This window comes from Catenovulum adriaticum (assembly GCF_026725475.1).
GTDB classification, from domain to species: domain Bacteria; phylum Pseudomonadota; class Gammaproteobacteria; order Enterobacterales; family Alteromonadaceae; genus Catenovulum; species Catenovulum adriaticum.
The window spans coordinates 2,479,049-2,536,719 of record NZ_CP109965.1 but is presented as its reverse complement, the minus strand read 5'-3'; the positions used below and the strand labels follow the sequence as shown (position 1 = coordinate 2,536,719).

The 57,671-nt window shown below is 38.6% G+C and carries 51 protein-coding genes and 4 tRNA genes (2 of these 55 running past the window's edge); 44 read left to right on the top strand and 11 right to left on the bottom strand.

Annotated features, from left to right (window positions below; all coding sequences use genetic code 11):
- From OLW01_RS11075 to OLW01_RS11065, 3 genes are all read left to right on the top strand, one after another.
- Positions 1 to 723: the 3' portion of a LysR family transcriptional regulator gene (locus tag OLW01_RS11075; protein WP_268073976.1), read on the top strand. Its footprint begins 165 nt before the window's first position; only the last 723 of its 888 coding nucleotides appear in the window; its start codon lies beyond the left edge, outside the window; its stop codon occupies positions 721 to 723.
- A 114-nt stretch (positions 724 to 837) separates the two neighbouring features.
- The gene (locus OLW01_RS11070) at positions 838 to 2,427 is read left to right on the top strand and encodes an ABC-F family ATPase (RefSeq protein ID WP_268073975.1); all 1,590 of its coding nucleotides are present in this window, start codon (positions 838 to 840) and stop codon (positions 2,425 to 2,427) included.
- Between the two features lie 215 nt (positions 2,428 to 2,642).
- The gene (locus OLW01_RS11065) at positions 2,643 to 2,918 is read left to right on the top strand and encodes a YrhK family protein (RefSeq protein WP_268073974.1); all 276 of its coding nucleotides are present in this window, start codon (positions 2,643 to 2,645) and stop codon (positions 2,916 to 2,918) included.
- 202 nt (positions 2,919 to 3,120) lie between these two features.
- Here OLW01_RS11065 and leuA read toward each other — a convergent pair whose 3' ends face one another.
- Complete coding sequence (gene leuA / locus OLW01_RS11060) at positions 3,121 to 4,815, bottom strand: 2-isopropylmalate synthase (protein WP_268073973.1); 1,695 nt, start codon at positions 4,813 to 4,815, stop codon at positions 3,121 to 3,123.
- Positions 4,816 to 4,979: 164 nt separating this feature from the next.
- Between leuA and OLW01_RS11055 the strand changes: the two genes are divergently transcribed.
- The 5 genes from OLW01_RS11055 to OLW01_RS11035 all read left to right on the top strand — a co-directional run bounded on the left by OLW01_RS11055 (position 4,980) and on the right by OLW01_RS11035 (position 11,134).
- Complete coding sequence (locus tag OLW01_RS11055) at positions 4,980 to 5,444, top strand: Lrp/AsnC family transcriptional regulator (protein WP_268073972.1); 465 nt, start codon at positions 4,980 to 4,982, stop codon at positions 5,442 to 5,444.
- Positions 5,445 to 5,544: 100 nt separating this feature from the next.
- On the top strand, positions 5,545 to 6,054 hold the full coding sequence (locus OLW01_RS11050) for a TIGR03546 family protein (RefSeq protein ID WP_268073971.1): 510 nt from the start codon (positions 5,545 to 5,547) through the stop codon (positions 6,052 to 6,054).
- Positions 6,054 to 7,856 carry a TIGR03545 family protein gene (locus OLW01_RS11045; protein ID WP_268073970.1) on the top strand — a complete coding sequence of 601 codons (1,803 nt, stop codon included), beginning with the start codon at positions 6,054 to 6,056 and terminating at the stop codon, positions 7,854 to 7,856. Before OLW01_RS11050 ends, OLW01_RS11045 begins: the two co-directional genes overlap by 1 nt.
- A 518-nt stretch (positions 7,857 to 8,374) precedes the next feature.
- Positions 8,375 to 9,547, top strand: coding sequence for a DNA-binding transcriptional regulator (locus OLW01_RS11040; RefSeq protein WP_268073969.1), 1,173 nt, complete (start codon positions 8,375 to 8,377; stop codon positions 9,545 to 9,547).
- 33 nt (positions 9,548 to 9,580) lie between these two features.
- Positions 9,581 to 11,134 carry a sensor histidine kinase gene (locus OLW01_RS11035; protein WP_268073968.1) on the top strand — a complete coding sequence of 518 codons (1,554 nt, stop codon included), beginning with the start codon at positions 9,581 to 9,583 and terminating at the stop codon, positions 11,132 to 11,134.
- Positions 11,135 to 11,314: 180 nt separating this feature from the next.
- Here OLW01_RS11035 and waaA read toward each other — a convergent pair whose 3' ends face one another.
- Entirely contained in the window at positions 11,315 to 12,649 is a 1,335-nt protein-coding gene (gene waaA, locus OLW01_RS11030) for a lipid IV(A) 3-deoxy-D-manno-octulosonic acid transferase (RefSeq protein ID WP_268073967.1), read from the bottom strand.
- Positions 12,650 to 12,772: 123 nt separating this feature from the next.
- On the opposite strand from waaA, the gene OLW01_RS11025 reads away from it, so the two are divergent.
- Positions 12,773 to 13,858: a glycosyltransferase family 9 protein gene (locus OLW01_RS11025; RefSeq protein WP_268073966.1), complete on the top strand. Its 1,086-nt coding sequence runs from the start codon at positions 12,773 to 12,775 to the stop codon at positions 13,856 to 13,858.
- Positions 13,855 to 14,952: a glycosyltransferase gene (locus OLW01_RS11020; protein ID WP_268073965.1), complete on the top strand. Its 1,098-nt coding sequence runs from the start codon at positions 13,855 to 13,857 to the stop codon at positions 14,950 to 14,952. Before OLW01_RS11025 ends, OLW01_RS11020 begins: the two co-directional genes overlap by 4 nt.
- Here OLW01_RS11020 and OLW01_RS11015 read toward each other — a convergent pair.
- From OLW01_RS11015 to OLW01_RS10995, 5 genes are all read right to left on the bottom strand, one after another.
- Positions 14,929 to 15,972, bottom strand: a complete 1,044-nt coding sequence (locus OLW01_RS11015) for a polysialyltransferase family glycosyltransferase (protein ID WP_268073964.1) — start codon at positions 15,970 to 15,972, stop codon at positions 14,929 to 14,931. The two genes, OLW01_RS11020 and OLW01_RS11015, sit on opposite strands and share 24 nt — an antisense overlap.
- A gap of 1 nt (position 15,973) precedes the next feature.
- Positions 15,974 to 17,038 (bottom strand): glycosyltransferase, encoded by a 1,065-nt coding sequence (locus OLW01_RS11010; RefSeq protein WP_268073963.1) that lies wholly within the window; start codon positions 17,036 to 17,038, stop codon positions 15,974 to 15,976.
- A gap of 101 nt (positions 17,039 to 17,139) precedes the next feature.
- Positions 17,140 to 18,210, bottom strand: a complete 1,071-nt coding sequence (locus OLW01_RS11005; RefSeq protein WP_268073962.1) for a CDP-glycerol glycerophosphotransferase family protein — start codon at positions 18,208 to 18,210, stop codon at positions 17,140 to 17,142.
- A gap of 87 nt (positions 18,211 to 18,297) precedes the next feature.
- Positions 18,298 to 18,891 (bottom strand): LicD family protein, encoded by a 594-nt coding sequence (locus OLW01_RS11000; RefSeq protein WP_268073961.1) that lies wholly within the window; start codon positions 18,889 to 18,891, stop codon positions 18,298 to 18,300.
- Between the two features lie 10 nt (positions 18,892 to 18,901).
- On the bottom strand, positions 18,902 to 19,318 hold the full coding sequence (locus OLW01_RS10995) for an FAD synthase family protein (RefSeq protein WP_268073960.1): 417 nt from the start codon (positions 19,316 to 19,318) through the stop codon (positions 18,902 to 18,904).
- Positions 19,319 to 19,504: 186 nt separating this feature from the next.
- Here OLW01_RS10995 and OLW01_RS10990 point away from each other — a divergent pair, with 186 nt between their 5' ends.
- Positions 19,505 to 19,906 (top strand): FAD synthase family protein, encoded by a 402-nt coding sequence (locus OLW01_RS10990; protein ID WP_268073959.1) that lies wholly within the window; start codon positions 19,505 to 19,507, stop codon positions 19,904 to 19,906.
- Between the two features lie 281 nt (positions 19,907 to 20,187).
- On the opposite strand, the gene OLW01_RS10985 is transcribed toward OLW01_RS10990, so the two are convergent.
- Positions 20,188 to 21,210, bottom strand: a complete 1,023-nt coding sequence (locus OLW01_RS10985; RefSeq protein WP_268073958.1) for a CDP-glycerol glycerophosphotransferase family protein — start codon at positions 21,208 to 21,210, stop codon at positions 20,188 to 20,190.
- A 207-nt stretch (positions 21,211 to 21,417) separates the two neighbouring features.
- On the opposite strand from OLW01_RS10985, the gene OLW01_RS10980 reads away from it, so the two are divergent.
- From OLW01_RS10980 to OLW01_RS10965, 4 genes are all read left to right on the top strand, one after another.
- Positions 21,418 to 21,999, top strand: coding sequence for a D-sedoheptulose-7-phosphate isomerase (locus OLW01_RS10980; RefSeq protein WP_268073957.1), 582 nt, complete (start codon positions 21,418 to 21,420; stop codon positions 21,997 to 21,999).
- A 12-nt stretch (positions 22,000 to 22,011) separates the two neighbouring features.
- Positions 22,012 to 23,448, top strand: a complete 1,437-nt coding sequence (gene hldE / locus OLW01_RS10975) for a bifunctional D-glycero-beta-D-manno-heptose-7-phosphate kinase/D-glycero-beta-D-manno-heptose 1-phosphate adenylyltransferase HldE (RefSeq protein ID WP_268076215.1) — start codon at positions 22,012 to 22,014, stop codon at positions 23,446 to 23,448.
- A gap of 94 nt (positions 23,449 to 23,542) precedes the next feature.
- Positions 23,543 to 24,832 (top strand): 3-deoxy-D-manno-octulosonic acid transferase, encoded by a 1,290-nt coding sequence (locus OLW01_RS10970; RefSeq protein ID WP_268073956.1) that lies wholly within the window; start codon positions 23,543 to 23,545, stop codon positions 24,830 to 24,832.
- A 107-nt stretch (positions 24,833 to 24,939) separates the two neighbouring features.
- On the top strand, positions 24,940 to 25,755 hold the full coding sequence (locus OLW01_RS10965) for a DUF2797 domain-containing protein (RefSeq protein ID WP_268073955.1): 816 nt from the start codon (positions 24,940 to 24,942) through the stop codon (positions 25,753 to 25,755).
- A gap of 29 nt (positions 25,756 to 25,784) precedes the next feature.
- On the opposite strand, the gene OLW01_RS10960 is transcribed toward OLW01_RS10965, so the two are convergent.
- Positions 25,785 to 26,507 (bottom strand): 3-deoxy-D-manno-octulosonic acid kinase, encoded by a 723-nt coding sequence (locus tag OLW01_RS10960; RefSeq protein ID WP_268073954.1) that lies wholly within the window; start codon positions 26,505 to 26,507, stop codon positions 25,785 to 25,787.
- Between the two features lie 169 nt (positions 26,508 to 26,676).
- On the opposite strand from OLW01_RS10960, the gene OLW01_RS10955 reads away from it, so the two are divergent.
- The 17 genes from OLW01_RS10955 (at position 26,677) to lpxC (ending at position 45,473) form a co-directional block, all read left to right on the top strand.
- Positions 26,677 to 27,732: a glycosyltransferase family 9 protein gene (locus tag OLW01_RS10955; protein WP_268073953.1), complete on the top strand. Its 1,056-nt coding sequence runs from the start codon at positions 26,677 to 26,679 to the stop codon at positions 27,730 to 27,732.
- Entirely contained in the window at positions 27,725 to 28,264 is a 540-nt protein-coding gene (gene gmhB / locus OLW01_RS10950; protein WP_268073952.1) for a D-glycero-beta-D-manno-heptose 1,7-bisphosphate 7-phosphatase, read from the top strand. The genes OLW01_RS10955 and gmhB overlap by 8 nt, the downstream gene beginning before the upstream one ends.
- A gap of 766 nt (positions 28,265 to 29,030) precedes the next feature.
- Positions 29,031 to 29,489 (top strand): division/cell wall cluster transcriptional repressor MraZ, encoded by a 459-nt coding sequence (gene mraZ / locus OLW01_RS10945; protein WP_268073951.1) that lies wholly within the window; start codon positions 29,031 to 29,033, stop codon positions 29,487 to 29,489.
- Positions 29,490 to 29,519: 30 nt separating this feature from the next.
- A complete protein-coding gene (rsmH, locus tag OLW01_RS10940) occupies positions 29,520 to 30,461 on the top strand; it encodes a 16S rRNA (cytosine(1402)-N(4))-methyltransferase RsmH (RefSeq protein WP_268073950.1) in 942 nt (313 codons plus the stop codon).
- Entirely contained in the window at positions 30,448 to 30,798 is a 351-nt protein-coding gene (gene ftsL, locus OLW01_RS10935) for a cell division protein FtsL (protein ID WP_268073949.1), read from the top strand. The genes rsmH and ftsL overlap by 14 nt, the downstream gene beginning before the upstream one ends.
- Complete coding sequence (locus tag OLW01_RS10930) at positions 30,795 to 32,537, top strand: penicillin-binding transpeptidase domain-containing protein (protein WP_268073948.1); 1,743 nt, start codon at positions 30,795 to 30,797, stop codon at positions 32,535 to 32,537. The genes ftsL and OLW01_RS10930 overlap by 4 nt, the downstream gene beginning before the upstream one ends.
- The gene (locus tag OLW01_RS10925; RefSeq protein ID WP_268073947.1) at positions 32,527 to 34,038 is read left to right on the top strand and encodes a UDP-N-acetylmuramoyl-L-alanyl-D-glutamate--2,6-diaminopimelate ligase; all 1,512 of its coding nucleotides are present in this window, start codon (positions 32,527 to 32,529) and stop codon (positions 34,036 to 34,038) included. Before OLW01_RS10930 ends, OLW01_RS10925 begins: the two co-directional genes overlap by 11 nt.
- Positions 34,035 to 35,417 (top strand): UDP-N-acetylmuramoyl-tripeptide--D-alanyl-D-alanine ligase, encoded by a 1,383-nt coding sequence (locus tag OLW01_RS10920; RefSeq protein ID WP_268073946.1) that lies wholly within the window; start codon positions 34,035 to 34,037, stop codon positions 35,415 to 35,417. Before OLW01_RS10925 ends, OLW01_RS10920 begins: the two co-directional genes overlap by 4 nt.
- The gene (gene mraY, locus OLW01_RS10915; RefSeq protein WP_268073945.1) at positions 35,411 to 36,496 is read left to right on the top strand and encodes a phospho-N-acetylmuramoyl-pentapeptide-transferase; all 1,086 of its coding nucleotides are present in this window, start codon (positions 35,411 to 35,413) and stop codon (positions 36,494 to 36,496) included. The genes OLW01_RS10920 and mraY overlap by 7 nt, the downstream gene beginning before the upstream one ends.
- 31 nt (positions 36,497 to 36,527) lie before the next feature.
- Entirely contained in the window at positions 36,528 to 37,751 is a 1,224-nt protein-coding gene (gene ftsW, locus OLW01_RS10910) for a cell division protein FtsW (protein WP_268073944.1), read from the top strand.
- Positions 37,744 to 38,820 (top strand): undecaprenyldiphospho-muramoylpentapeptide beta-N-acetylglucosaminyltransferase, encoded by a 1,077-nt coding sequence (gene murG / locus OLW01_RS10905; protein WP_268073943.1) that lies wholly within the window; start codon positions 37,744 to 37,746, stop codon positions 38,818 to 38,820. The genes ftsW and murG overlap by 8 nt, the downstream gene beginning before the upstream one ends.
- Positions 38,807 to 40,276 carry a UDP-N-acetylmuramate--L-alanine ligase gene (gene murC, locus OLW01_RS10900; protein ID WP_268073942.1) on the top strand — a complete coding sequence of 490 codons (1,470 nt, stop codon included), beginning with the start codon at positions 38,807 to 38,809 and terminating at the stop codon, positions 40,274 to 40,276. The genes murG and murC overlap by 14 nt, the downstream gene beginning before the upstream one ends.
- The gene (locus OLW01_RS10895; RefSeq protein WP_268073941.1) at positions 40,273 to 41,184 is read left to right on the top strand and encodes a D-alanine--D-alanine ligase; all 912 of its coding nucleotides are present in this window, start codon (positions 40,273 to 40,275) and stop codon (positions 41,182 to 41,184) included. Before murC ends, OLW01_RS10895 begins: the two co-directional genes overlap by 4 nt.
- 3 nt (positions 41,185 to 41,187) lie before the next feature.
- Positions 41,188 to 41,940 (top strand): cell division protein FtsQ/DivIB, encoded by a 753-nt coding sequence (locus tag OLW01_RS10890; protein ID WP_268073940.1) that lies wholly within the window; start codon positions 41,188 to 41,190, stop codon positions 41,938 to 41,940.
- 15 nt (positions 41,941 to 41,955) lie between these two features.
- Positions 41,956 to 43,191: a cell division protein FtsA gene (gene ftsA, locus OLW01_RS10885; RefSeq protein ID WP_268073939.1), complete on the top strand. Its 1,236-nt coding sequence runs from the start codon at positions 41,956 to 41,958 to the stop codon at positions 43,189 to 43,191.
- A 32-nt stretch (positions 43,192 to 43,223) separates the two neighbouring features.
- The gene (gene ftsZ, locus OLW01_RS10880; protein ID WP_268073938.1) at positions 43,224 to 44,402 is read left to right on the top strand and encodes a cell division protein FtsZ; all 1,179 of its coding nucleotides are present in this window, start codon (positions 43,224 to 43,226) and stop codon (positions 44,400 to 44,402) included.
- 159 nt (positions 44,403 to 44,561) lie between these two features.
- Positions 44,562 to 45,473, top strand: coding sequence for a UDP-3-O-acyl-N-acetylglucosamine deacetylase (gene lpxC, locus OLW01_RS10875; protein ID WP_268073937.1), 912 nt, complete (start codon positions 44,562 to 44,564; stop codon positions 45,471 to 45,473).
- A gap of 254 nt (positions 45,474 to 45,727) precedes the next feature.
- On the opposite strand, the gene OLW01_RS10870 is transcribed toward lpxC, so the two are convergent.
- Positions 45,728 to 46,180: a hypothetical protein gene (locus OLW01_RS10870; RefSeq protein WP_268073936.1), complete on the bottom strand. Its 453-nt coding sequence runs from the start codon at positions 46,178 to 46,180 to the stop codon at positions 45,728 to 45,730.
- A 10-nt stretch (positions 46,181 to 46,190) separates the two neighbouring features.
- On the opposite strand from OLW01_RS10870, the gene OLW01_RS10865 reads away from it, so the two are divergent.
- The 3 genes from OLW01_RS10865 (at position 46,191) to mutT (ending at position 50,309) form a co-directional block, all read left to right on the top strand.
- Positions 46,191 to 47,123: a M23 family metallopeptidase gene (locus tag OLW01_RS10865; RefSeq protein WP_268073935.1), complete on the top strand. Its 933-nt coding sequence runs from the start codon at positions 46,191 to 46,193 to the stop codon at positions 47,121 to 47,123.
- Positions 47,124 to 47,210: 87 nt separating this feature from the next.
- The gene (secA, locus tag OLW01_RS10860) at positions 47,211 to 49,904 is read left to right on the top strand and encodes a preprotein translocase subunit SecA (protein ID WP_268073934.1); all 2,694 of its coding nucleotides are present in this window, start codon (positions 47,211 to 47,213) and stop codon (positions 49,902 to 49,904) included.
- Positions 49,905 to 50,309, top strand: coding sequence for an 8-oxo-dGTP diphosphatase MutT (gene mutT, locus OLW01_RS10855; protein ID WP_268073933.1), 405 nt, complete (start codon positions 49,905 to 49,907; stop codon positions 50,307 to 50,309).
- Positions 50,310 to 50,425: 116 nt separating this feature from the next.
- On the opposite strand, the gene OLW01_RS10850 is transcribed toward mutT, so the two are convergent.
- Positions 50,426 to 50,659 carry a VF530 family protein gene (locus tag OLW01_RS10850; protein ID WP_268073932.1) on the bottom strand — a complete coding sequence of 78 codons (234 nt, stop codon included), beginning with the start codon at positions 50,657 to 50,659 and terminating at the stop codon, positions 50,426 to 50,428.
- Between the two features lie 317 nt (positions 50,660 to 50,976).
- Here OLW01_RS10850 and OLW01_RS10845 point away from each other — a divergent pair, with 317 nt between their 5' ends.
- The 9 genes from OLW01_RS10845 to lon form a co-directional block, all read left to right on the top strand.
- Positions 50,977 to 51,186 carry a cold-shock protein gene (locus OLW01_RS10845; RefSeq protein ID WP_268073931.1) on the top strand — a complete coding sequence of 70 codons (210 nt, stop codon included), beginning with the start codon at positions 50,977 to 50,979 and terminating at the stop codon, positions 51,184 to 51,186.
- A 370-nt stretch (positions 51,187 to 51,556) separates the two neighbouring features.
- Positions 51,557 to 51,633: transfer RNA gene (locus OLW01_RS10840), tRNA-Pro, on the top strand.
- A gap of 39 nt (positions 51,634 to 51,672) precedes the next feature.
- Positions 51,673 to 51,749, top strand: a tRNA-Arg gene (locus OLW01_RS10835).
- A gap of 16 nt (positions 51,750 to 51,765) precedes the next feature.
- A tRNA-His gene (locus OLW01_RS10830) sits at positions 51,766 to 51,841 on the top strand.
- Positions 51,842 to 51,859: 18 nt separating this feature from the next.
- Positions 51,860 to 51,936: transfer RNA gene (locus OLW01_RS10825), tRNA-Pro, on the top strand.
- Positions 51,937 to 52,159: 223 nt separating this feature from the next.
- A complete protein-coding gene (gene tig / locus OLW01_RS10820; protein ID WP_268073930.1) occupies positions 52,160 to 53,458 on the top strand; it encodes a trigger factor in 1,299 nt (432 codons plus the stop codon).
- Between the two features lie 98 nt (positions 53,459 to 53,556).
- Positions 53,557 to 54,180, top strand: coding sequence for an ATP-dependent Clp endopeptidase proteolytic subunit ClpP (clpP, locus tag OLW01_RS10815; protein ID WP_326498578.1), 624 nt, complete (start codon positions 53,557 to 53,559; stop codon positions 54,178 to 54,180).
- 65 nt (positions 54,181 to 54,245) lie between these two features.
- Positions 54,246 to 55,535: an ATP-dependent protease ATP-binding subunit ClpX gene (gene clpX, locus OLW01_RS10810; RefSeq protein ID WP_268073929.1), complete on the top strand. Its 1,290-nt coding sequence runs from the start codon at positions 54,246 to 54,248 to the stop codon at positions 55,533 to 55,535.
- Positions 55,536 to 55,861: 326 nt separating this feature from the next.
- Positions 55,862 to 57,671, top strand: partial view of an endopeptidase La gene (gene lon, locus OLW01_RS10805; RefSeq protein ID WP_268073928.1) — the 5' portion only. Its footprint extends 542 nt past the window's final position; 1,810 of the gene's 2,352 nt are visible here — the first part of the coding sequence; the start codon lies at positions 55,862 to 55,864; its stop codon lies beyond the right edge, outside the window.

Here is a 57,671-nt window from a genome sequence, read left to right as displayed (position 1 = left end):
GCTCTAGGAAAGCAATTATTTATTCGTAATAGAGCGGGTGCTAAATTGACCCAAGATGGTGAGCGTTTTGCAGGTTACGCGCTCAGTTTGGTGCAAACTTGGGAGCAAGCCAAACAACAACTGAATTTGCCGGCTCAGCAGCGCCAAAGTATACGAATTGGCGCAGAGCAGAGTTTATGGAATCCGTTGATGGTTGACTGGATTAATACCATTCAGTCAAATACCGATAATATCCACATCCAAAGTGAAGTCGCAGATGTTGAAAAGTTAATCGTCTCGCTTGAGCAAAATCAGCTAGATGCCATTTTGGTACACAGGCCAAATTATTACTCAGGTTTTGTGGTTGAACAATTAGTAGAAGAAAAGCTAATTCATGTGCAAGTTCCTAACCAGCCTAAACCCGATTTATTTATTGACTGGGGCAGTGAATTTAAACGACATTTTGATGCCACTTTACCGCAAAAACGTCAAGCCGCAATGACGTTTAACTTAGGCCCGTTAGCGTTAAAAGTGATGCTTAAAAACGGTGGCAATGGCTACTTTAGAACGCGAGTCGTTGCGCATTATTTAGCACAAGGTTTACTTGAAAAAGTAACGGGCGCCCCTGAATTTTCATATCCAATCTATTTGCTCTACCGAAAAGGCACGCGCAGTGATTGCTGCTTACAAACGCTAGACTATTTAAGAGCGAGTATTTCCCTTAGCGAACATTGGCAGGTTTAACGCAATACAAGCGTAAGTATTGGTAATCTGGGCTAGGTATCTGTAGAATTCGCGCTAACTTTTGTAGGGTCTTAGATCCTACATATTCTAAATTTATCCAAAAGAGAGTTCGCTTTGATTACAACCGCAAATATCACCATGCAATTTGGTGCTAAGCCTTTATTTGAAAATATATCTGTAAAATTTGGTAATGGTAACCGTTATGGTTTGATTGGCGCAAATGGTTGTGGCAAGTCAACTTTTATGAAAATTTTAAGTGGCGAATTAGAGCCAAGTGCCGGTAATGTCTCTTTAGATGTGGATGAGCGTTTAGGCAAATTAAGCCAGGATCAATTCGCTTTTGAACAATATTCAGTTATCGACACCGTTGTGATGGGTCATAAAGAGCTTTGGGATATTAAATCTGAGCGTGACCGTATTTACAGTTTGCCAGAAATGAGCGAAGAAGATGGTATGAAAGTCGCTGATTTAGAAACTGAATTTATGGAAATGGATGGCTATTCAGCTGAATCTAAAGCAGGAGAATTATTATTAGCGGTTGGCATTCCGGTTGAGCAGCATTTTGGCTTAATGTCAGAAGTAGCCCCAGGTTGGAAACTCAGGGTATTATTAGCGCAAGCATTGTTTTCTGACCCAGATATTTTATTACTTGACGAACCAACCAATAACTTGGATATAGACACCATTCGCTGGTTGGAAGATACCTTAAATGCGCGTAAATCGACCATGGTTATCATCTCGCATGACCGCCATTTTTTAAACTCGGTCTGTACACATATGGCTGATTTAGATTACGGTGAATTGCGTGTTTATCCAGGTAACTATGATGAATATATGACAGCGGCAACGCAGGCCCGCGAACGTTTAATGGCGGACAATGCGAAGAAAAAAGCCCAAATTGCTGAGTTACAAACTTTCGTAAGTCGCTTCTCGGCTAACGCATCTAAAGCAAAACAAGCCACCTCACGTGCTAAACAGCTTGAAAAGATTGAATTGGCAGAAGTAAAAGCCTCTAGTCGAGTTAATCCATTTATTCGATTTACGGAAAGTAAAAAGCTTTATCGCAACGCATTAGAAGTTGAAAATCTGAGTAAATCGTTTGACGATACCCCTGTATTTAAAAACGTTAATTTTATGGTTGAAGTAGGTGAACGAGTCGCTATTATTGGTCAAAATGGTGCTGGTAAAACCACGTTAATCCGTACTTTATTAAATGAGCTAACCCCAACTAGTGGTACGGTTAAATGGTCAGAAAATGTGAATTTTGGCTATTATGCGCAAGATCACTCAGCTGATTTTGAACAAGATATGGACTTGTTTGATTGGATGAGTCAATGGAAAAAAGAAGGCGACGATGAACAAGCGGTACGCGGTTATTTAGGCCGTTTATTGTTTTCTGCAGATGATATTAAAAAATCAGTCAAAGTGATTTCAGGTGGTGAACAGGGTCGTATGTTGTTTGGTAAAATAATGATGGATAAACCCAATGTTATTTTAATGGATGAACCAACCAATCACTTGGATATGGAATCAATCGAATCGCTTAACTTGGCGCTTGAAAATTATGAAGGCACTTTGTTTTTTGTTAGTCACGACAGAGAATTCGTATCATCTATAGCCACTCGTATTTTAGAAGTAACAGATAACGGCATCATTGATTTTGCCGGCACTTATGAAGAATATTTAAAAACCAAAGAAGTTTAATCTTCACTTTAAATTAATTCTCATAAAAGCCAGCTAAGTTTCATCTTAGCTGGCTTTTTTGTTTTATATGAACCAATTGTCTAGAAATAAACTTGATTTGTGATGTTTAGGAGCCACTTATATCATTATAAATTGGCTGTTGGGTTTATCAGTTTTCATTATGTTTATGGTAAGTAAGAGTAGAATTGGTGTTTAAATACTAAAAAGGAAGGCGTATGGCAGAAGATAAATTGAATAACCCTTTAACTTTAAAAATGGGTCATGAAGAGCTCATTATTCGCCGCCGCTACGAAGTACTGAGTATTATTAACGATTTTGTTGTCGCCATATTATTTTTGGTTGGTAGCATTTTATTTTTGTTTCCTGAATATGAAAAAGCAGCGATATGGTTATTTATATTCGCCAGTTTTCAGTTTTTGCTTCGCCCAGCGATTCGATTATCGAGTCATATTCATATAAAACGAATTCCACCTAATACTTGGGAAAATTAATCTTTACTAATTGTGGCCTGAAAACGGTCAAGTGATAGTGCCTAAATTATCGCTTTCTAATGAGAGTTCTCGATTGGTTTTTCCATAAAGTAATCATTTTTGAATATAAAAAGCCCGCTAATATGTACGTATTAGCGGGCTTTTTATAGGCTTGTACAAATGCTAAATTTAAGGCATTAATTTAAGGTATTAGCTTAATGCTTTAAATTTCTGTTGCTTCAGCTCGTAATTGTTTCGACTTTTCTAAAGTGCGATTTAATCCATTAATAAGCGCTTGAATTGCTGCCGTGGTAATATTGCTATGCTGAGCGACGCCAAAGTGTGTTTGTCGGCCACCAATTTTTAGTTCAATATAACAAATTGCTTTTACTTTTGAACCAGAACCAATTGAATGTTCGTGGTAATCAATGACTTCAATTGGCAAGTTATAGTATTGGCTTAACGCCTGCGCAGCTGCATCAATTGGACCGTTACCTAACCCAATCACTTCTACTGATTTAGCCTGATATTCAAATGCAATTTCTACTTGCTGTTGGTTGTCTGAATAGTCAGTTACATGATTACTTTTGTATTCAATCGGCGCAGCTTTTGCTAAATACGCTTGATTAAACAATTCAACGATTTCGTTGCCTGTAATTTCTTTACCTCGGCTATCGTTAACCTGTTGCACCATTTTACTAAATTCAATTTGCAATTTACGCGGTAGTTTAATACCAGCTTGCTGTTCTAATAAAAAGCTAACGCCACCTTTACCAGATTGACTGTTTACACGCACCACAGCATCATAGCTTCGGTTTAAATCTGCTGGATCTATGGGTAGGTAAGGGACTTGCCACAATGCATCTTTATCTTGCACGGCCAACCCTTTTTTAATCGCGTCTTGATGTGAGCCAGAAAACGCAGTAAATACAAGTTCACCTGCATAAGGATGACGTGGGTGGACCGGAATTTGGTTACACTCTTCAACTAATTTAATGACTTTATCAATGTCAGAAAAATCCAATCCAGGGTTAACCCCTTGAGAATATAAGTTAAGTGCCAACGTCACTAAATCAACATTGCCAGTGCGTTCACCATTGCCAAACAAGCAACCCTCAACACGGTCCGCACCAGCCATGACAGCAAGTTCAGCCGCAGCAACAGCAGTGCCTCTGTCGTTATGCGGATGCACACTTAAAATGATGGCTTCGCGGTTATTTAGGTTTCTGTGCATCCACTCAATTTGGTCGGCATAGGTATTTGGTGTATTCATTTCCACTGTAGCCGGTAAGTTAATAATCATTTTATTATCAACCGTTGGTTGCCAAACATCGTTTACTGCATCACAAACTTCTTTAGCGAGTTCTATTTCAGTGCTTGAAAAAACTTCTGGCGAGTATTGATAAGTCCAATTAACTTCAGGCGCATTGGCAGTGAGTTCTTTAACCCATTGAGTGCCTTGAATAGCAATATTTTTAACACCCGCTTTGTCAGTACGATAGACAATTTCTCTAAAGGCGGGTGCAAGTGGATTATACATATGCAAAATTGCTTGTTTAGCGCCGCGCAAACTCTCAACGGTGCGCTCAATTAAATCACGACGCGCTTGCACTAATACCTCAATTGTTACGTCGTCTGGAATGTGGTTTTCTTCAATTAGCAAACGGGTAAAATCAAAATCAATTTGTGAAGCTGACGGAAAGCCTATTTCAATTTCTTTAAAGCCCATTGCAACCAATTCTTTAAAAAAGCGTAGTTTGGTTTCAATTGACATAGGGTCGATTAAAGCTTGGTTGCCATCACGTAAATCAGTGCTCATCCAAATAGGTGGCTTTTCAATAAAGTTGTTTGGCCATTGGCGATCGGGCAAGCTAACCCCAACAAATCTTTGGTACTTGCTAGATGGATTATTAATCATATGTGGCTCCAAGCGATAAAATTGAATTTTAAATTTTTAATATTGTTTATGATACGCAAAATAGCAGGTGAATGATTGCTAAGATAGGATTAATTTAGTACTTTAACGCAATATAATTTCATATATAATCTATTTAAGAGCATAAAATTTCTTTAAGTGGTGAAATGATACTAGATAAATACGATAAACTGATTTTACAAACAATTCAACGCCAGGGACGGATTTCAAATCAAGAGTTGGCAGAAGCCATTAATTTGTCGCCTTCACCATGCTTGCGACGCGTTCGGCAGTTAGAAGACGCGGGATTAATTGATGGTTATGTTGCATTAGTAAATGCGCGTGAGTTAGGGTTAACCTTATTATCTTTTATTCAAATTAGTATGGATAAACATACGCCTGAACGGTTTGCCAGCTTTGAAAAAATAGTTGCTGAGTTTCCGCAGGTATTAGAATGCCATTTAATTACTGGGCAAAGTGCTGATTATTTATTAAAAGTGATCGTGAAAGATATGGACGATTTTCAGCAATTTTTATTAAATAAACTCACTCGTATTGAAGGGGTAAGTGGCGTGCATTCATCATTTGTTTTAAAGTCACCAGTAAAATCAACGGCTTTGCCGATTTATTGAAGTGCATCTCAGCAAATCATGTAGACTAACGTATAATTGATTTGTCTGAAGATGATTAACACGTAACGAATTAACACGTAAAAATGTAAGGGAATTTAATATGTTTACTTTAATAGCCAAACTCTTTATTGCGCTCAACTCCGAAGACTCCCCTAAACAAATCAGCTACGCCATTGCGTTGGGTATGATTATTGGTTTAACGCCGCTACTTAGCTTGCATAACTTATTGATTTTGCTAATAGCGTTTTTAGTTAGAGTACATTTAGGATCATTTTTTGTCGGCTGGACTCTGTTTAGTATTTTAGGTTTATTATTCGCCCCCTTATTTGCAAGTCTAGGTCAATACTTATTAACCTTGCCAGCTTTAGAAAGCACTTGGGATGCGTTGTATCAATTTAGCTTTATGCGTTTGGCTCATTTTCACCATACTACTACTTTAGGGGCTTTGTTGGTTTCGCTGGTGTTATTTTTCCCCCTCGTTTTTATTCTTAACTTTTTAATTGCTGAGTATCGAACTCACATTATGGCTTTTATTTTGAAACTTAGATTAGTGCAAATGTTGAAAGCCTCAAAAGTTTATAAAATTTACAACTCACTGCAAGGAGCTTAATGATGAAGAAGTATTTACGTTGGCAAGGGTTGTTAGGACTGATTGCGTTTTTAGCTTTAATTGCTGGTTTCATTTATATATTAGCCGGCTGGTTAATTAAAACTGGTATAGAGCAAGGCGGTGGCTGGTATATGGGCGCCGAAGTGAACGTGGAAGAAGTAAACGTTAATTGGTCACCTTTTACTTTAGATATTGTTGGCTTTCAGGCAACAGACCCAAATGAACCTGAATACAATGCAATGCAATTTAAGCAAGCTAAAGCTGAGCTTAACCTTTGGCAATATATGTTGGGTAAAGTGATCATCGAAGATATTAGGCTAGCTGAATTAGAATTTGGTGCTAAACGTGAAAGCGTTGGCGAAGTTTATCGCTCTGCTGAAGACGGTAAAGGCTCGTTAGATGAGACAGTTCAACAGGTTAAAGAAGTTGAAATGCCAGATATAAAGCAGTTATTAGAAGATTCTAATTTAATTACTGTTGAAAAAGCGGAGCAGCTTCAACAAGTTTATAATGCCGAAAAAGCGCAGTTAACTGAGCTTAAAGACAATTTACCAGATGAAGAAAAACTGGATTTTTACAAAACTAAAGTTAAAGAAATTCAAGATACCAAAATTGAAAATGCAGAAGATTTAGTCAAACTTAAAGCGCGTTTAGATGAACTGAAAAAGCAAATTAAAGCGGATAAGCAGCAAATTGAAAATGCAAAAGATACCCTTAAAAATAGTAAAGACAATATCGATTTAGCAGTGACAGAGCTAAAACAAGCACCTGATCAAGATTGGCAAGCGGTTAAAACTAAATATCAGTTAGATACTTTTGAAGCTGAAGATGTTGCCCATATTATTTTTGGTGAAAAAGGCCGAGAGTATTACAACCAAGGTATGGATATATATCAAATGCTCAAGCCATTTTTACAGTCAGAGCCAAAAGGGGAAGACGAAGCTATTGTTGATTTAGGTCAATATATTCATTTTTCTGAGCAAGATCCACAACCCGATTGGTTAATCAAAACCGGTTTAGTGAGTGTAAATACTCCCCAGGGCCAATTTAGTTTAGATTTGTCTGAAATTAACACTCAGCACTGGAAACGCAATCAACCGAGTTTAATTGAAGTTAGCTCAAACCAGTTGCGAGGTGATGGCCAAATTAGCGGTAAAGTTGATTTTTTCAAAGCTAAAGATGGCAACTTACTAAGTGAAGGCCAATGGCTATTAGAGCAATTTCAAATTGGGGCTGAGCAAGTGGATGAAACAGCGTTAGCAGAAAACGCCAAATCGGCGCTTGCTTTGGCTGCGGCTAAATTAATGGCTGACGGTAAATTTAAATTGAATAATTTTGATCTTGATGCTGTGATTAAATTAGATTTACTTAACCCTGTTTTCGTAACGGATGCGTCTAAAAGCTGGCAGAGAAAAATTGTACAGGCATTAAATGATGCTGGCACAATCCCAGCTGAAATTGATTTAGTCGGCAATGTGCTATTGCCTAAATGGCATATTAGCTCACAAGTTGATGATATAATTAAAGGTAGTGTTACTCAGCAAGTTGATGAAAAAGTGACTGAATTAAAAGCCGAGTTACAAACTAAGCTAAACGAAAAGGTGGCGACTACCTTAAAGTTATCGGATGACCAAGCGAGCCAAATCGCTAACTTGGATGACTGGTTAAATGATGCTGATGGTACGCTCAATAATTTACTGGATACGCAGTTAAAATCAGTTGTTGAGCAAGAAAAAGAAAAAGCGAAAGATAAAGCCAAAGACAAAGTAAAAGATAAACTAAAAGGCTTATTTGGCAGTTAACCTCAACTCGATTTAATGAATATGTTTCAAACGGCCCTTTTTCACGGGGACTGAGCTAAATTCACTTGCATACAACCCCATGGATGGGGACGTAGAGCTATAAGATTAGTTAACGTAAATTTAGGCTAGACATGTTAACTTCTATTTTTACTTTATAACCTAAAATAAAACGATAAAAGCAGCTTTAGGGTGATTTCATTTAATGGCGTTACTTTATAAGCTGCTTTTTTGTTTTTGTAGATTTTTATAGATAAGTTAAACACATTGAGGTTTGGATAATAAATAGCGTCTTGATTGTTGAGGCACAATTGCCCTCTATATAAGCCAAGCCTATATCCCTAATATCTTAACTAATTCTTTATCTGAACTTCAGGTTGGCGACAAAACTTGGTAATATTTTTATGCTATTTTATAATCTTGTTATAGTATATTAAAGTAAGTTGCTTAGTGTGTTGTTATATTTATATGCTAGCCAACAAACCAGGCTGCCAATCAATAGTCCCTATTAGTGGAATCTAATGAAACAAAAAAAAAGAATAGCCATACTATTTAATGCAAGCAAGGCCTATGATCGCAAGATCATTTCAGGGATTGCACGTTATATGCAGCAAGGAATTGAATGGGATCTTTATTTAGAAGAAGATTACCTAATCCATCTAGAAAAAATTAAATATTGGCAAGGGGATGGCATTATTGCTGACTTTGATGATCCAAACATTATCGAGTATGTAAAAAATCAGTCAGTTAAAGCGGTTGGGATTGGTGGCTCTTATCAAGATGCTAGCCTGTATCCAAATAATATTCCTTATGTCGCGACTAATAATCATTTGATCTCAAAATTGGCGGTAGAGCACTTTTTATCACTTGGTTATCATAATATGGCATTTTACGGTGTGCCTGACCGGCCAGACAATCATTGGTCACGAGAGCGTGAATCGTCTTTTATTCATTGGCACAACGAGCTAGCAAAAGAGACACCCGCGCCTCATATTTACCATGGCTTTCTAAGTAGCTATCGAAATTGGACAAAAGCGATGAACCAGCTTGAAGAATGGTTGGTAGAGCTACCTAAGCCGGTTGCTATTTTTGCGGCTACCGACACCCGAGCCCGGCAATTAATTGAAGCTTGTCGTTCCGCTGAGCTTAAAATTCCCGATCAAGTGGCCATTTTGGGAGTTGATGACGATGACATCGTTAACGTATTAACCGGACATAGGTTAAGTAGTGTTCGTCAAGGCTCTGAATACATGGGATTTTTAGCAGCGCAATTATTAGATCAACAGTTCAATAACAAAACCGTTGAGCCTATGGTGCAGGTGGTTGAACCCATTGGGATTGTACAGAATGCTTCAACCGATCATTTTGCGGTATCTGATCAAGTGGTTAAAGATGCTATCAGTTATATTAAACAGCATGCTTGTGATGGCATTCAAGCGACTCATGTTTTACGCCATTTAAAGTTGTCTCGGGCCAATGTAGAAAACCGCTTTAGAGCACACTTAAATAGCTCTATCCATCAAGAGATTGTTAAAGTGCAATTAGCGAAGGTAAAACAGCTATTGTTGCAAACCAATTTAACCTTGAGTGATATTTCTGAAAAAACTGGCTATAACACAGTGCAATACATGATTATGGTATTTAAAAAGCAAACTCAGCTAACACCCACTCAATACAGAGAAAGGTTTGTATAGTGGTTGCTTGTATTGAGTTGGGCTAAGCAGCCTATGAAAAGGTTATTTGTTAATTCTGTTTTTGGCTCTACAGCCAGTATTCGTCGGCAAATACTTAGCACGACGATCATTGGTATTATCCTTTTAAGTTTATTTGGAAGTTTGCTAACAGCTTGGGTAACCAATTATAAAGTAAAGCAAATTATCACGACCGACGCAGTCGAAGAGCTCCAAGCATTATCTGAGTTAGCCGCTTTAGCGTTATCAACCCGTAATCACCAAGATGCCAAAAATGTAATTCAACAATTAATTGGTAATGGGTCTATTATTGGGGGCGCTATTATTAATGGTGATGGTCAAACTTTAGCTAACCAAAATATTGAATCTAATTTTATTTTTCAACATGTGTTAGACGAACCATCGATTCATAAAGTCCAAATGCTCGAAACTCCAAATCATTTTTTATATTGGCAAGCTGTTAATCAATTTGATCAACAAATTGAGCTTGATAATACCGCTCGTCCAGAAAAAATAGTGGGTCGGGTGGTATTAAAAATTAGCAAACAAAGCTTAATCGATACCCGAATTGACATTTTTTTAGCGACTTTTTCAATTGGTTCTATTACATCAATTTTTTTAATTGGGTTGATTAATATTACCGTGAACCGGCTCATCAAACCCATTGATCGCTTATCAGATTTAATGGTGGAATCTAAGCAAACAGGCATGCATTTATTGTCGACCGAAGAAGGGCCGCTAGAAATTAGAAAAATGGCAAAAGCCTATAATGCAATGATCACCGCACAAGATCTTCAAGAAGAGACGCTTCGAACCTATAGTGAACAACTTGAACAAGAAGTAGTATCGCGAACTCAGGCTTTAGAGCGTGCACGCGATGCGGCGTTAACTGCCTCTCGGCACAAATCGACTTTCTTAGCCAACGTAACGCATGAATTAAGAACCCCTATGCAGTCGATCATTGGTTATATTGATTTGGTAAAGGAGGAGTTAGAACTGGATGGCGAAAATGATTATTTGGTTGATTTAAATAAAGCCCAGCAAAGCTCAGAACGGTTACTTTTGTTAATTAATGATATTTTAGATATTTCGAAAGTAGAAGCGGGCCGTATGGACATTAACTTGGGCGTCGTTGAAGTTAAACCCATTATTCAATCGGCGATAGATGCGATTGCGCCATTAACGGGTAAACATCAAAATTTATTAGTAGGCCCTCAAAATCAAACCGAATTATTTATTGAAACAGATCAAAACATGCTAGTTCAAATTGTGATTAATTTATTAAGTAATGCTTGTAAATTTACCAAACAAGGCACTATTAGTATTGATTATTACTGTGACCAAACAAATTTTTATCTTGAAGTTATAGATACGGGTTGTGGCATTAATAAAACTAAACTCAATGATATTTTTGATGAATTTAGACAAGTGACCCGTTCAAAAATTCATGACGATAAAGATAAAACAAAAGATGGAACAGGCCTTGGTTTAGCTATTAGTCAAAAATTTGCTCTGTTGCTAGGTGGCGAAATTACTGTTGTTAGTGAATTGGGTGAGGGCAGTGAGTTTAAGCTTAGGTTGCCATTGTAATTAAAGCGCTTTCTGATATGTATTTTAGCTTATGCCCATTTGGCCCATAACCCAGCTAATGCGCTAGCCCGGTTAATACTTTAGTAAACCGAGCTACATACATTGCATATTAGATGAGAGAGTACTAGATAAGAGAGTACTAAATGGCGATTAAAATCTTATTCTCAGCGAGGTAATAAATTACACCGGACTGCTATAGCCTAACGGGTAGGCAGCAGATGTATTTTTACTTTGCAGCGCTAAAGTAAATTGCTGACTGAGTAAATTAAGGCTGAGTTGTTGAGCACCTTGGAATTGCTTTTGGCATTGATATGCATTGTCTGCCAAGGTTTGTTTATAAGTTTTGTCTGTTATTAAGCGATCAATTTGAACCGCTAAATCATGGCTATGTTGAACCAATACCGCTGCTTTTTGTTCAAATAAGCATTTGTAGCTATCCGCAAAATTAAACACCTGATCACCGGTGATAATCGCTTTATGCTGACAAGCGGCTTCAAACGGATTATGCCCGCCTCGCGCCACTAAACTGCCGCCAATAAATACAAAGTTTGCCAAGCCAATGTATAAATCCATTTCACCTAAAGTATCACCTATTAAAACCTGTGTATTGGTTTTAATAGCTTGTGTGTTTGATAATTCGCTCCGTTTTTCAATATTAAATTGCAAGCGAGTGTCATTGGCAACAAGTTCAAACCGCTCCGGATGACGCGGTACTAAAATTAATAACGCGTTGGGGTGGGTCAATAACACTTGTTGGTGAGCGGCTAAAATTTGCGACTCTTCCCCTTGATGGGTACTGGCTGCTAAATAAACAGGTCTCTCTGTCAGTTGCCAACTAAGCTTTAATGTTTGAGCTATCTTTACCAATTGCGGTTTTGCTTGTGTATCAAACTTAATATTACCTGTTATTTTTATCTTTGTATCGGTACAGCCAAGTTGTTTAAATCGTTCAGCATCGGCGTTAAATTGAGCGCAAACTAAATCGATATTTTGCATCATAGCTTGGCTAAGCTTTGCCAGTTTTTGATAACCTTTTGCACTGCGCTCAGATAAACGCGCATTCATAACAAGTACTCTGCCATTTTGCTTTTTTGTATGATGAATTAAATTAGGCCAAAGTTCTGTTTCCATTAACACAAGTAAACTGGGTTTAATTTGCTGAATAAAACGGCGTTGAATAATAGGTAAGTCAAATGGCATATAGCAATGAGTGACATTATGACGGAATGTTTTTTGTATTTGCTCAGAGCCTGTGGGGGTTGTGCTGGTAATAGTAATTGGCACATTAGGATGACGCTTAATAAAGGCTTTAATTACAGGGGTAGCGGCAATAGTTTCACCCAGCGACGCTAAATGAAACAACACACCGTGAGCTTCTACTTTAAGTGTTTTTTTGGCTAGCCTTTCATCCCACCTAAAACCGTATTCGGCTTGTTTACGTGATTTTCGTTTTAACCTTAATAGCATTAACGGCAATAAAATTCGCATCAGTTGGTTGTAAATAAAATGAGTCATTATTTCGCCCGTTATTTAGCTTTTGTATTTGATTAAAGCCAATTTATTCGGGCTGGGTGTCATTTAGGTGAAATAAAGATGAAGTATTTTTGACGACATTGTCATTTAAATCAAAAGCCGAAAATGGAATCAACACAAGCCGCGGCTAATACTATGCCCAATACCATTTTAATTATTCGTTTAAGCGCGATAGGTGATGTGATTATGGCATCAGCTATTTTGCCTGCGCTTAAATCAAAATATCCAAATAGCAGATTAGTTTGGCTTGCTGAGCCAGCTGCCGCTAGTTTATTAAGCGATCACCCATTAATTGATAAGTTAATCATTTTACCTAGGGCGCAATGGCGGGCGTTAAAGCAACAAAAACAATATAGGGCTTTATACCAAGCCGTTAATTTGTTTATTCGCGAGCTTAAACAGCAAAAAATCGATTGGGCAATTGATTTACAAGGATTATTAAAAAGTGGCATTTGGGCATGGCTGAGTCGAGCTAAACGCAGAATAGGATTAGGCTCTAAAGAAGCAAGTCAATGGTTAATGACAGAATGCGTTAAGCGAGTAGCGGATGATCCCAGAATGTGTTCTGAATATCAGGACATGGCGGAGTACTTGGGTTTATATACTCAAAATTTTGAAATGTCGATGCCGGTTTCTGAATCAGAATCAGAGGCAGCTAACTCAATATTGCAAGCTCAAGGATATGAAAATCAGCAAAAATTTGTTGTTTTTTGTCCTTTTACCACTCGAGCACAAAAGCATTGGATTGATCAATATTGGCTGGCATTGGCAAAACGTTTTGCTGAATTAAATTGGCCTGTTGTTATTTTAGGCGGACCAAGCGATGCAGCTCACGCTGAGCGTTTATCCAGACAAATTAGCCACACCAATACAGTGCTAAACTTAACTGGTAAAACTTCGCTTAAACAAGCCGCTAGCGTTATTAAACAAGCAAATCTATTAATAGGAGTTGATACTGGCTTAACACATATGGGAATTGCCCAAAAAACGCCTACTTTGGCAATTTTTGGGTCTACGTTTCCATATACAGATACCCAATGTGAAACGGCAAAAGTTGTTTATAAAAAGCAAGCTTGTGCGCCATGCAGAAGAACCCCAATTTGTGATGGCGCTTTTACTTGTATGTGGCAAGTGACACCAGACATGGTATGGCAACAAGCTAAGTATGTGATAAAAGAAAAAGTGTCATGAAAAAAATAACCGTGGTGCATATTGAAGCAGGGCGTCATTTGTATGGTGGGGCGCTGCAAGTCGCTTATTTATTGGGTGCGCTAAAAAACAATGTAAATGTTAATAATATTGTGATTTGCCCGCTGGGTTCAGAAGTTGCAGAGCATTTTTCTAAACATAACGGGTGCAAGATAATTCCAATTAAAATGAAAGGCGATTTGGATATTGGTTTAACGTGGAAAGTGAAGCGGATTTTAGCGCAAGAAAAAGCCGATATATTACATATTCATAGCCGCCGCGGAGCGGATATTTATGGCGGTTTAGCTGCGAAAATGCTAAACATTCCCAGTATTTTAACCCGGCGGGTCGATAATCCAGAATCTCGCTGGTGGTGTAAAATTAAATACAGGCTATTTAATCAAACCGTTGCAATATCGGATGGTATACGCCAAGTTTTATTAAACCAAGGGTTGAGTCCTAATCAAGTTAAAACAGTTCGTAGCGTAGTTGATACAGAGCACTATCAACCTATTCAAAATTCTGCGTGGTTTACAGATACATTTAATGTTCAAGCTGAGCATTTTGTAATAGGTATTGTGGCGCAGCTCATCGAACGTAAAGGTCACTTAGTTTTATTTAATGCGCTGAAAGAATTGCTCAAAAGCTACCCGCAGATTAAAGTTTTGGTGTTGGGACGCGGCCCTCAAGCCCAGCATTTAAAAAATAAAGTAGCTGAGTTAGATTTACAACAAGCCGTTTATTTTTCAGGATTTAGAGCTGATCTTGAGCAGGTATTACCCAATTTAGATGTACTGGTTCATCCAGCTTATATGGAAGGTTTAGGCGTTTCTTTATTACAGGCTTGTGCGTGTGAAACGCCTGTTATTGCCAGCGCGGTAGGTGGTATTCCGGAGGCCATAAAAGACAAGGTTAATGGCTTGCTTGTACCTGCTGGGGATGTCCAAGCGCTGCAAAGTGCCATCGAAACATTAATTTGTAATCCTAATTTAAGGCTTCAACTGGCTAAACAGGCAAGAGAAAAAATGTTGAATGAGTTTTCAATTCAGGCGATGGCGAATCAATATCTTAATTTATACCAAAAATTGGATGCCTAACTGTTTATAAAGTTGACTACGCCGGTCATCTTTTGCCGGTGTTATACAGGCTACTTCAAGTTCGGGTCTTAACCATTTACTAGTGAGTAATGCTGCCGACAGGTCGCCTACAATTTTTGTTTGTTTAAAATAAGGCAGGTAAAACTCAAATGGAATCAGCGGATTTAACAAGGTGATTTGAGGTAATTGGGCCAAATTTAGTGCATCTGTGGTGGTATTTCTGGGATGATATTTGATGAGTACAGGCTTATGTTTTGCTGGCAATAATGCCATTATTTTTTGTTTATAACGGTCAATATTTTGGTAATTAGATTCGTGTGGCAATATAAGCACCATAGCGCAATCTTGTAATTCGATGGCTTGGCTCATGTGCTGATTTAAATTTAATAACTGACAAGCAAGCGCCTGCATCGGCTTAGAGGCAAAGTTATTAGGTAATTTAACTACTTTTTTTTGTTTTAGTTCTGAACATATCAGGTCAGGAAATGCCGCGTAGACTTGATTTATTTTGCTTGAAAAACCTGCACTTTCAGGTAACTCTCGCCAATTGCCGTAGACTAAACGGTTAACCGGTCTGCTTATCCAATTTTCTATCCATTTAGCTTTGCGTGGTAAATAGCTAAACAAGCCATCTTCATAATAAGTTGAAAAAGCTTGAGGCTTTTTTTTCAACATTAAACTATGCGCATACTGAAACTCGATACGACGATCATTACCCGTGAATAGCTGACAAGGTTGATATTGTAAAATTAACGTATTAATTTGCTGTAATACTTGTTTTCGGTAGGCTATTTTGTTTAATAAAGATTTTTGTTTAAACGAAAGAATAAACACCTGTGTGAATGGTGAATCAGGCCATTTTAAAATGGCCTGATAATATAGGTTTTGCGTTTCATTTAAGGTTTGATCTATTAACAATAAAACGGCTTGGCGATTTGGCACTTGATTCGCTTTTGCGATTGAACAAGCTAATAAAATATTCAGTGGTGTTGATGCAAAATAAAATTGGGTCGGTTTCATATTATGACGATTTAAGTGATTCTATTTGTTTAATGACATATTCAGCACACACCTTGGGCAAAATATCAGCGTTAATATTGCTAAATTGGTGCTGCTCTGCTTGATAGAATTTTTCGGTTAAGGCTTGTGCTGTATTACTTGCAACCACCCAGTTTTCTAATTTACCAGTTAAGGCCTCAGGTATTTTGTTATCAAATTTAAAACTGATGACTGGGGTATTTAAAATGAGTGCTTCTACAAAGGTGTTTGGAAAGCCTTCATAATCAGAGCAATTAAATAGCAGTTTAGCTTGTTTGAACCATGGGTAAGGGTTTTGGGTAAAACCAGGACAAATAATGCGTTCAGTCAATTGGTACTGTGCAGCCATTGTTAATACAGCTTGTTGATCATTGGTCAAAACCACTAATTTCACATTTGACTGAAATTGTGAAAATGCACTAAACGCAATATCAAAACGTTTTTCAGGTGAAAAGCGAGCAACAAACAAATAATAAGGGGTTTGGGGCAAATTGTCAGGGGCCGCTGTCGCGAGCTGAGTAATTTTATCTATATCATATGCGTTGTGAATAACGGTGAGTTGCTGTGGCGCAATCAGTGCATTGTCGCGTATGTCATCGGCAATAGAGTGGCTGACTGCAATTAATTTTTGCCCATCATAAATTTTTATTTTTTGTTTTAAATGTTTTTCAGGTTGGGTTGAGTATTTAAGTTCACGCGATAGCGGGCTATGAATGATATACCAGATATTATCCAATTTAGTTTTAGACAAAACCTGATTGCAATGATGTAAATTGGATAAAATTAAATCAAAAGAAATTGCTAGCTTTTTTAATGTGCGGGTTAATTTTTTTGCCATTCGCTGGCGTCGAAATAGTGGAAGTTTTAATCTTTTTTTATGATGGATAAAAGTGACTGGAAAGTTTTTTGGTAACTGATACTGACCATGTTTGTGCAACACAATTAAATGAGCTTGATGACCAGCTTTAAGTAAAGATTCAACTAAATTGATAGCAGCTTTTTCAGCACCACCAACAGACAACGTATTAATACAAACCGCAATGTGCATAAATCAATGTTATACCCAGAAATGGTATTAATTTGCCTAAACAATATGACAAACGAATGACATCTGGGTTAGATTTTTATCAGTTAGTAAATTAAATATTTTCAGGGTTGAGGGTCGCTAAATTTTTCGAGGTAATCAACGATACGCTCTGATGTTAAGCCATCAGTAGGTCCTACATGTTCAGCGGTATACTGTTTTCGCTGAGCTCTGCAAAGTTCTGGATTTTTTAGCTCGTGCGGAATTGCATTTTTTAACGCTTTATAGGATTGAGCATGTGTTCCTATGTCCTTATAGATAACGTTATCTTTGCCAAATCTGCGTTCAAACCTATATTTGAAAATGCCTCTATATGACCATTTTAGTTTATAAAAATCACATACAATAACAGGCTTATCTAGCGCTACAAACTCAAATAGGGTAGAAGAGGCTTCACTTAGCAATATATCCGCGCTCGCCATAAAAGGCAGGAGTGAAATATCAGATGGCTGTGCAACATAGGTATTAGTAAATTTATCCCATTTAGCAAGTTTTTGGCGCTGTTTTTTATAGTATTTTTTTGTATAGGTAAAAGTGTGAGGCTTTATCAGAATATTGTATTGTTGAAAGTCTTTTGGCCAATTATCGGGAAAGCGTTCGAGTGAACTAGGGTTAAAAGTTGGAGCATATAATATTGTTTGTTTACTAGAGTCTAAGCCTAGCTTTGCGATATCTAAGCCGGTTTCGGCTCCAGTAAACAAAGGGTCAAGTTTAGAAAACCCCACTTGAACAAAATTATCCTTAGGATATAATTTTTTGATTTTTTCCAGTCGCATTGCGCCTTCAATAAACCTAACGGTCATTGGGGTTCTGGACTTATGATAATAACTTGGTTTAGGTCCTACCCCATGACCGAGTTGAACTGTTTTTGACACAGCATGAATTTGTTCTAAATGGCTAAAGGCGTTACCAAAAAAGATCCAGTCAGCTTTTTCCGAAACATAAAAATCCCGGGCTTCGGATGTATCATTCACCCATTTAATTGGCAAGTTGAGTGATTGACTAAAGTCCTTTTCGCTATTTTTGCTCCGATAACAAACAAAAATACATTTATGCCCTTTTTTAGTGAGCACATCGCATATAGGCAAATACTGAGGAAGGTAGTATATGTTAAGCGTGTCAAAAATGATTTTCATTTGGTATTTATTCTTGTTTGTTAAATCTTAAAGCCTGTTGGTTGATTAGGGATCTTAAATATAAACCTTTGATACGGTCTCAACCAGCTAATTTATTTTAGCATTATCATCATTTAAGCAATCCCATTCTTTTACTGGTTTTTGCCAGTCACCATATCTCAAGGTTAAATATTGAGTATAGTTTTGCGGCACCAAATATTTCTGCTTATTAAATTCATAAGCTTCAGTTTTATCATAAAAACGCTTTGGGATACTTTTTATTACAAAGTTATTTTTGCCGCCAACAGTCCAGTAATAATTTTCTTGATCGCTGTATTTTACAAAAATATCCATACGAACTTTACCTTTGAAAAAGAACCATTTTCGATTGCTGATTCGAATAAGGCGTAAGTTTCCTTCTTTGATGGCTTTGTAGTTGGTAAAATAATATCGTTTACGAACTCGGTATTTTTTAGGCAATGCTTTAAGCGCTTGCTTTAAGTTAGGGATTTGATGCTCTGTAATAGTGAGATCCATATCGTCATCCCAAGGCAGCAACCTATTTTCTCTTACGATACCTAATAACGTTCCACCTTCTAAGCAATAATCCACTTTATTTTGGTTAAATACGCTACCAACATTTGAAAGCATTTTTAAGGCGTCTTCGGCTACTTTTCCAACCAATTTATGATGTCCGGCCATGTTTTTCCTGTTAGATTTTTTCTAAAACTGAACGCAGAAAAGTGCTTGAGGTATGATCAGTATAAGGGAAATAAACGATTTCAACGCCTCTGGTGGCAAATTCAGCCTCAAGTTTGTTCCATGAATCACTGCCTTTCCAATCACTACCCACAAACATGCGATCAAATTTTAAGTTATTCCATGCTTGAATTTTGTCCATATGTGTTTGTGGTACAACTTCGTCTACAAACCGAATTGATTCTACTATCGACATTCTTTCTTCAAACGGAACTATCGGTTTTTTATTTTTTCGCGAAAATGATAGCTCATCGGTTGTTACCCCAACGATTAAGTAGTCGCATTCCATTTTTGCGCGGCGTAATACATTTAAGTGTCCAATATGAAACAGGTCAAATACCCCTGTTGTATATCCAATTAGCTTGTTCAAATTTAAACCTATCATTATTATTTATTTACGTATAGCAACCGTGAGCTTTGGGTTTGCTTTAGAACAGTGCTATAGTTCGCTCGTTTTCTTTTTGTTGAAAAAACATAAGCATAAATAATACCAGATAGTTGGTATTGAAACTACTTTGAATGTTTTCTTTCATTTAGGTTGAAGAACGGAGTTCTCTTGCAAAAGCGTATCATAACTTTTGGCACATTTGATGTCTTTCACGTTGGCCATATTAATATTTTAGAAAGAGCTGCAAAGCTTGGTAATTATTTAATAGTTGGTGTATCGACCGATGCTTTAAATTATTCTAAAAAACAGCGCTATCCTGTGTATAGTGAAGCAGACAGGATGAAAATTATCAGTTCACTTAAATGTGTTGATCAGGTTTTTGCCGAGCACTCGCTTGATTTAAAGCGTGAATATTTAATTGAGCACAAAGCTGATGTGTTAGTGATGGGAGACGATTGGGCAGGTAAATTTGACTGCTTTAAAGATGTGTGTGAAGTGGTTTATTTGCCTCGTACGCCTTCAATTTCCACCACTGAAATTATTGAAGTTGTGAAATCTCGCCCAGAATAAACAAGACATAATTCATAACGACCGAGTACCGATTTTATTTGGTGTTTGGCTTTTTTATGTTTTTTGCAGTTTTAGCAGTTTTAGCAATGCCCGTTTTTGGGGGATTTTTATCTCATTTTTAAGCACTGGGCTATTTAAACGGTTAACAAAGCAAAATGGGCGTAGCTTAGAAAGCACAGTCTCGTTATTGGTTTCCTTACTAAATGCACATGTTTTCGCCACTAAAATGATAATTAAACATGAAACATGCTAAATCTTAATACCCATTTCTAAATTAACTTTTACTTCCAATATTTCATCTTTTTGCGCATTTTAAAATTACGGACTAAATTAAGGGGTAATTTTTTGCGGGCTCGTTTACCTTTTTCTACAATGTCATCCACTGCGGTTAAGATTCTTTGTGACGATAAACCATCTTGATACGGATGCATTTGCGCTGTGTATTGATTAATTTGTTCAATAAGTTGTGCATTTGGCTCTAACGCTTGGCTGAGTTCGCTTTTTAACTGTTTTGGCTCAGTAAAATCCATTAATTCAGGTTCGGGTTGAGCATTTTTATAGGTCACAGCTGGTTTGCTCAGTAACATAAACTCAGTAATGATAGAGGATGTGTCAGATAAAATAACATCGGCTGCATGTAACACCGGTGCTATTTCAGCTGTTTCTATTATTTGCAGTTTATCATGTGCTGCGGCGGTAAATTTTTCAATCCAATTTTTATCCATTTTTGGGTGAAATTTAACAATCCATTGCCAATTTTGGGTATGGCTTAACTGGATTATTTCTTCAAATAAATCTGGCGCGCTGGTGAGTGCCGGTGAAAAGGTAGGCGCGTATAAAATGCAAGGTAATTCTGGGTTATTAACTGGTAAAGGCGATGTTTTAAACAAAGGATCTAGCTTAGGCCAACCAGTTTCAACTACATCAAAGTACGGATGTTTTTTGGCTAGTTGATTAAATTTATTAGTAAATAACGGTCCTTGTGTACAATATAAATCAAAGCAATCTCTAATCACAAAGTGACCTTTTTTCTTCCACTCAAAACCGTGAAATACTTGTACTTTTATACCGGGAATAAAACGGGGAATAATATTTCCAGGAACAAACGAGGCGATAGGGTGGTAGTTTACCGCTTCGCTAGCGTTAGCTGTAAAAGCTTCGTCTTTGTTAAACAAATCTTTATTAACTTCATTTCCATAAATAAACCAAAGGACTTGATCCCCGTTTAATTTAATTTGCTGCTGAAGGGGTCTTAAGATCTCGAATGAATAATTCTGGGCGATAAAAAATAGGTACTTTTTCATATTTATTGACTGCTCTTTCCGCTGAGGCCGACATAATGCCATAGCTTATCCTTAATGCAAAGCCGCTTTTAATTCATAGTTAAGCTTGTTTTTTAAACAAAAAATTGAATTGAGGTGCAGATTTAAAAGCAATGACTACAATCGAATAACAAACCAGTGTATTCTAAATGCCTTATCTTAATTTAAACTGCAAGAGCGTCGTTGCCTATGTCTACATCTATTCTGAAAAAAAGCTTTGAGCAAAACCTTGCTAGTCATCTTGAATTGTTTAAAACCCTTTCGGTACATCAAGATGAATTATTAACTTTGGTCGAAAAATGTCAGCAAGCTCTGGCAAACGGCGGCAAAATTGTATTTTGTGGTAATGGTGGCAGTGCTGCTGATAGCCAGCACTTAGCCGCTGAGTTTGTCGTAAGATTCAAAAAAAACCGACGTCCTTTAGCTTCAATTGCGTTAACGACAGATACGTCAATCTTAACTGCTCATGCCAATGATTTTGGGTTTGATACGGTATTTAGCCGGCAGGTAGAAGCGCTTTGCAGTGAAAAAGATGTGGTTATTGGGTTAACTACCTCTGGTACGAGTCCTAATATTAATTTGGCGTTAGAGGCTGCCAATGAAGTGGGTGCTTATACCGTTGCTTTTACAGGTCGAGATGGCGGTAAAGTAAAAGAGATTGCAAATTTACCTATTATAGTAAAACACCCTGAAACGGCGCGCATTCAAGAAGCGCATTTATTTATGGGACATTGGGTGTGTGAAGCGTTTGATCTATTAATTGAGGACTAAATAATAGTGGCTATTGATTTATCTGTGTTTTCTCGGTTATCGCAAGTTAAAGTTTTAGTGGTTGGCGATGTGATGTTAGACCGTTATTTTATTGGTGATTCACAGCGTATTTCGCCTGAAGCGCCTGTGCCTGTGGTTAAAATTAATCAAACCGATGATAAAGTGGGGGGCGCAGCAAACGTTGCTCGCAATATCGCACATTTAGACGGACAGGTCGGTTTGCTTGGGATTGTTGGTCAAGATGAAAATGGTGCTAGGCTGACCGAACTATTAAAACATGAAAACATTCATTCAGAGTTAGTTGAGCAAAATGCCAAACCCACTATTACTAAATTAAGAGTCGTTAGCCGGCATCAACAAGTTGTTCGGTTAGATTTTGAAGAAACGTTTAATCTACAGCAAGCAACCGAGCTACAAGCTAAATTTGAAGCTGTTTTAGCGGATTATCAAGCTGTTATTTTTTCTGACTATAATAAAGGCTCATTGGCGCACATTTCAAAAATGATTCAAACGGCAAAGCAAGCCGGAAAAATTATTTTAGTTGATCCTAAACAAAGTGATTTAACTTTATACCGCGGCGCGACTGTTATTACCCCTAATTTAGGTGAATTTAAATTGGCCGGTGGTGATGCAACTGATGAGACTAGTATTGCTGACTCTGCACGTCGTTTAATTGCTAACGCCGGGATTGATTCTATTTTATTAACTCGCAGCGAACAGGGAATGTCGGCGATTGATGCTAACGAAAAAATCGATATGCCAGCCCAAGTGCTTGAAGTAAGTGATGTTACCGGTGCCGGTGATACTGTTATTGCTACTTTGGCTGTTATGTTAACGGCTGGGTTATCGTTAGCTGACGCGGCTAAAATGGCTAATTTCGCAGCTGGCATTGTGGTTGCTAAACTGGGCGCTGCTACGGTAAAACCTGAAGAGCTAGCCGCTAAATTTAATCAGCAATTATTAACTCAAGGTACACATTATCAATGCCCATTTGATGATGTGTTACAACATATTGAATTTGCCAAACAAGCAGGTGAAAAAATTGTTTTTACCAATGGCTGTTTTGATATTTTGCATGCAGGTCATGTCGCCTATTTAGAAAAAGCCAAAGCATTAGGTCATAGACTGGTATTAGGTTTAAATTCTGATGACAGTATTAGTCGATTAAAAGGAGCTGACAGACCGGTTAACCCGTTGGAACAACGAGCAATTGTGATGACCGCACTCAAGTCGGTTGATTGGGTGATTCCGTTTGGCGAAGCGGGCGATGACACACCGTTAAAGCTAATTAAATCAGTTAAGCCGGACGTATTAGTTAAAGGCGGCGATTATACAATAGAGACGATCGTGGGAGCTGAATTTGTTCAGCAAAACGGAGGTGATGTCGTTGTGATTGATTTTGTAGATGGTTGTTCAACTACCAATGTGATTAACAAAATTCGCGGTTAATTTTACCTTAGGTCAGCAGATGCTTTAAATGGCATTTTACTTTTTCTGGAGAACTCAACATTTCATCTTATGACTGTTAAGGCTAAAAATTATTTTGAATAAACGCATTTCATTTAAAGCTAAATTAAGTTTATTTTTGTATTCAGTGGCAGGTTACTTATTACTGCCATTTGTCGTGTTGTATTTAGCTCGTCGGATGCTAAAAAGCGAAGATTATCGGCGTGGATTTTGGCAGCGTTTAGGTTATATTTCTAAATCTTATACTGGTTGTATCCATATCCACTGCGCATCGCTGGGTGAAGTCAATGCGGTTAAAACTTTAATCAACCAGCTAATTAAATCTTATTCTCAAAAAACAATAGTTGTGAGCAACTCAACACCGACTGGTGCTTTGCAGGTTAAAAATTTATTTGGCGATAAAGTAGTTCAGGTGATGGCTCCTATTGATACTTGGGGCGCAAGTCGTCGATTTAGTCGCAGATTGAACCCGACTGTATCTTTGTTTACTGAAGTTGAAATTTGGCCTAATTGGATTCACATTTTGCAAAAACGAGGTGTGAGTTTGGCCATGGTTAACGCTCGTTTGTCTGAACGCTCGTTTAATCGCTATCAAAAATGGGCCAGCTTATTTAGTACCAGTATTGCTAGCTTTAGCTGGATCGGCTGCCAAAGCCGTGAAGTAGCTGACCGTTATTTAGCACTGAATGCCCCCTCAGCTCAGGTGACAGGGAACTTAAAATTCGATATTCAGTTACAACCTGATTTATTACAACGGATGGAGCAGTTGCAAGGTTTACTTAAAAACAAACGCCCAACTTGGATTGCTGCCAGTGTACACCCTGATGAATATCAACAAATACTAACGAGCCATTTGTCTATTATTCAAGATAAAAAAGATTGCTTGTTAATTTTGGTCCCCAGACATCCTGAACAATTTACGGCGGTCGCAGATTATTTATCTGCGCAGAAAACACCTTTTGTCACACGCTCTAGCCAAGCTCAAGTCACTGATCAACACGCCGTTTGGTTAATTGATAGTTTAGGAGAGTTACTTGAGTTTTATGCATTGGCCGATATTGCATTTGTTGGTGGAAGTTTAGTTGATAGAGGGGGACATAACCCACTTGAGCCCGCAGCCTTGGGTAAGCCTATTTTAATGGGGCCTTATCAAATAAATTGTTTAGAAACTTGTCATGCACTTCAACAGCATAGAGCGTTAGGGACAATTGAAAATGCCGAGCAGTTAACACATGCGCTAATGCGTTTATGGCAAGAGCCTAATTTGTATCAAGCTGCTGCAGTAGGCGCTAATTTGGTGGTGATGGAAAATCAGGGCGCGACGTTAAAAACCATGACTGCACTGAAGGCTCTGCTTAAACACTAAATTGATATTAGTCTATATATAATTAAACCTATCGACTCGTTATTTTAACTTTGTCAGTTCGGAGCTTATGTTAGAATAGTGCTTTTCGTATTGTTGAAAGTGTCTGTATGCAAGGTTGTATTAAAAAATTAAAATCAGAGTTAACCGCTCCTATCCAATATCAGTTGCCGCTGGGTGAGCAGTTGGTTGATTTGAATCAATATATTGGCAAACCAATAAAACTAATTCACACGGGTAATATTTATTGCTTAAATTGCAGTAAAAAAACGAAAAAAAGCTTTTCACAAGGGTATTGTTTTGGATGCATGCGTAAATTAGCTGCATGTGATATGTGTATTATGAAACCCGAAACTTGTCACCATCATTTGGGCACTTGCCGCGAACCTCAGTGGGGTGAAGACAATTGCATGATTGATCATTATGTTTATTTGGCCAATACCTCAGGTTTAAAAGTGGGGATTACTCGCCACACTCAAATCCCAACAAGGTGGATAGACCAAGGCGCAACTCAAGCATTGCCTATCTTCAGAGTAAAAACACGATTAATATCTGGTTTAGTTGAAATTGCATTGGCAGAATTTATTGCAGATAAAACCAATTGGCGAGCTTTGTTAAAAGGTGAAAATCAAGATATTAACTTGCAAGATAAAGCGGCTGAGCTAAAACCATTAATTGCCCAAAAACTGGCAGACATTAAGCTAAAATTCGGTGAAGACGCGGTTGAGGAACTGAATCAAAAAACGATTGAATTGAGTTTTCCAGTCACTGAGTATCCAACTAAAATTAAGTCTTTTAATTTTGATAAAGACCCTGTCGTGACTGGAGTGTTAGAGGGAATTAAAGGCCAATATTTAATTTTTGATAATGGCGTAATTAACATTCGTAAATTCACCTCATATGAATGTGAATTTGAAGCACTATAGCAATTCTTTGTAAGTAACAGCAAAGGCTATCAGCATTGATATGCTTGATAGCCTTTTAATAAAGCTTGCCAGTTATCCTGTTTAAAATAAAAGTGAGTTTGTTTTTCAACTTCTTTTTTGAGCGAAACTAATAAACGATTTAAATTATTTTGCTGCCAAGCTTTTGCAGGTGCTTTAAAGTGTCCTCGGTCAAAATCGATAATCCAAACTTTGCTTGTCTTGTCCAACATAATATTGTGTATGTTTAAATCAGCATGAAACACGCCAGCTTGGTGAAATTGGGCAATGGTTTTGCCAATATTTTGCCAAGTTAAATTATCTAGCGGCACTGTTTTTAATAAGTGAAAAACATCGGTCGCATCAGCAATTTGGTGCATGATGATGTCAGCAGAGTATAAATGTGCGCAACGAGTTAACCTAGCCGCTATAGGGGTTGGTACAGGTAAATCAAGTGCTTTCATTTGTTCTAATAACGCAAACTCGCGGTAAACTCGGCTCCGTTTTAAGCCAAAATAAAAGTAGCCATCGTTGGCTATTTTACCAATTAAACCACCTCGGTAATAATGCCTTAAAACGTACGATTGGTGATTATAATCAAAAAAATAAGTGGTATTACGACCAACAGATTGGCCGCTGATTGCATTTTTTTGTTTCCAGTATTGGGCATTAAACCAATCGGGTTGGATGGGTAAATCACTTTTTTCAGGAGTGATTAAAAATTGTTTATTTGTGAATTGGCTGATTTTTGGCAAAGGATATGCTCTTACCTGTTTAACGATAATTTTTTTGCCAAGTATACTCAAACCCGTGCTAAATGCGAACAAAGTTGCTAAGCGTTTTGCGATTAGCTTAACTTATGGCAAAATTCTGTTGGATAATTTTATAAAACGCACTGCGTATTTTTAAGGCAAGCAAATCATAATGAGTTCGAGCCCCCATATTCAATCTATTTGTATTTTACGTTTATCCGCAATAGGTGATGTTTGTCATGCTGTAGCGAGTGTACAAGCCATTCAACGACAATACCCCAGTGCAAAAATCACTTGGGTTATCGGAAAAATAGAAGCTATGCTGCTGGCTGACTTACCCGGTGTCCGTTTTGTTGTTTTTGATAAAAAGCAAGGCTGGCAAGCTTATCGCCAGCTTAAAAAAGATTTACCAGAAAAATTTGATGTTTTGCTGCATATGCAGGTAGCTTTGCGCGCTAATATTGCGGCATTTTTTATTAAAGCGAAACGTAAAATTGGTTTTGCTTCGCATTTGTCAAAAGAGCTGCATAGTTTTGCAATTAATGAGAGCTGTGAAGCTGTTAAGCAGCCACATGTTTTAGAAGGCTTTCAGGCTTTTGCCAAACAAATAGGTGTGCCTGATTTTAAACCAAGCTGGCATATACCGGTAAGCGAGTCTGATATTGATTGGGCTAAACAGCAATACACTGCAGGTAAACCTGTATTTGTTATTGCGGCAGCAGCGAGTAAAGCTGAACGTAATTGGTTAGCTGAACGATATGCAAAAGTGGCCGATTACGCTGTGGATAAAGGTTTCGAGGTTATTTTAAGTGGTGGACCTACACCTATGGAAAAAACCTTAGCGGAAAACATAATGCGTTTTTGTCAACATCGAGTTAAAAATTGTGTAGGGCAATCGAGTTTAAAACAATTGCTCGCGCTATTAGCGAAAGCAGATATTGTACTAGCGCCAGATACCGGACCGGCACACATGGCTGTTACGCAAGGAACTCCTGTCATTGGGCTTTACGCTCATAGCAACCCCGCTAGAACTGGCCCATATGGTTATCAACATTTTGTGGTTGAGGTTTATCATCAGCATTTAAAAGCTCAATTTTCAAAAGGCGCGGATAAATTAAAGTGGGGCACGCGTGTTAAAGGTGAAAACTTAATGCAAGATATTAGCACTCAATCGGTTATTGATATGTTTGATCGGGTTATAGAGTCGCGAGGTATAAAAAGTGAATAAAGCATTACTATTAGATAGGGATGGTATTATTAATCACGATTTGGCATACGTGCATAAAGTAGCCGATTTTAGTTTTACCGATCATATATTTTCGCTTTGCCAACAAGCGAAAGCATTGGACTATTTTATTATTGTGGTGACGAATCAAGCCGGTATTGCACGAGGACTATATACCGAGCAAGCTGTTAGAGAATTGCACCAATGGATGATCGCGGAGTTTAAAAAAGCAGATATTGATATTCAAAAAGCGTATTACTGCCCACATCATCCAGAACATGGTGGTTTGCAATACCAGCACAATTGCTTGTGCCGAAAACCTATGCCCGGTATGTTATTACAAGCTAAACGTGAGTTTGATTTAGATATGAGTCAGTCGGTAATGATAGGCGATAGAGAATCTGATGTGAAAGCGGCTTTGGCTGCAAAAGTGAATCGGCGTATTTTAGTTAAATCTGATTATACTCAAGCAGATAATTTAGATGATACCGCTGCAACTGAAATTGTTGAATGTCTGTCTGAAATTAAGTTTTAGTTATATTTAAATCTCCCCTACCATAATAAACATACTACCGTGACTGAACGAAGTAGGGGCGTGCGCCGCGATGAAACCGGACTGATATTAAATGAATTCAGAAATGGGTTAGGATTAGAAATCAGTTGAGGTATATATCTGAGGCTATATAAAAATGTAGGCAGCTAACTGATAAGGAATGAGTCGGAATTAGAAATCAGTTGAGGTATATAGCTGAGGCTATATAAAAATGTAGGTAGCTAACTGATAAGGAATGAGTCGGAATTAGAAATCAGTTGAGTTATATGGCTGAGGTTATATAAAAATGTAGGTAGCTAACTGATAAGGAATGAGCAAACCAACCAGTTAACCACCCACACGCCACGGAGATAACTTGATAACTGTGGGTAATCATCAAGTTGAGTATAGAATAACTTATTTACACTTAATTGCAAGTGATAATTGTTTTCATTTGTATTAATTTAAATATCGTTTAGATATTAACCCCTGCAAATTTGTTCTAAAGAATTATAAATCCCTTTTTTTCCATTTTTTCACCATTTTTTACCACTTTTCAGCCACTTGAATCGCAGGCCTGTATTTACGTGATTTTCTTCGCAATTCGAACGCTTTTTTTAACTTGACAAAGCTTTGATGGGTACTCAAACTGTGAAAAAGTGGTATAAAGTGGATCAAAGTGGGATATAATAACACTGAACTTCATGGGACCGAACGTATATAAACGACAAAATAAGCCAAGAAATCAGGATAACGGGATAAAAATCAGGTGTTTAGGGGTGCGAACGCAATCACAATGGACGATAAAGGGCGGATAACAATTCCAACCCGCTATCGTGAATCACTGCAAGACGAATGCGGTGGTCAAGTGGTATGCACAATCGATACTTATCAACCTTGTTTACTTTTATACCCGTTGAATGAATGGGAGCAGGTTGAAAAACGTTTGCGAGCTTTGTCTGACATGAAACCAAATGAGCGACGTTTCAAGCGTTTGTTGCTAGGTCATGCAACAGAAGGCGAAATAGACAAAAATGGTCGTTTATTGATTTCTAATACGCTTAGAAAAAGAGTCGGTTTAGAAAAACAAATTATGCTAGTTGGTCAGCTCAATAAATTTGAAATATGGAGTGATGCTGATTGGCAAGATCAAATTAACGATGACATGGAACTAATTGAGTCAGGTGAATTTGAGTTAACCGAAAAACTTGAAGAATTTTCACTTTAAAATTCATAACAAATAAAAGCAGATTAATTCATGCAAACAGAAAGTGGACATATTAGTGTTTTATTAAATGAATCAGTGGATGGATTAGCGATAAAACCAGGCGGTATTTATGTGGATTGCACTTTTGGACGGGGCGGACATAGTCGCGTTATTTTAAACCAATTAAGTGAAGATGCGCGATTAATTGCAATTGATCAAGATCCAAGTGCGATCGCTTGGGCCGAGCAACATTTTGATGATCCTCGATTTGAAATAGTACAAGGTAACTTTAGAGACTTGGCTCAAATTATTGAAGCGCGAGGCTTAACCGGAAAAATTGATGGCGTGTTAATGGATTTAGGCGTGAGCTCACCACAGCTAGACGAAGCCGAACGTGGTTTTAGCTTTATGCGAAATGGTCCTTTAGATATGCGAATGAACCCGGATACTGGCATGTCAGCTTCGGAGTGGTTACAAGTAGCAAGCGAAGACGAAATTGCGTTTGTTTTAAAAGAATATGGTGAAGAAAGATTTGCTCGCAAGATTGCACGCGCAATTGTGCACGACAGAGTGGAAGCTCCTTTTACGACCACGGCACAATTAGCGGGTTTGTTAGGGCGAATCATTAAAAAGAAAGAGCCAGGAAAACATCCAGCAACTCGAAGCTTTCAAGCGTTACGAATTCAAGTTAATGGTGAGCTTGATGCGATTAAGGAAGTGCTGGTGGGGGCAATGGATGTAGTGAAAAAACATGGGCGTATTTCAGTTATTAGTTTTCATTCGTTAGAAGATCGCATCGTTAAGCGTTTTTTTAATGAAAAAAGCAAAGCAAAGCCCATACCCCGAGGATTGCCTGTTACTGATGATGAGTTAAACCAAGATATTAAATTAAAGCTAGTGACAAAAGCGGTTAAACCAAGCGCACAAGAAATTGAAAGGAACCCACGTTCTCGAAGTTCAGTTTTGAGGGTTGCAGAGCGTGTCGCAGATTAATAAACGTAAGCACAAATCTGTTGATAAAGCACGTCAGCCTAGTTTGGTTAAAAGCATAGTTTCGGACTGGCTTGCGCAAAAAGTGACAATTTTTTTGCTGATATGTGTGTTGGCCAGTGCTTATGCCGTAATTTATTACGCTTGGAGCAACCGACAGTTAAATACCCAACTGCAAAGATTATTAGAAGATAAAGATAAGTTAGACATTGATTGGCGGCATATGCTGATCGAAAACAACGTGTTATCTGAACATAACCGAGTTGAGCAGATAGCGAAAGATGAATTAAACATGCTTAGGCCTAAAGGCGAGCAGGAAATTATAATAAAAGTCCCATGAACAAACGAAAAGCAATCAAACAAACAGGCACAATACGCTGGCGGTTATTTACCGTCTTTAGCTTAATTGCGCTTGTATTTTTTGGTTTGATTGTACGTACCGCTTATATTCAAGTTATTTCTCCTGATGAGTTAAAAAAACAAGGCGATTTAAGAACACATCGGCAGTTATCTGACACGGTATTGCGAGGGATGATTACTGATCGCAATGGTTTGGAACTAGCCATTAGTGTGCCTGTTAACACTGTTTGGGCTGATCCTAAGCAAGTTATTGAATCTCAAGGGTTAGACAAAGACAGAGAGTGGCGAGCGCTGGCAGATATTCTTGATATCGATGTTGATAAAATTAAGCAGCGTATAACGGCTAATCCAACTGGCCGTTTTGTGTATTTAGCAAGGCAAGTTTCACCAGCGATGGCTGATTATGTTCGCCATTTAAACTTGAAAGGGGTTTATTTACGGCCCGAATCAAAACGCTATTACCCAGCTGCTGAAATTAATGCTCACATTGTGGGCATTACTAATATTGATGATCAAGGTATCGACGGCATTGAAAAGTTATATGACGATGCGTTAACAGGCGAAAACGGCAAAAAAAGCATATTGCGTGATGCTAAAGGCCATGTGATTGAAGTTTTATCTGAACAAGCGGCCAAACAAGCTAAAGATATTAGTTTGTCTATTGATCAGCGTATTCAAACACTTGCTTATCAAGAACTAAAAAAAGCGGTTCAATATTATCAGGCAGATTCAGGCACTGTAGTAGCGCTAGACGTTAACTCAGGTGAAATTTTAGCTATGGTTAATAATCCGTCATATAACCCAAATAATCGAAGTGGTGTGAGTCAGTCGGCTATGCGTAATCGCAGTATTACCGATACTTTTGAGCCCGGTTCAACAATTAAGCCTTTAGCCGTTCTTTCGGCTTTGGAATTTGGTTCAATTAATGCTGGTTCAGTCATTGATACTTCGCCAGGTTGGATTATGTTTGGTGGCCGCCGAGTTAGGGATCCATATAACCGTGGCAAGTTAACGATTGAGCAAATCTTAAAAAAATCAAGTAATGTCGGCACCACTAAACTCGCTTTGTCTTTACCACATGAACAGTTTTTAGATGCTTTTTATAACGTTGGTTTTGGCAGCGAAACTGGAACAGGTTTACTGGGTGAAAGCTCTGGTATTTTTTATGATCGCCGGCGTTGGTCTGAATTCGAATTAGCAACCTTATCTTTTGGTTATGGTTTATCTGTTACCGCTCTACAATTAGCGCAAATGTATGCAACCATAGGTAACGGCGGGGTTCGCAGACCGCTTTCTATTTTAAAACGTGAAGCCCCAATGGAAGGCTCGCAAGTATTTAGTCATAGCTCGTCACGCCAATTATTAAAAATGATGGAATCGGTCTTAGATGATGACGGGTCTGGCCATAAAGCCGCGGTTGAAGGTTATCGCGTGGCTGGTAAAACTGGGACATCACGTAAGGCTGTAGCTGGCGGGTACGGTAATGATTATGTTGGTTTATTTGCAGGTGTTGCGCCCGTATCGGATCCTAAAATTGCTTTAGTGGTAGTAATTAATAACCCTAAAGGCGATAAATATTATGGCGGCGACGTGGCAGCCCCAGTGTTTAGTAAAGTAATGGGTGGAGCATTGCAAATTTTGAATGTGCCTAATGATAAATCAGATACGGATGACATTCAGCTAGCTCAGTTAAAAGGAGATAGCTCGAATGCTTACTAGTGGTAGCCAATTTATCGAATTAGCCGAACAGTTATTAGGCTGCGACCTAGTCGATGTTAAAATAGACACTATGACGTGTCATAGTCAGCAGGTTACTCAAAATTCTTGTTTTTTAGCGTTGGCTGGTCATCAAGTTCATGGCTCTGTTTACAATCAAGATGCGGCAGATAAAGGCGCAAGTTTAATTTTATGTGATACTGCAGAGCAAGAGTTTCACGGTCAAAAAAGCTTAATTGGTAATACTGTTTGCATTTTAGTGTGTGGTTTAAATGAGTTAGCAGGCGAATTAGCTGATATATTTTACGCCCAACCCAGTATGCAATTAAGCCTAGTTGGTGTAACTGGGACTAATGGTAAAACCTCGGTTTGCGAGATGATTTATCAGCTGGCTCAGCAATTAAACATTAGGCCGGCTTACATGGGTACCTTAGGCGTTAAATATAAAAATACGTCAATACAAACAGGTTTAACAACCCCTGATGCCGTTAGTGTGCAGGGCTATTTGGCTAATTTTGTTCAGGCTGACTGTGAGCTTGCCGCGATTGAAGTATCGTCTCATGCAGTGGTCCAGTATAGAGTGAATGGCTGTCAATTTGATAGATTAGCTTTTACAAATTTATCGCATGATCATTTAGATTATCATCAGACGATGGAGGCGTATTTTGCAGCTAAAGCTAGTTTATTTTTACAAAACCCTCAAGCTTGTCATTTAATCAATACTGATCATGAGTATGGTCGAACTTTAATTCGTTTATTAAAAACAAAGCAAACCACACCTGACGTGTTAGCCGTTGGACGCACTGCATCAAATTATGCAGACAAATATTTAAAATTAGTGAGTGTTTCAGCTTTAGCGAAAGGCTTTAAAGTTACGCTTGAATATGGCGATGGCAAAACAGTTGAAAAAGCGCAAGGCTATTTACCGCTAATTGGTGAGTTTAATATTGAAAATCTGTTAATTGCAATGGCCAGTTTATTAAGCCCGACTATCAGTTTACAGCAATTGATACAGGCAGCAGAAAAGCTAATTCCGATAGCGGGTCGTATGGAAAACTTTAGCGTTAATGGGATTAATTTGGTTGTAGATTTTGCACATACACCAGACGGTTTAGCGCAAGCTTTAAGGGCGTGTCGCTCACATTGTCAGGCTAAGCTGTGGGTGGTCTTTGGGTGTGGTGGCGACAGAGATAAAAATAAACGTGCAGAAATGGGCACTATTGCACAAGAATTAGCAGACAAAATTATATTAACGAACGACAACCCAAGATCTGAGTCACAAGCGCACATTATTAATGATATTACCCGTAATATGACTCAAAACACATATCAAATAGAGTTGGATCGTAAACAAGCTATCCGTTTTGCTTACCAAAATGCTAAAGCTGGCGATTATATTTTGATTGCCGGAAAAGGCCATGAAACGTATCAAGAATTTGCCGATGGCAATATCGATTATAACGAACGCGCTTTTGTGGCTGAACTTATTCAGGGGGCAGCATGATCCCCGTTCAATTATCAAAATGGGCAGAAATCACCCAAGGTAAATTAGTGGGTGAAGACACACAGGTTCAATCAGTAAGCCATGACAGCCGACAGCTGGAAAATATTGATGTTTATATTGCTATTAGCGGTGAACGTTTTGATGGTCATCAATTTTGCCAGCAAGCGGTTGAGCAAGGCGTTAAATGTATTTTGGTGTCTGAGCCACAAGATTTAGCTGTTACTCAGCTAGTGGTTAAAGATACTCGAATTGCATTAGGTCAAATTGCGGCGTTTAATAAATCATTGGCGCAGGTCAAAACTGTTGCTATTACCGGCAGCTGCGGTAAAACCACAGTAAAAGAGATGCTAAGCGCCATTTGCCAACGAGTGGGCAAAACGTTGGCCACCAAAGGTAATTATAATAACGATATTGGGGTGCCTTTAACATTACTTAGGTTAACTCAAAATGATGAATATGCAGTGATTGAGTTGGGTGCAAATCATATCGGTGAAATTGCTTATACCGCAGGTTTAACTCAGGCTGATGTGGCTGTGGTAAATAATGTTAGCGCTGCTCACTTGGAAGGTTTTGGCAGCTTAGAAGGTGTTGCTCAAGCTAAAGGTGAAATTTATCAAGCCTTATCAGAAGATGGAATTGCAGTGATTAATTCTGATAGTGAGTATTTACATTTTTGGCATAACGAAACCTCACAACGTCATCAAATATCGTATTCGATAGAGCCTTTTGCTGATGTTTATTTGCAAAATTTAAGTTTAAATGCAGCTTTGTACCCAACGTTTGAATGGGTTTATCGGGGGCAATCACACCAAATTACATTACCTTTGCCGGGCGAACATAATGCCTTGAATGCTTTGGCTGCGATTAGCTGTGCTATTGGCTTAGGCATAAGTGCTGAAAAAATTAATCAAGGGTTATTATCCGTTCAAAGTACTAATGGCCGAGTTAAGGTTTATCAGCCTAGCCCGCAAGTTTGTATTATTGATGATACGTACAATGCTAATTTAGCGTCGATGAAAGCTGCGATTAATTTGCTAGCTAAAACCCATGGTCATCAAATTTTTATTATGGGTGATATGGGCGAAATGGGCGATTACAGCCATGCCATTCATCAGCAAGTTGGCGAGCATGTTGTCGCCAATAATATAGACACCTTTTATACCACTGGTGAGTTATCTCAATTTGCCCAGCCGATAACTGAGCATCATTTTAATGATATTAATGGACTAATAGAAAAAATTAAACAGGACGTGAATTTACTTATTACAGAGCAAGCAGACTCTGTGATTACAATTTTAGTCAAAGGCTCTCGCGGCGCTCAAATGGAGCGAGTTGTAGATGCTCTTAAGCCGTATTGTGAGGAAATTGTTTCATGTTAGTTTGGTTGGCTCAGTGGTTACAAGAAAATGTACATAGCGGGTTTAACGTTTTCTCGTACCTGACATTTCGCGCAATATTAAGCATTTTGACGGGTTTAGCTTTGTCGTTATATTTAGGCCCTAAACTAATTCGTTACTTGCAAAAAATGCAAATAGGGCAAACGGTAAGAACCGATGGTCCAGAATCACATTTTTCTAAATCGGGTACGCCAACAATGGGCGGACTATTAATCTTAGGGGCGATATCGACCTCTATTTTATTATGGGCCGACTTAAGTAATCGTTATGTTTTGGTTACTTTATTTGTAGTTATCGCATTTGGTTTGATTGGTTTTGTTGATGATTACCGAAAGGTAATCCGTAAAGATAGCAACGGGCTAATTGCCCGCTGGAAGTATTTTTGGCAGTCAGTAACTGCTATCGCCGTGGCTATCACTTTATTTTATACCACCAAACAACCAGCTGAAACACAGTTATTAATTCCTTTTGTTAAAGAAATTATGCCTCAACTAGGTTTGTTTTATTTAGTTACAACTTACTTTGTCATTGTGGGCACCAGTAACGCGGTTAATTTAACCGATGGTTTAGACGGTTTGGCAATCGTGCCAACTATTATGGTTGCAGCGGCTTTTGCCATTATTGCTTATGTTACAGGAAACGTGAATTTTTCAGCTTATTTGAATATCCCATTTATTCCTGAAACCAGTGAATTAGTTATTGTTTGTACCGCCATCTTTGGCGCTGGATTAGGCTTTTTATGGTTTAACACGTACCCAGCTCAAGTCTTTATGGGTGATGTGGGTTCATTAGCTTTAGGGGCAACCCTTGGGGTAATTGCGGTACTAGTTAGACAAGAAATTGTATTAGTTATTATGGGCGGTGTGTTTGTAATGGAAACCATTTCGGTCATTTTACAAGTGGGTAGTTACAAGCTCAGAGGCACACGAATTTTTAGAATGGCGCCAATTCACCACCACTATGAATTAAAAGGTTGGCCAGAGCCAAGAGTGATTGTTCGATTTTGGATCATTAGTTTGGTTTTGGTACTGGTGGGTTTAGCAACATTAAAACTCAGATAAAGTTGAATTTATTAGGATATACATAAAGGCAATGGCAGAACAAACGCTGGTGAAACCGACATATAAAGAAACCTTAGGGCGCTTTTTTCAAAGAGCTTTTGGTGTTTCTGACCAGCATGCTTTGTACGACAGAAGCATAGTATTAATTGCGATTGCATTAGCTTGCTTAGGCTTGGTTATGGTGGCGTCGGCCTCTATTCCTTATGCGATGCGTGAGTTTGATAATCCGCTGCATTTTGTCAGTCGCCATATGATTTATCTAGGCTTAAGTGTGGTGATTGCCGCTGCCGTTATGCAGTTACCCATTCAATGGTGGGAAAAATATAACCCTTATTTACTCATTGCTGCTTTGGCTTTGTTAATTGCGGTATTAATTATGGGGAAAACCGTAAACGGTGCAACTCGTTGGTTATCACTTGGGCCACTTAATTTGCAAGCTGCTGAGCCTGCTAAGTTATTCTTTTTTGTTTATTTATCTGGTTATTTAGTGCGCCGTGAACACGAATTAACGCAGAATTTAAAAGGCTTTTTAAAGCCACTAGCCGTGTTTTTTGTGTTGGCCATGTTGTTATTGATGCAGCCAGACTTAGGCACAGTTGTAGTGATGTTTGCGACAACAGTTGGTTTATTATTTTTAGCTGGCTCAAAATTAATTCAATTTTTTGCATTATTTATGACTGGGGTTTTAGCGATTGTCGCGTTAATTATTTTGGAGCCTTACCGGCTTAAACGGGTGACTTCGTTTTTAGACCCTTGGCAAGATCCATTTGGTAGCGGTTATCAGTTGACACAAAGTTTAATGGCGTTTGGCCGTGGTGATTGGTTTGGCACTGGTTTAGGCAACAGTATTCAAAAATTAGATTATTTACCCGAAGCCCATACCGATTTTGTGGTGGCGATATTGGCTGAGGAGTTTGGCTTTATTGGCGTGAGCTGTGTTATCGCTTTGTTATTTGTACTGGTGGCTAAAATTATAGCCCTTGGTAGTCGTGCCGTTGCCAGAGAAAATGTATTTGCAGGCTATTTTGCTTATGCGATAGGCATTTGGATTAGTTTTCAAGCTGCGGTCAATATAGGTGCAAGCGCAGGAATTTTGCCCACCAAAGGCTTAACTTTGCCTTTAGTGAGCTATGGCGGTAGTAGTTTGATGATAATGAGTATCGCCATTGCAATAGTTTTGCGCATTGATTATGAGCAAAGAGTGAATGAACTGCAAGCGACTCGGACCAATAATCGGGGGAAGTCGCATGAGTAAACGTATTTTGATTATGGCTGGCGGCACTGGTGGACATATTTTCCCAGGTTTAGCGATTGCAGATGAAATGACTCAAAAGGGTTGGCAAGTTTTGTGGCTTGGTACAGCAGAGCGCATGGAAGCAGATATTGTGCCTAAAGCCGGATATCCAATTGAGTTTATTAAAATTAAAGGAGTTCGCAATAAATCCAAACTGGCTAAATTAGGCGCGCCTTTGATGGTGTTAAATGCGATATGGCAAGCAAGAGCTGTGATAAAAACCTTTAAACCTGATTTAGTTGTTGGTTTTGGTGGTTATGTTGCACTGCCTGGTGGTTTAGCCGCTTGGTTAAGCCGAATTCCTTTGGTGATTCATGAACAAAATGCAGCGGTTGGATTAACTAATCGAATTTTGAGTCGTTTTGCGAAAAAAGTATTGGTGGCGTTTGGTGGATTTGAACAACTTAAAAGTAAAGTGATTACGGTAGGTAACCCGCTTAGAGCGCAAATTCAAGTATTGCCGGAGCCAAATGCAGTTAAACCAATTTCTATTTTAGTAGTAGGAGGCAGCTTGGGCGCACAAGCGTTAAACCAAGCGGTACCTAATGCACTTAAACAATTCGATTCGTCGAGTTTTAAGGTATTGCACCAAGCAGGAAAAGCACAGGCTGATACGACTCAAGCGAGTTATCAGCAAACGCAAGTTGAGCATAAAGTCGTTGAATTTATCGATGATATGGCAACAGCCTATCAAGCCGCCGATTTAGTGATTTGCCGAGCGGGGGCGTTAACCGTTTCGGAAATAGCAGCCGTGGGGCGTGCCAGCATTTTAGTGCCACTGCCAAATGCAGTCGATGACCATCAAACATTTAATGCCAAAGTTTTGGTAGAAGCAAATGCAGCGGTTTTAATGCCGCAAGCAAAGTTAATCGAGGGTGAATTGGTTCAACAATTAACTGATTTTTTAAATTCACCAGAAAAGTTAAAAACAATGGCGCAAGCCTGTAGCACAGTGGCTGCACTTGATGCCCGACAGAATATAGGCAAATTGCTGGTGCAATTAGAGCAAGGTAAAGATGAAAATGAATAACAATAGCGATTTTACAATTCCTGAAATGCGCCGAGTCAAACTCATTCATATGGTGGGGATTGGCGGTGCAGGCATGTGTGGTATTGCTGAGGTATTGTTAACGGATGGCTATAAAATATCTGGCTCTGATATTGCGCAAAGTGTTAATACGAAAAGATTAGTTGAGTTAGGTGCTCATATTAAAATTGGCCATCAAGCTCAAAATATTGAAAATGCAGATGTGGTGGTTATTTCAAGCGCGGTTGATAGCTCAAATCCAGAAGTCAGTGCAGCGTTAAAGCAACGTGTGCCAGTGATTCGTCGAGCTGAAATGTTGGCAGAAATTATGCGGTATCGACATGGTATTGCCGTTGCGGGCACGCATGGTAAAACGACGACAACCAGTTTGCTTTCAAGTGTATTTGCTCAAGCGAAACTTGACCCAACATTTATTATTGGCGGTCGCTTAAATAGTGCAAAAACCAATGCACGATTAGGGAAAAGCCGTTATTTGGTCGCGGAAGCAGATGAAAGTGATGCATCATTTTTACATCTGCAGCCGATGGTTTCTGTAGTGACTAATATAGAAGCCGATCATATGGATACTTATGAAGGCGACTTCGACAAAATGTTGTCGACCTATAAAGAGTTTTTACATAATTTACCTTTTTATGGTTTGGCCGTGTTGTGCATTGATGATGAAAATGTGCGTAAGTTAAGCCAAGAAATTGGCCGAAATTATTTAACTTATGGATTTAGTGACGATGCAGATTTTTGTTTAACCGAATTTTCGCAAAGTGGTACCCAAACCCAATTTGTGGTTAAGCGCAACAAGCATAAAGATTTAAAGGTGATGCTAAATTTACCGGGTAAGCATAATGCATTAAATGCAGCCGCCGCGATAGCCGTTGCAACAGACGAAGGTATTGCAGACGAGCAAATTTTAACAGCATTGGCTGAATTTGAAGGTATCGGCAGACGTTTTGAAGCAATGGGGCAATACCCCTGTGGTGATGCTGAGGTAGAGTTTTTAGATGATTACGGACACCATCCAACTGAAGTAATGGCAACGATTAAAGCAATTCGAGCTGCCTATCCGAATAAACGTTTGGTAATGGCGTATCAACCTCACAGATATACTCGTACCCGTGATTTATATGATGATTTTGTCCAAGTGCTATCTGAGGTAGATGCCTTATTACTATTAGAAGTATACAGCGCAGGCGAGACAAGTATTGTGGGTGCTGATAGTCGAAGTTTAGCTCGATCAATTCGTCAGCGAGGTCAAGTTGATCCAATTTATGTGGCGAGCGCAGCTCAACTGCCAGCAGAATTAGCCCGTATTTTACAGCCGGATGATTTGTTTATAACTCAAGGCGCGGGTAACATAGGCGCTATTGCTAAGTTATTGAAAGAATTGAAATTAGATAAAGAAAAAATGCTTGAATATAGCGACAATCAGGAGGCGAGCGCATGATCAACCTTGGCAAAGTTGCAATTGTGTATGGTGGTGAGTCTGCTGAACGTGAAATATCACTTAAATCAGGTAAAGCTATTTTTACCGCGCTTTCAGAGCAGAACGTGGACGTTGATTTAATTGACACTAAGGAAACATCCCCTCTGCTATTAAAGCAAATGGGTTACCAACGTGTTTTTATTGCTTTACATGGGCGAGGCGGTGAAGACGGTGTCATTCAAGGCGTGCTTGAGAGTCTAGGATTGCCTTATACCGGCAGCGGCGTATTAGGCTCAGCTTTGGCAATGGATAAAATTAGAACTAAGCAAGTTTGGCAAAGCTGCCAATTGCCGACCGCAAAATATGTCAGCGTGAAAAAAGGTCAAAAAATCGATTTTTCGCAAATCATGAGTCAGCTAGGTGACGTGGTTTTTGTTAAGCCTGCACGTGAAGGTAGCAGTATAGGTATGAGCCGAGTGACTGATGTGAAAATGCTTGAAGAGGCGGTTAGCAATGCTTTTGAGTTTGATGAATCAGTATTAATTGAGCAGTGGATAAATGGCCCTGAATATACGGTATCAATTTTAAATGGACAGGCTTTACCGGTTATTAAAATGAAAACTCAACGTAGTTTTTATGATTACGAAGCTAAATATTTGTCGAATAGCACTGAGTATGCATGTCCTTGCGGTTTATCTGATGTGGATGAAATTTATATTCAAAAGTTAGCTTTAGATGCGTTTGAAGCGGTTGGTGCTGATACTTGGGGACGAATTGACATTATGCGCGATGCAGATGGTCAGTTTTATTTGTTAGAAGCGAACACAGTACCCGGAATGACAGAAAAAAGTTTAGTGCCAATGGCGGCAAAAGCCAATGGGTTAAGCTTTTCAGAATTAACGATGGCAATTTTACAGGCAGCGAAATAAATCATGTCGGCTTTTAGTGAACGATTAAAGCAACTTGAATGGCCATTTTGGATTGGCGTTGCTTTTTTTGTTGCTGTGATATTTAGCGCTATTTATTTAACGCTAGCAGCGAGCGAATGGTTAAAAGATAAAAAACAATTGCCAATCGAAATGCTCGTACTGGAAGGTGATTTAAAACAAGTAGATGAAAAAGCAGTGTTAAAAGCTTTAGAGCCGCAAATGCAATCTAGCTTTGTTGGTTTAGATGTTAATGCAGCGCAAGCCAATGTTGAAAATTTAGATTGGGTTTACTGGGCCGCTATCAGAAAAGAGTGGCCCAGCACTATAAAAGTGAATTTAGTTGAGCAGCAAGCTAAAGCAAAGTGGAACGATGATTTTTTGTTAAATCATTTAGGCGAGGTATTTAAAGCAGATACTCAAAAGTTGGACATGTTTTTACCAAGCTTAAATGGGCCTATTAATGAAGCTTCTTTGGTGTTAGAGCATTACCAGGATTTTTCGGCTTTGTTAGCGCTGCATAAAATGAAAGCAGTCGCATTAACATTTACAGATAGACACTCAGTTAAACTGCTGCTCGATAATGGCATAGAGCTAAAATTGGGTAGAGAGAACTGGGTTGCAAGAATTAAGCGTTTTTTAGAGTTTTACCCTAGGTTGGCAACGCAACATCAAATACAATACGTCGATTTGCGTTATGATACTGGGTTTGCCGTTGGCGAGCTTAAAGAACAACAAGATACAACAATAACAGGTTAATTGGCAGATAAAACAATGTCCAAAGCATTAGATAAAAATTTAATTGTTGGTTTAGATATAGGCACTTCTAAGGTTGTGACTGTCGTTGGTGAGGTATTGCCGGATAATACAGTTAATGTTGTTGGTGTCGGTACGCATCCGTCTGAAGGTATGGATAAAGGTGGTGTAAACGATATTGAACTGGTTATAAAGTCAATCAAACGTTCATTACATGAAGCAGAGATGATGTCTGATTGCCAAATTTCATCGGTTTATTTGGCGATGTCTGGTCGTCACGTTAAATGCCAAAATGAAAATGGCATGGTGCCAATCAACGAAACAGAAGTCACTCAAGACGATGTGGATAATGTGATTCATACCGCTAAATCTGTTCCTTTAGCAGCAGAGCGTATGGTGTTACATGTGCTGCCTCAAGAATACAATGTTGATGTGCAAGAGGGAATAAAAAGCCCAATTGGCATGTCTGGCGTGCGTTTAGAAGCTAAGGTGCATTTGATCACTTGTGCCAATGATATGGCTAAAAATATTGTTAAATGTGTTGAGCGCTGTGGATTAAAAGTGGATGCGCTAGTGTCGTCTTCGTTAGCTTCTAGCTATGCCGTTTTAACTGAAGATGAAAAAGAGTTAGGTGTTGCCGTTGTTGATATTGGTGGCGGAACTATGGATTTAGTGGTTTATGCCAATGGCGCAATTCGCCATACATCTGTCATTGCGGTTGCGGGCAATCAGGTTACTAAAGATATAGCGCAAATATTTAGAACGCCTTTAAGTCATGCCGAGCAAATTAAAGTGCAATATGCATGTGCTCAGCGGCATATGGTGAGTTTAGAAGACAGCATTGAAGTACCTAGTGTGGGCGGTCGACCCGCTCGTTCAATGTCTCGTCATACTTTGGCTGAAGTTGTAGAGCCAAGATATCAAGAATTATTTGATTTGATACTGGCAGATATTCGCAAAAGTGGTTGGGAAGACCAAATTGCGGCTGGTATTGTGTTAACCGGTGGTACCGCCAAAATGGAAGGGGCAGTCGCGTTAGCAGAAGAAGTATTTCAAATGCCGGTTCGTTTAGGGAATCCGGTTAATTTGAAAGGCTTGACTGAGTATGTTGAAGACTCAATTTATTCAACCTCAATAGGTTTATTGAATTATGGAAAACAAGATCTACAGGTAGCAAATACCGACCATAAAGAAAACCCGGGTGTTGGAGATTGGTGGCAGCGTATTCAGAGTTGGTTCAAAGGTGAATTTTAAATTTTTTAAGCAGGTGTGTTAGGAGAATAAAAATGTTTGATGATTTGATGAAAGAACATAGTGATGAAGCCGTTATAAAAGTCGTCGGTGTTGGTGGTGGTGGCGGTAACGCTGTAGAGCATATGGTAAAAAACACCATTGAAGGGGTAGATTTTATTACCGCTAATACAGATGCTCAAGCGTTACGTAACTCTGCTGCAGGTACCACTATCCAATTGGGCCGCGATGTGACTAAAGGCTTAGGCGCAGGTGCAAACCCAGAAATTGGTCGCCGTAGCGCCGAAGAAGATAAAGAAGTGATCAGCGAAGTACTGAAAGGCGCTGACATGGTATTTATTGCAGCCGGTATGGGCGGCGGCACAGGTACAGGTGCGGCGCCTGTGGTTGCTCAAATTGCTCGTGAATTAGGTATTTTAACGGTAGCAGTTGTCACTAAACCATTCCCGTTTGAAGGCAAAAAACGAATGGCTTATGCCGATGCTGGGATTGAAGAGTTAGCTAAAAATGTTGATTCATTAATTACTATCCCTAACGATAAATTGCTAAAAGTTTTAGGTAAAGGCACCACTTTATTAGATGCGTTTAAAGCTGCTAATAATGTTTTACAAGGTGCAGTTCAAGGTATTGCGGAATTAATTACTCGCCCAGGTTTGATCAATGTTGACTTTGCAGATGTAAAAACTGTGATGTCAGAAATGGGCACAGCGATGATGGGTACAGGGATAGCAACAGGTGAAGACCGAGCAGAAGAAGCTGCAGAGTCTGCTATTTCTAGTCCTTTATTGGAAGATGTCGATTTGGCTGGTGCACGTGGTATTTTGGTTAATATTACCGCGGGTATGGATATGAGTATTGATGAATTTGAAATCGTTGGTAACGCAGTTAAAGCTTTCGCCTCTGAAAACGCAACAGTGGTTGTTGGTGCGGTTATCGATCCTGAAATGTCAGAAGAGCTAAGAGTGACTGTTGTGGCGACTGGGATTGGCGATACGCGTCCAGATATTTCATTAGTACCTAATGCGAAAGTAAGCTTAAACGAAAATTCTTACCAGGGTTTCCGTTCATCTGAAACTGCTTCAGGCTCAGCAGCAGTGGCTATCGAAGAGCGTACAGCAGCGCCAGCGCCTGCTTCACCAGCGCCTGAAAAAGAAGCATCAGCGAGTTTAGATTATTTAGATATTCCGGCTTTTTTACGTAAACAAGCTGACTAATTTACGACTTGCGCCGGTAAAAAGGTGTGCACGAGTTAGCAAAAAAGCTAGCGCGTGAAATCAGCTATTCGGTTTAGCTGGTCTAATGTGTTAAACTATATGCATGACTATCAAACGATAGGCGCGTTGAGCGCTCATGCGTGGAGAAAATAAACGACTATGGTTAAACAACGTACATTACAAAATAGTGTGAGTACAGTGGGTGTTGGGTTACACCGCGGAGAAAAGGTCAATTTAACGTTACGTCCTGCACCTGCTAATACAGGGATTGTATTTCGTCGTACGGATTTGCACCCCGCGGTTGATATTCGAGTATCACCGGAAGCTGTTACTGATACACAAATGTGTACTTGTATGACTAACGCTGACGGTGTCGCTGTATCAACAGTTGAACATCTCATGTCTGCATTGGCTGGATTAGGTATAGACAATATCATTGTCGAACTTGATGCTAACGAAGTGCCGATTGTAGATGGCAGCGCAAGTCCGTTTATTATGCTAATTGAAGAGGCTGGAATTGAAGAGTTATCAGCTGCGAAAAAATTTATTCGCATTGATAAACCAATTCGAATAGAAGTTGAAGATAAATGGGCGGAGTTGTTGCCGCATAACGGGTTTAAGCTTGATTTTTCAATTGAGTTTCCGCATCCGGCTATTTCTTCAACGCGCCAGCACGTTAGCATGGACTTTTCGAGTAAAAACTTTATTGATGAAGTGAGTAGAGCCAGAACCTTTGGCTTTATGAAAGACTTTGAATATTTACGAGCGAATAATTTAGCACTAGGTGCTAATTTTGATAACGCTGTAGTGTTAGATGAATTTCAGGTATTAAATGCCAACGGCTTACGTTATGACGATGAATTTGTCATGCACAAAATATTAGATGCCGTTGGTGATTTATATATGGCTGGTTTACCGATATTAGGGCAGTTTAATTCATTTAAAACAGGCCACGCGGTAAATAACGTTTTGCTCAGAGAAGTCATGAAACAAACCGACAGTTGGACTTTGGTTGAGTTTACTGATAACCACCTAAGTCCGGTTAAATTTTTAGAACCAACACCTGCTTAAAATTCCCTAACCTTTGTTGATTTTAAAAATTATGTATTAATTTACAGCAAATAAAAGCGAGCCTTTAAAGGCTCGCTTTTTTTGTTTTTAAGGCGTTCAGCAAAATTAACTTAACTTCAACTCGAACTAAGGTGTATTCTAACAAATTGAATTATTTAACCTGATAGCTCTGCGTGTTTTTTAACGAGAATTTAACGCAGTCCCCGTGAAAAAGGCCGTGTGAAAGCTATTCATTAAACCGAGTTGAGGTTAATTTATTTCATTAATCTATTCAATGCAGCCTGAATTTCGTCTGGTAAGTCAGGTAAAATCGCATTTAAATTTGCTTTAGCACTTGGTGATAGAGTTTTCGCCGTTACCTTGTCTGACTGGCTGTATTTATTGTTTTGCGTATCAGAGCTGCTTTGCCTACTGGGTTCAACCACACATTTAATGCTAATAATATTGGGGTTGCTGATCCTAAGTTTAGACATTAACTGACTACGAATTGCATTAAATTGCATTTGAAAGCTTGCATTTGGGATGCTTAGCGTTAACATCCCCTTGTCAAATTGCTTGATTTTGACTATCGATTGCAATTTTTCGGGCAAGTAAAGCGCTAGCTCCTGCTCCATCTGGCTGGTATACTCGGCCGTAGATGTTTTTGGCTGCTTATTTGGCCATTTTTTTGTTAATATTTGTTGAACAGTTTTGGGTCTAGGTCGCATTTAAAATTCTATGTCGTTATCAATTCAATATACTAAGCAAGAAACTCAGCTAGAGTGGCGGTTAAGTGCGCGCCATGGCTTGGCTTTATTTGTGCTATTAATTTCGTTAGCCACCGCCATTACCTTTAGTATAAACCGACTTACCACTAAACCCGAACAAACTTTTAATCCAGTTGATCAATCTAAACAAGATTTATCAAAATACAAGCATCAGCTATTAAATTTAAAACAAAAAACAGAAACTGAACTGACAGCGGTTAAGTTAAAATTAGCTGAATTACAAAGTTATGCCTTGCGCATGAATGCACTGGGTGCCCGCATGGTCGAACAAGCAAGCATTGATGGTGATGAGTTTAACTTTGAACAGCAACCCGCAACTGGCGGCCCTGAAAGTGCAAATCAAAGTTTTGATTTTCACAATGATCCCCCTAATTTTTCTTTGCTCGACGAAATGAATAAATTACTTGAAAAATTTAATTTTCAAGAACAACAGCTCAACCTACTTGAATCTGTAATGCTTAATCACAATATAAGTGAACAGATTTATATTTCAGGCCGACCAATAGAGTCTGGTTGGTTATCTTCATATTATGGTATTCGTAAAGACCCATTTAGTGGTTTACCAGCAACTCATAAAGGGATTGACTTTGCAGGCAAAGAAGGTAGCGCAGTAATCGCAACAGGAGCAGGCGTTGTAACTTGGGCTGGCGAACGATACGGATATGGAAATCTGGTTGAGATTGACCATGGCCATGGAATGAAATCTCGCTATGGTCATAATAAATCCGTTGTAGTAGCGGTTGGCGAAGTGGTAACTAAAGGCATGCAAATCGCGGTTATGGGCTCAACTGGGCGCTCCACTGGACCACATGTACACTATGAAATTCTTAAAAATGGCAAACAAATTGATCCGCTAAAATACGTACATCGTCGCGCGCAATAAAGTTTGTTTAATACTAGCAAAGCAATCATATTGGATTGCTTTTATTTTTCTGAAAGCACTCACCTGGAAACAGGTCAGGATAGATAAATGATTACAAAAATACTGACATCAATATTTGGCAGCCGTAACGATCGGATTATTAAAAAATTAAACAAAGTCGTGAACCAGATAAATGGCCTAGAGTCAGAATTTGAGGCTTTATCAGATGAAGCATTAAAAGCAAAAACAGCCGAATTTAGAAAACGGCTAAGTGATGGTGAAACCTTAGATGCAATTTTGCCAGAGGCTTTTGCTGTGTGTCGCGAGGCTTCAAAACGTGTGCTTGGTATGCGTCATTTTGATGTTCAGTTACTTGGTGGCATGGTTTTACATCAAGGTAAAGTAGCAGAGATGAGAACCGGTGAAGGTAAAACGTTAACTGCAACGTTAGCCGCTTATTTAAATGGTTTGGCAGGCTCTGTTCACGTGGTGACAGTGAATGATTACCTTGCAAGCCGTGATGCTGATTGGAGTAGAACTTTATTTGAATTTTTAGGTTTAACCGTTGGGTGCAATATTCCTGGAATGGGACCTGAAGAGAAAAAAGAAGCATATCGAGCTGATATTACCTATGGTACAAATAATGAATTTGGCTTTGATTATTTGCGTGACAATATGGCCTTTAGCCCAGAAGAACGCACACAGAGTAAATTGCAGTTTGCGATAGTGGATGAGGTTGATTCGATATTAATCGATGAAGCGAGAACCCCGCTGGTGATTTCAGGGCCAGCGGAAGATAGTTCCGGTTTATATACTCAGATTAATAAAATTATCCCAGCTTTGGTTGAATCAGAACATGAAGATACAGAAGAAGAGGAAAGTGAAGGCCACTTCACTATCGATGAAAAATCAAAACAAATTCACTTAACTGAAAAAGGCCAAGTTCGAGTAGAAGAAATTTTAATCGAAAATAATATTTTAGAAGAGGGTGATTCACTCTACAGTGCCAGCAATATTAGCTTGTTAACTCATATTAATGCGGCGTTAAGAGCGAATAAGCTATATCACAAAGATGTAGATTACATTGTTAAAGATGGACAAATCGTTATTGTTGACGAACACACGGGCCGTACAATGGAAGGCCGACGTTGGTCAGAAGGTTTGCATCAAGCAATCGAAGCAAAAGAAGGCGTTAACATTCAAAATGAAAATCAAACGCTAGCATCTATTACTTTCCAAAATTATTTCCGTTTGTATGACACCTTATCTGGGATGACAGGTACAGCAGATACTGAAGCATTCGAGTTTAACTTTATATATACGCTAGAGACTATGGTACTACCACCAAATCGTCCTATGGTACGTAAAGATTATGCAGATTTAGTCTACTTAACGGCTGAAGAAAAATATGAAGCAATCGTTGCGGATATTAAAGATTGTGTTGAAAAAGGTCGTCCAGTTTTAGTTGGCACCGTTTCTATTGAAAATTCAGAATTATTGTCACGCGTTTTGAAGAAAAATAAAGTGGCACATAATGTATTAAATGCAAAATATCACGCTAAAGAAGCCGAAATTATTGCACAAGCAGGCGAAGCGGGTGCAGTAACTATTGCTACTAATATGGCAGGTCGTGGTACCGATATCGTTTTAGGTGGTAATCCTGATTTATCTTTAAGCCACTTATCGTCACCGACAGAAGCGCAAATCGAAAAAGCGAAAGCAGATTGGCAGAAAAGTCATGATGCTGTTATCAAAGCGGGCGGTTTACACATAATAGGTACAGAAAGACATGAATCACGTCGAATTGATAACCAGTTGCGTGGTCGTGCTGGTCGTCAAGGTGATCCGGGTTCATCTCGATTCTATTTATCAATGGAAGATGCGTTAATGCGCATTTTTGCCTCAGACCGAGTTGCCGGCTTAATGAAAAAATTGGGCATGGAAAAAGGGGAAGCAATTGAGCACCCATGGGTAACTAAAGCTATTGAAAATGCTCAGCGTAAAGTAGAAGCTCGTAACTTTGATATACGTAAACAGTTATTGGAATATGACGATGTTGCAAATGATCAACGTAAAGTGGTTTATCAACAACGTAATGAGTTAATGAATGAGTCAGATATTAGTGAAACCATTGTTGCAATTCGTGAAGATGTATTGAACCAAACAATCGATTCTTATGTTCCACGTCAATCGGTTGAAGAAATGTGGGATATTCCAGGGTTAGAAGAAAGATTAAAATCTGAATTTAACTTGCCTCTACCATTACAACAATGGTTAAAAGAAGACTCAAAACTAGATGAAGAGCAATTACGAGAAAAAATCTCAACGGCATTAAGCGAAGATTATAAAGCAAAAGAGGCGCAAGTTGGTGAGGCCGTATTACGCCATTTTGAAAAAGCAATTATGCTGCAAAGCTTGGATTCACATTGGAAAGAACACTTAGGTGCAATGGATCATTTGCGCCAAGGGATTCATTTACGCGGGTATGCACAGAAAAACCCTAAACAAGAATATAAACGCGAATCTTTTGAGTTATTTTCACAAATGCTTGAAGACTTAAAAGTTGATGTGATTGGGGTTTTATCTAAAGTGAAAGTTCGCGAAGAATCTGAAGTTGAAGCGATGGAAGCTAAACGTAAGCAGACAGCAGAGCAAACTGAAACTCAATATCAGCACGAAACAGACGATGCGCTTGCCAATAAACCTGCTCAATTTAGACAAACTTCAAAAGTGGGCCGAAATGAACCTTGCCCTTGTGGTTCAGGTGAAAAGTATAAAAACTGCCATGGTAAGTTGAGCTAAATGAGTGTTAAGCAAGTAAAGGTTGCCGTTGGTGTTGTTGTTAAAGCGGGCCAGATTTTATTAGCTCGTAGAAACCTTCAACAGCACCAAGGTGGTAAATGGGAGTTTCCGGGCGGTAAAATTGAAGCTGGTGAATCAACACCAGCAGCGCTAACACGCGAATTAAAAGAAGAATGCGATATTAGCGCAACCCAAATGCAACCTTTAATTTTAATTGAGCATGACTATGGCGATAAAAAGGTAAGTTTAGATACCTATATTGTTTCTGAGTTTACGGGTCAAGCAAAAGGATTAGAAGGGCAAACAATTCAATGGACAGATTTTAATAGATTAGCAGAGTTTGATTTTCCGGATGCAAATGTGGCTATTTTAAAAGCGTTGGAAGCTTACCTAGTTAACGAGTAGCCCTTTGCTAAAGTCTAAATTGCTTGGCTTAATCATAATTAAGCTTATATAAAGCATAAACCCTTTATCTAAAACCGAGCTAAGTAAATTGGCTCGGTTTTTTTGTGCCGGGGTATTTATTTACTGGCTAAGTAATAGGGATGAAATGTTGTTAAATAAAGCTCTTCAACTTTAGCTCTTGCCCAAGGTGTTCGTCGTAAAAATTTTAAGCTTGATTTAATACTGGGCTGGCTATTAAAACAGTTAATAGGCACTACGTGATACATTTTTTGCCATCCGAGTTTGGCTTCGAGTTTAGTTAAAATGGTCTCTAATGTAACGCCGTGCATTGGGTCTGAATCTGAGTGCATTAAAGTCTACCGCTGAATAAATAAAATCTTATTATACAATAAAAAATGCAAGAGTCGGCTAAACCAAAACAGATATAAAAACGAAAGCTAGTAATGGTTTATGTCATAAATTATTCAAACAATAGCGGTTGACATGCAGATAACTGGGTATATACTGATTGTAGCTTGAAAGTAAGACCTATATTTATTTTGTACACCATTTCGACAACCTGCATTAGTTAGTTTTCGTCTGTTCAACATAAGTAATAGCAACACTTCCACAGCACTACCGCCTGATTAATAGGCAAACAATTACTTTTAAAAAAACAGGATATATTATGTCTACAACTACTACTGGTACAGTTAAATGGTTCAACGAAGCTAAAGGTTTTGGTTTTATCGAGCAAGAGTCTGGTCCAGACGTTTTCGCTCACTTCAGTGCTATCACTGGTACTGGCTTCAAAACTTTAGCTGAAGGTCAAAAAGTTCAATTCACTGTTACTCAAGGCCAAAAAGGTCCTCAAGCTGAGAACATTGTTGCACTTTAATTCTCGCTTTTAATCGCTACTATCAGCGACGAAAGTTTAAAAGGTTAGCTTAGGCTAGCCTTTTTTGTTTTTAGAGCCTACTTGATTTTATCAAATGTATTTTTTCTAACTTCTTTTTTTATTCTCACCTTAAAATTCTCGATTAATTCATCATAAATATTAAGATTTTATATTGCAAATATAGGCTTGGAGTAAGGTTTAACCTTTAAATTTACTAAGCCAAATTTAATATAGAGCGGTTTTTTGTACTAAAAACACTCAAAACGATAAAATATTAAGCAAACAGACAAAAACTTTAAAAAAGTGTTTGACCTCATCAGGGTAACTCAGTAATATTCGCCCCGCTGTCGAGGGGAACCTCACACAATGTCGGTGATTAGCGCAGCTTGGTAGCGCACTTGGTTTGGGTCCAAGGGGTCGCAAGTTCGAATCTTGCATCACCGACCACTTTTAAGTTTATTGAATGAGGCATTCGGCCTTCAATATGCGTCCTTAGCTCAGTTGGATAGAGCAACGGCCTTCTAAGCCGTGGGTCGCAGGTTCGAATCCTGCAGGACGCGCCATTCTTACTTAACTATGGTGGCTGTAGCTCAGTCGGTAGAGCCCCGGATTGTGATTCCGGTTGTCGTGGGTTCAAGTCCCATCAGCCACCCCATTTCTTAGTTTTATATATCGGTGATTAGCGCAGCTTGGTAGCGCACTTGGTTTGGGTCCAAGGGGTCGCAAGTTCGAATCTTGCATCACCGACCACTTTCTTTTTATTTTTCTCTTTTTCAAAAAAATCAGCTTTATTTGCATTCTTGCTCGACTCTAAGCCTTGTGATAGCTATAATGCTGCGTCATTTTTTAATGTACAGAATTTACAGTCTGGATTTATCTTAAAGAACATTGATTGTCCAGCCGATCCGGGCTTAACTAGAATGGCCCCAAAGGAAAAGAGAGCTGAATAAGCTCATAATTTTGAGGTATAGCAATGCAAGTTTCTGTTGAAACAACTCAAGGCTTAGAACGCCGAGTAACAATTACCGTTCCTGCGGATAAAGTAGAGTCTGAAGTTAAAGGTCGTTTACAACGATTAGCAAAAACTCAGAGAATTGATGGCTTCCGTCCTGGTAAAGTACCAGTTAATGTAATTAAAAAGCGTTACGGCTCAGCTGTACGCAATGAAGTTGCACAAGAAGTGATCCAACAAAACTTTTATCAAGCAATCGTTCAAGAAAAACTAAACCCAGCGGGTGCGCCTCAAATTCAGGAGCAATCGTTAGCTGAAGGTGAAGATTTTAAATTTACTGCTGTTTTTGAAGTTTACCCTGAAGTGAAAGTAGAAGGTTTAGAGTCTATTAAAGTTGAAAAACCAACTGCAGAAGTCACTGATGCAGATTTAGACAACATGCTTGAAACTTTACGTAAGCAACATGCAACGTTCACTGAAACTGATCGTGCTGCAGCTGAAGGCGATAAAGTTGATTTAGACTTTGATGGCTCTGTTGACGGTGAAGCGTTTGAAGGCGGCAAAGCTGAAGGTTTCAGTATCGAAATTGGTTCTGGCCGTATGATTCCTGGTTTTGAAGAAGGCGTTGTTGGTTTAAAAGCTGGCGATGAAAAAGACGTTAAAGTCACTTTCCCTGAAGAATACCACGCCGAAGAACTTAAAGGTAAAGAAGCTGTCTTTAAAGTTAAAGTAAATAAAGTTGAAGAGAAAGTATTACCAGAGATTAACGATGAATTTATTGCTAAATTTGGCGTTAAAGAAGGTGGTATTGAAGCATTAAAAACTGAAGTTCGTCAAAATATGGAGCGCGAGTTATCGCAAGCTTTAAAAACTTTAGTTAAAGAAAATGCAATTTCTGGCTTGTTAGATACAGTTAACTTAGATATCCCATCTGCGTTAGTTGATCAAGAAGTAGATGCTTTACGTCAGCAAGCTGTTCAGCGTTTTGGTAACCAAGCTGCTAACATGCCTGAATTACCGGCTGATTTATTTAAAGACCAAGCAGTTCGCCGTGTTAAAACTGGTTTAATCTTATCTGAAATCGTTAAAGCTAACGAAATCAAAGTAGATGATGCACGTGTTAAAGAAACCGTAGAAACTATGGCTTCTGCATATGAATCACCAGAAGAAGTTGTTGAGTACTACTTAAACAACAAAGAATTATTACAAAATATTCAAAACGTTGTAATGGAAGAGCAAGCAGTTGATTATGTGCTTGAGCAAGCTCAAGTTGAAACTGTTGCTAAAACTTTCGACGAAATTATGAATAAACAAGCTTAATTAGTCACTTTAGCATTGACTAAATAGGGTTTGCCTTGGTTAAATGGTTTGAATATGATTATTCAAGCCATTTTTTCATTTTCAGAGCAAAGGAATTCATGAATACTTTAAATTCTACATTTGACCCAATTGATCCAATGAGTGCATTGGTGCCTATGGTTATTGAGCAAACCGCAAAGGGTGAACGCTCATTTGATATATACTCTCGTTTGTTAAAAGAACGAGTCATTTTTTTAGTTGGTCAAGTTGAAGACCATATGGCAAACCTGATCGTTGCACAGTTATTGTTCCTTGAATCAGAAAACCCTGAGAAAGATATTCATATTTATATTAACTCACCCGGTGGTTCTGTCACCGCAGGGATGGCAATTTATGATACGATGAAGTTTATTAAACCCGACGTATCAACTGTTTGTATTGGTCAAGCTGCTAGTATGGGCGCATTTTTATTGTCTGGTGGTGCTAAAGGTAAACGTCATTGTTTACCTAATTCTCGCGTGATGATTCACCAGCCTTTAGGTGGCTTTCAAGGCCAGGCTTCGGATTTTGAAATCCACGCACGAGAAATCTTAGCAATAAAAGAAAAATTAAATCGTTTAATGGCAGAGCATACAGGCCAAGATTATGAGCGCGTTTCACAAGATACAGATCGTGATAATTTTATGACGGCTCAACAATCGCTTGATTATGGTTTGATTGATAGTGTTTTAACCAACCGTTAGAATAGACTAAAATTTAAATGGTAACTTGTGATTGCAAGGTGATTAACAAGATTAGAGGTAATTAGATGACAGATACCCGCAAAGGTGATGGGGCTGGTGACAACAAATTGTTGCATTGCTCATTCTGTGGCAAAAGTCAGCACGAGGTTCGTAAACTAATTGCGGGACCTTCTGTTTTCATTTGCGATGAGTGTGTTGAACTATGTAACGATATTATTCGTGAAGAAATTAAAGAAATTGCACCAGAAGCTAAATCTTCACGTGAAAAATTACCAACACCAAAAGAAATTCATAAGCATCTAGACGATTATGTAATTGATCAGCAATCTGCTAAAAAAGTTTTATCAGTGGCCGTTTATAACCACTATAAGCGTTTACGTAATAGTGAAAAAAGTAAAATGGATGTTGAGCTTGGTAAAAGTAATATCCTGCTAATAGGTCCAACTGGTAGTGGTAAAACGCTACTTGCCGAAACGTTAGCTCGCTTTTTAGATGTTCCTTTTACTATGGCTGATGCCACGACATTAACTGAAGCAGGTTATGTGGGTGAAGATGTTGAAAACATCATTCAAAAATTATTGCAAAAATGCGATTACGATCCAGAACTTGCACAGCGCGGTATTGTTTACATAGATGAAATTGATAAAATTTCACGTAAATCGGATAACCCGTCAATTACGCGCGATGTTTCAGGTGAAGGTGTGCAGCAAGCTTTACTTAAATTGATCGAAGGTACAATTGCATCAGTTCCACCTCAAGGCGGACGTAAACACCCGCAACAAGAATTTTTGCAGGTCGATACTTCTAAAATTTTATTTATTTGTGGTGGTGCGTTTTCAGGTTTAGAAAAAGTAGTTGAGCAGCGAACTGAAAAAGGTGCAGGTATTGGTTTTGGCGCAGAAGTAAAAACCAGTAGCGAAAAACGCACATTGAGTCAAAAATTTGCTGACGTAGAACCTGAAGATTTAGTTAAATTTGGTTTAATACCTGAGTTTATTGGTCGTTTGCCTGTAGTATCTACGCTCTCAGAGTTAGATGAAGCGGCGTTAATTCAAATTTTAAGTGAACCTAAAAACGCATTAACTAAACAATATTCTGCATTATTTGAAATGGAAGATGTCGAATTAGAGTTTAGAGAAGATGCGTTACGTGCCATTGCGAAAAAAGCAATGGAACGTAAAACGGGGGCTCGTGGCTTACGTTCAATTTTAGAAGGGATTTTATTAGATACCATGTATCGATTGCCTTCAATGGAGAATGTAGCAAAAGTTGTGATTGATGAAACTGTCATAGGTGGAGAATCCGATCCTATTTTGATTTACGAAAACTCAAATCAAGCAGCTTCGTCGGAATAAAACACGCAGCTAATGCCTAATAATATAAAACGAGCTTAGGCTCGTTTTTTATTTTTTTTGTCCCGCCATTCCATATCTGTTTAAAAATAAATCAATTTGAATTCAAAATTTGCGTCGGCTGTAAAAATTGAGTGTTTAATTGTGAAAATGCTTGAAGTTAGCCCCGTTAGCCCCATATAGTAAGATTCAAGTTACAGATTAATCCAGTTAAATAATCAAGACCAAGTAACAGTAAATAATTATAAAATCGGTTTTATTATTGCCCACTCAACGGCTTTTAACTGTGATTAATAACAATCATTCTGCCGAAAAAAGAGATACTAAACATGACGATAGAAACTTCCGGTCGTATTGATATTCCGGTTCTAGCACTGCGCGATGTTGTGGTTTATCCACATATGGTTATTCCCCTGTTTGTAGGTCGGGATAAATCAATACGTTGTTTAGAAGCGGCGATGGATAATGATAAACAAATATTTTTAGTCGCTCAAAAAGATGCTGCTGTCGACGATCCCCAAACAGATGAAATTTATGAAATGGGCACAGTAGCGACAATTCTACAATTATTAAAATTACCAGACGGCACAGTCAAAGTTTTAGTTGAAGGCAATCAAAGAGGCAAAATTAATCAGTATTTGCAAACTGATGAGTTTTTCAATGCTGAAGTTGATTTAGTACATTCACCAGAGGTTGACGAACGCGAACAAGAAGTCTTTATTCGTTCTGCAATTAATCAATTTGAAGGGTATGTCAAGCTCAATAAAAAAATCCCACCAGAGGTATTAACCTCATTGAACGGTATTGAAGAACCAGCTCGTTTGGCCGATACCATGGCGGCCCACATGCCGTTAAAGCTAAACGATAAACAAACCGTGTTAGAAATAATTGATGTTTCTGACCGTTTAGAGTTTTTAATGGCGTTGATGGAAAGCGAAATTGACTTATTACAAGTTGAGAAAAAAATTCGCGGCCGCGTTAAAAAACAAATGGAAAAAAGCCAGCGTGAATACTATTTGAATGAGCAAATGAAAGCGATTCAAAAAGAGCTTGGCGAGTTAGATGATGTGCCAGACGAATTTGAAGCTTTACAAAATAAGATTAAAGAAGCACAAATGCCTAAAGAGGCAGAAGAAAAAGCAACAGCTGAGTTACAAAAGCTAAAAATGATGTCACCTATGTCTGCTGAAGCGACGGTGGTTCGAAGCTATGTTGAAGCTATGACTTCTGTTCCATGGAAAAAACGTTCAAAAGTTAAGAAAAACTTACCTGCAGCACAAAAAGTATTAGACACTGACCATTACGGGTTAGATAAAGTTAAAGAACGTATTATTGAGTATTTAGCCGTTCAGCAAAGAACGAATAAAGTAAAAGGGCCTATTTTATGCCTTGTAGGGCCGCCAGGGGTTGGTAAAACGTCACTTGGTCAATCAATTGCTAAATCGACAGGTCGAAAGTATGTTCGTATGGCGTTAGGTGGGGTTCGTGATGAAGCTGAAATTAGAGGCCATCGTAGAACTTACATTGGCTCACTGCCGGGTAAAATTATCCAAAACATGACAAAAGTAGGGGTTAAAAATCCATTATTTTTGCTAGATGAAATAGATAAAATGTCAGCTGATATGCGCGGCGACCCTTCTTCAGCCTTGTTAGAAGTGTTAGATCCTGAACAAAACAGTACGTTTGCTGATCATTATTTAGAAGTCGACTTCGATTTATCCGATGTAATGTTTGTTGCAACGTCTAATAGCATGAATATTCCGGGTCCATTATTAGACAGAATGGAAGTGATTCGTTTATCTGGTTATACAGAAGATGAAAAACTGAATATTGCTTTACGTCATTTAATTCCTAAGCAAATTGAACGCAACGGATTAAAAGAAAAAGAAATTGTGATTGAAGAGTCTGCAATTTTGGGCATTATCCGCTACTACACTCGGGAAGCTGGGGTGAGAAGTTTAGAGCGTGAAATTTCTAAGTTATGCCGAAAAGCGGTTAAAAATATCTTAATGGAAAAAGACACTAAAACGGTTGAAATTAACCAAGATAATTTAAGTGATTTCTTAGGTGTTCAGCGTTTTGACTACGGTAAAGCTGAAAGTGAAAATCAAATTGGTCAAGTAACTGGGCTTGCTTGGA

Excerpts from the sequence above, each read along its gene's own strand:
- OLW01_RS11065 (WP_268073974.1), top strand. The coding sequence starts at position 2,643 with ATGGCAGAAGATAAATTGAATAACCCTTTAACTTTAAAAATGGGTCAT.
- leuA (WP_268073973.1), bottom strand. The coding sequence starts at position 4,815 with ATGATTAATAATCCATCTAGCAAGTACCAAAGATTTGTTGGGGTTAGC.
- OLW01_RS11055 (WP_268073972.1), top strand. The coding sequence starts at position 4,980 with ATGATACTAGATAAATACGATAAACTGATTTTACAAACAATTCAACGC.
- OLW01_RS11050 (WP_268073971.1), top strand. The coding sequence starts at position 5,545 with ATGTTTACTTTAATAGCCAAACTCTTTATTGCGCTCAACTCCGAAGAC.
- OLW01_RS11045 (WP_268073970.1), top strand. The coding sequence starts at position 6,054 with ATGATGAAGAAGTATTTACGTTGGCAAGGGTTGTTAGGACTGATTGCG.
- OLW01_RS11040 (WP_268073969.1), top strand. The coding sequence starts at position 8,375 with ATGAAACAAAAAAAAAGAATAGCCATACTATTTAATGCAAGCAAGGCC.
- OLW01_RS11035 (WP_268073968.1), top strand. The coding sequence starts at position 9,581 with ATGAAAAGGTTATTTGTTAATTCTGTTTTTGGCTCTACAGCCAGTATT.
- waaA (WP_268073967.1), bottom strand. The coding sequence starts at position 12,649 with ATGACTCATTTTATTTACAACCAACTGATGCGAATTTTATTGCCGTTA.
- OLW01_RS11025 (WP_268073966.1), top strand. The coding sequence starts at position 12,773 with ATGGAATCAACACAAGCCGCGGCTAATACTATGCCCAATACCATTTTA.
- OLW01_RS11020 (WP_268073965.1), top strand. The coding sequence starts at position 13,855 with ATGAAAAAAATAACCGTGGTGCATATTGAAGCAGGGCGTCATTTGTAT.
- OLW01_RS11015 (WP_268073964.1), bottom strand. The coding sequence starts at position 15,972 with ATGAAACCGACCCAATTTTATTTTGCATCAACACCACTGAATATTTTA.
- OLW01_RS11010 (WP_268073963.1), bottom strand. The coding sequence starts at position 17,038 with ATGCACATTGCGGTTTGTATTAATACGTTGTCTGTTGGTGGTGCTGAA.
- OLW01_RS11005 (WP_268073962.1), bottom strand. The coding sequence starts at position 18,210 with ATGAAAATCATTTTTGACACGCTTAACATATACTACCTTCCTCAGTAT.
- OLW01_RS11000 (WP_268073961.1), bottom strand. The coding sequence starts at position 18,891 with ATGGCCGGACATCATAAATTGGTTGGAAAAGTAGCCGAAGACGCCTTA.
- OLW01_RS10985 (WP_268073958.1), bottom strand. The coding sequence starts at position 21,210 with ATGAAAAAGTACCTATTTTTTATCGCCCAGAATTATTCATTCGAGATC.
- OLW01_RS10980 (WP_268073957.1), top strand. The coding sequence starts at position 21,418 with ATGTCTACATCTATTCTGAAAAAAAGCTTTGAGCAAAACCTTGCTAGT.
- OLW01_RS10965 (WP_268073955.1), top strand. The coding sequence starts at position 24,940 with ATGCAAGGTTGTATTAAAAAATTAAAATCAGAGTTAACCGCTCCTATC.
- OLW01_RS10955 (WP_268073953.1), top strand. The coding sequence starts at position 26,677 with ATGAGTTCGAGCCCCCATATTCAATCTATTTGTATTTTACGTTTATCC.
- rsmH (WP_268073950.1), top strand. The coding sequence starts at position 29,520 with ATGCAAACAGAAAGTGGACATATTAGTGTTTTATTAAATGAATCAGTG.
- OLW01_RS10930 (WP_268073948.1), top strand. The coding sequence starts at position 30,795 with ATGAACAAACGAAAAGCAATCAAACAAACAGGCACAATACGCTGGCGG.
- OLW01_RS10925 (WP_268073947.1), top strand. The coding sequence starts at position 32,527 with ATGCTTACTAGTGGTAGCCAATTTATCGAATTAGCCGAACAGTTATTA.
- OLW01_RS10920 (WP_268073946.1), top strand. The coding sequence starts at position 34,035 with ATGATCCCCGTTCAATTATCAAAATGGGCAGAAATCACCCAAGGTAAA.
- mraY (WP_268073945.1), top strand. The coding sequence starts at position 35,411 with ATGTTAGTTTGGTTGGCTCAGTGGTTACAAGAAAATGTACATAGCGGG.
- ftsW (WP_268073944.1), top strand. The coding sequence starts at position 36,528 with ATGGCAGAACAAACGCTGGTGAAACCGACATATAAAGAAACCTTAGGG.
- murG (WP_268073943.1), top strand. The coding sequence starts at position 37,744 with ATGAGTAAACGTATTTTGATTATGGCTGGCGGCACTGGTGGACATATT.
- murC (WP_268073942.1), top strand. The coding sequence starts at position 38,807 with ATGAAAATGAATAACAATAGCGATTTTACAATTCCTGAAATGCGCCGA.
- OLW01_RS10895 (WP_268073941.1), top strand. The coding sequence starts at position 40,273 with ATGATCAACCTTGGCAAAGTTGCAATTGTGTATGGTGGTGAGTCTGCT.
- OLW01_RS10890 (WP_268073940.1), top strand. The coding sequence starts at position 41,188 with ATGTCGGCTTTTAGTGAACGATTAAAGCAACTTGAATGGCCATTTTGG.
- ftsA (WP_268073939.1), top strand. The coding sequence starts at position 41,956 with ATGTCCAAAGCATTAGATAAAAATTTAATTGTTGGTTTAGATATAGGC.
- ftsZ (WP_268073938.1), top strand. The coding sequence starts at position 43,224 with ATGTTTGATGATTTGATGAAAGAACATAGTGATGAAGCCGTTATAAAA.
- lpxC (WP_268073937.1), top strand. The coding sequence starts at position 44,562 with ATGGTTAAACAACGTACATTACAAAATAGTGTGAGTACAGTGGGTGTT.
- OLW01_RS10870 (WP_268073936.1), bottom strand. The coding sequence starts at position 46,180 with ATGCGACCTAGACCCAAAACTGTTCAACAAATATTAACAAAAAAATGG.
- OLW01_RS10865 (WP_268073935.1), top strand. The coding sequence starts at position 46,191 with ATGTCGTTATCAATTCAATATACTAAGCAAGAAACTCAGCTAGAGTGG.
- secA (WP_268073934.1), top strand. The coding sequence starts at position 47,211 with ATGATTACAAAAATACTGACATCAATATTTGGCAGCCGTAACGATCGG.
- mutT (WP_268073933.1), top strand. The coding sequence starts at position 49,905 with ATGAGTGTTAAGCAAGTAAAGGTTGCCGTTGGTGTTGTTGTTAAAGCG.
- OLW01_RS10850 (WP_268073932.1), bottom strand. The coding sequence starts at position 50,659 with ATGCACTCAGATTCAGACCCAATGCACGGCGTTACATTAGAGACCATT.
- OLW01_RS10845 (WP_268073931.1), top strand. The coding sequence starts at position 50,977 with ATGTCTACAACTACTACTGGTACAGTTAAATGGTTCAACGAAGCTAAA.
- tig (WP_268073930.1), top strand. The coding sequence starts at position 52,160 with ATGCAAGTTTCTGTTGAAACAACTCAAGGCTTAGAACGCCGAGTAACA.
- clpP (WP_326498578.1), top strand. The coding sequence starts at position 53,557 with ATGAATACTTTAAATTCTACATTTGACCCAATTGATCCAATGAGTGCA.
- clpX (WP_268073929.1), top strand. The coding sequence starts at position 54,246 with ATGACAGATACCCGCAAAGGTGATGGGGCTGGTGACAACAAATTGTTG.